The 56,409-nt window shown below is 35.4% G+C and carries 64 protein-coding genes and 1 other RNA gene (1 of these 65 only partly in view); 28 read left to right on the top strand and 37 right to left on the bottom strand.

Annotated elements, in window-relative coordinates:
• The 4 genes from DUT69_RS12185 to DUT69_RS12170 all read left to right on the top strand — a co-directional run.
• A protein-coding gene (locus DUT69_RS12185; protein WP_240186717.1) for a toxin-antitoxin system YwqK family antitoxin crosses the window boundary here: on the top strand, positions 1-589 show its 3' portion. Its footprint begins 260 nt before the window's first position; 589 of the gene's 849 nt are visible here — the last part of the coding sequence; the start codon falls outside the window, past its left edge; it ends in the stop codon at positions 587-589.
• A gap of 2 nt (positions 590-591) precedes the next feature.
• Positions 592-1,533, top strand: a complete 942-nt coding sequence (locus tag DUT69_RS12180) for an XAC2610-related protein (RefSeq protein ID WP_113653535.1) — start codon at positions 592-594, stop codon at positions 1,531-1,533.
• A 111-nt stretch (positions 1,534-1,644) separates the two neighbouring features.
• Complete coding sequence (locus DUT69_RS12175) at positions 1,645-2,172, top strand: hypothetical protein (RefSeq protein WP_113653534.1); 528 nt, start codon at positions 1,645-1,647, stop codon at positions 2,170-2,172.
• Positions 2,173-2,183: 11 nt separating this feature from the next.
• Positions 2,184-2,972 carry a hypothetical protein gene (locus DUT69_RS12170; protein ID WP_113653533.1) on the top strand — a complete coding sequence of 263 codons (789 nt, stop codon included), beginning with the start codon at positions 2,184-2,186 and terminating at the stop codon, positions 2,970-2,972.
• A 51-nt stretch (positions 2,973-3,023) separates the two neighbouring features.
• On the opposite strand, the gene DUT69_RS12165 is transcribed toward DUT69_RS12170, so the two are convergent.
• Together DUT69_RS12165 and DUT69_RS12160 are read right to left on the bottom strand one after the other, a co-directional pair.
• Positions 3,024-3,404 (bottom strand): YtxH domain-containing protein, encoded by a 381-nt coding sequence (locus DUT69_RS12165; RefSeq protein ID WP_113653532.1) that lies wholly within the window; start codon positions 3,402-3,404, stop codon positions 3,024-3,026.
• Between the two features lie 48 nt (positions 3,405-3,452).
• Positions 3,453-4,178 (bottom strand): LytR/AlgR family response regulator transcription factor, encoded by a 726-nt coding sequence (locus DUT69_RS12160; RefSeq protein WP_113653531.1) that lies wholly within the window; start codon positions 4,176-4,178, stop codon positions 3,453-3,455.
• 275 nt (positions 4,179-4,453) lie between these two features.
• On the opposite strand from DUT69_RS12160, the gene DUT69_RS12155 reads away from it, so the two are divergent.
• Positions 4,454-4,669, top strand: coding sequence for a hypothetical protein (locus DUT69_RS12155; RefSeq protein WP_113653530.1), 216 nt, complete (start codon positions 4,454-4,456; stop codon positions 4,667-4,669).
• A 75-nt stretch (positions 4,670-4,744) separates the two neighbouring features.
• Here the strand turns inward: DUT69_RS12155 and DUT69_RS12150 are convergent, their stop codons facing one another.
• Positions 4,745-5,386, bottom strand: a complete 642-nt coding sequence (locus DUT69_RS12150; protein WP_113653529.1) for a DUF4142 domain-containing protein — start codon at positions 5,384-5,386, stop codon at positions 4,745-4,747.
• Positions 5,387-5,504: 118 nt separating this feature from the next.
• Between DUT69_RS12150 and DUT69_RS12145 the strand changes: the two genes are divergently transcribed.
• The gene (locus tag DUT69_RS12145; protein WP_113653528.1) at positions 5,505-5,765 is read left to right on the top strand and encodes a hypothetical protein; all 261 of its coding nucleotides are present in this window, start codon (positions 5,505-5,507) and stop codon (positions 5,763-5,765) included.
• A gap of 67 nt (positions 5,766-5,832) precedes the next feature.
• Positions 5,833-6,066, top strand: a complete 234-nt coding sequence (locus tag DUT69_RS12140; protein WP_113653527.1) for a hypothetical protein — start codon at positions 5,833-5,835, stop codon at positions 6,064-6,066.
• Here the strand turns inward: DUT69_RS12140 and DUT69_RS12135 are convergent, their stop codons facing one another.
• A complete protein-coding gene (locus DUT69_RS12135; RefSeq protein WP_113653526.1) occupies positions 6,067-6,852 on the bottom strand; it encodes a mechanosensitive ion channel family protein in 786 nt (261 codons plus the stop codon).
• Positions 6,853-7,028: 176 nt separating this feature from the next.
• On the opposite strand from DUT69_RS12135, the gene DUT69_RS12130 reads away from it, so the two are divergent.
• On the top strand, positions 7,029-7,217 hold the full coding sequence (locus DUT69_RS12130; RefSeq protein WP_113653525.1) for a coproporphyrinogen III oxidase: 189 nt from the start codon (positions 7,029-7,031) through the stop codon (positions 7,215-7,217).
• A 206-nt stretch (positions 7,218-7,423) separates the two neighbouring features.
• Positions 7,424-7,744, top strand: coding sequence for a hypothetical protein (locus tag DUT69_RS12125; protein ID WP_113653524.1), 321 nt, complete (start codon positions 7,424-7,426; stop codon positions 7,742-7,744).
• Here DUT69_RS12125 and DUT69_RS19375 read toward each other — a convergent pair whose 3' ends face one another.
• Both DUT69_RS19375 and DUT69_RS12115 read right to left on the bottom strand, forming a co-directional pair.
• Positions 7,745-8,656 (bottom strand): L,D-transpeptidase family protein, encoded by a 912-nt coding sequence (locus tag DUT69_RS19375; RefSeq protein ID WP_205314267.1) that lies wholly within the window; start codon positions 8,654-8,656, stop codon positions 7,745-7,747.
• A 90-nt stretch (positions 8,657-8,746) separates the two neighbouring features.
• Positions 8,747-9,082 carry a MerR family transcriptional regulator gene (locus DUT69_RS12115; RefSeq protein WP_113653523.1) on the bottom strand — a complete coding sequence of 112 codons (336 nt, stop codon included), beginning with the start codon at positions 9,080-9,082 and terminating at the stop codon, positions 8,747-8,749.
• Between the two features lie 225 nt (positions 9,083-9,307).
• On the opposite strand from DUT69_RS12115, the gene alaS reads away from it, so the two are divergent.
• Together alaS and DUT69_RS12105 are read left to right on the top strand one after the other, a co-directional pair.
• The gene (gene alaS / locus DUT69_RS12110; protein WP_113653522.1) at positions 9,308-11,941 is read left to right on the top strand and encodes an alanine--tRNA ligase; all 2,634 of its coding nucleotides are present in this window, start codon (positions 9,308-9,310) and stop codon (positions 11,939-11,941) included.
• Positions 11,942-12,002: 61 nt separating this feature from the next.
• Positions 12,003-12,560: a hypothetical protein gene (locus DUT69_RS12105; protein WP_113653521.1), complete on the top strand. Its 558-nt coding sequence runs from the start codon at positions 12,003-12,005 to the stop codon at positions 12,558-12,560.
• A gap of 66 nt (positions 12,561-12,626) precedes the next feature.
• Here DUT69_RS12105 and DUT69_RS12100 read toward each other — a convergent pair whose 3' ends face one another.
• Both DUT69_RS12100 and DUT69_RS12095 read right to left on the bottom strand, forming a co-directional pair.
• Positions 12,627-13,145 carry a hypothetical protein gene (locus tag DUT69_RS12100; RefSeq protein WP_113653520.1) on the bottom strand — a complete coding sequence of 173 codons (519 nt, stop codon included), beginning with the start codon at positions 13,143-13,145 and terminating at the stop codon, positions 12,627-12,629.
• Positions 13,146-13,171: 26 nt separating this feature from the next.
• On the bottom strand, positions 13,172-13,564 hold the full coding sequence (locus DUT69_RS12095) for a hypothetical protein (RefSeq protein WP_113653519.1): 393 nt from the start codon (positions 13,562-13,564) through the stop codon (positions 13,172-13,174).
• Between the two features lie 148 nt (positions 13,565-13,712).
• On the opposite strand from DUT69_RS12095, the gene gatB reads away from it, so the two are divergent.
• The 5 genes from gatB (at position 13,713) to DUT69_RS12070 (ending at position 19,834) form a co-directional block, all read left to right on the top strand.
• The gene (gene gatB, locus DUT69_RS12090; RefSeq protein ID WP_113653518.1) at positions 13,713-15,170 is read left to right on the top strand and encodes an Asp-tRNA(Asn)/Glu-tRNA(Gln) amidotransferase subunit GatB; all 1,458 of its coding nucleotides are present in this window, start codon (positions 13,713-13,715) and stop codon (positions 15,168-15,170) included.
• A gap of 5 nt (positions 15,171-15,175) precedes the next feature.
• Complete coding sequence (locus tag DUT69_RS12085) at positions 15,176-16,288, top strand: TlpA disulfide reductase family protein (RefSeq protein WP_113653517.1); 1,113 nt, start codon at positions 15,176-15,178, stop codon at positions 16,286-16,288.
• Positions 16,289-16,386: 98 nt separating this feature from the next.
• Entirely contained in the window at positions 16,387-17,076 is a 690-nt protein-coding gene (locus tag DUT69_RS12080; RefSeq protein WP_113653516.1) for a response regulator transcription factor, read from the top strand.
• A 199-nt stretch (positions 17,077-17,275) separates the two neighbouring features.
• Positions 17,276-17,998, top strand: coding sequence for an RluA family pseudouridine synthase (locus tag DUT69_RS12075; protein ID WP_113653515.1), 723 nt, complete (start codon positions 17,276-17,278; stop codon positions 17,996-17,998).
• A 45-nt stretch (positions 17,999-18,043) separates the two neighbouring features.
• Positions 18,044-19,834, top strand: coding sequence for a chloride channel protein (locus DUT69_RS12070; protein ID WP_113653514.1), 1,791 nt, complete (start codon positions 18,044-18,046; stop codon positions 19,832-19,834).
• Between the two features lie 151 nt (positions 19,835-19,985).
• Here DUT69_RS12070 and DUT69_RS12065 read toward each other — a convergent pair whose 3' ends face one another.
• From DUT69_RS12065 to DUT69_RS12010, 12 genes are all read right to left on the bottom strand, one after another.
• Complete coding sequence (locus DUT69_RS12065) at positions 19,986-21,380, bottom strand: sigma-54-dependent transcriptional regulator (protein ID WP_113653513.1); 1,395 nt, start codon at positions 21,378-21,380, stop codon at positions 19,986-19,988.
• A gap of 684 nt (positions 21,381-22,064) precedes the next feature.
• Positions 22,065-22,438: RNase P RNA component class A (gene rnpB, locus DUT69_RS12060), an RNA gene on the bottom strand.
• Positions 22,439-22,466: 28 nt separating this feature from the next.
• Positions 22,467-22,889, bottom strand: coding sequence for a c-type cytochrome (locus DUT69_RS12055; protein WP_113653512.1), 423 nt, complete (start codon positions 22,887-22,889; stop codon positions 22,467-22,469).
• Between the two features lie 3 nt (positions 22,890-22,892).
• A complete protein-coding gene (locus DUT69_RS12050) occupies positions 22,893-23,534 on the bottom strand; it encodes an SCO family protein (protein WP_113653511.1) in 642 nt (213 codons plus the stop codon).
• 88 nt (positions 23,535-23,622) lie between these two features.
• Positions 23,623-23,895: a YHS domain-containing protein gene (locus tag DUT69_RS12045; protein ID WP_113653510.1), complete on the bottom strand. Its 273-nt coding sequence runs from the start codon at positions 23,893-23,895 to the stop codon at positions 23,623-23,625.
• 12 nt (positions 23,896-23,907) lie between these two features.
• Positions 23,908-24,534 (bottom strand): SCO family protein, encoded by a 627-nt coding sequence (locus DUT69_RS12040; protein WP_113653509.1) that lies wholly within the window; start codon positions 24,532-24,534, stop codon positions 23,908-23,910.
• A complete protein-coding gene (locus DUT69_RS12035; protein WP_240186716.1) occupies positions 24,531-24,974 on the bottom strand; it encodes a hypothetical protein in 444 nt (147 codons plus the stop codon). The genes DUT69_RS12040 and DUT69_RS12035 overlap by 4 nt, the downstream gene beginning before the upstream one ends.
• Positions 24,975-24,994: 20 nt before the next feature.
• Complete coding sequence (locus DUT69_RS12030) at positions 24,995-25,918, bottom strand: transporter family protein (RefSeq protein ID WP_113653508.1); 924 nt, start codon at positions 25,916-25,918, stop codon at positions 24,995-24,997.
• Positions 25,919-25,923: 5 nt separating this feature from the next.
• Positions 25,924-26,967 (bottom strand): cytochrome-c peroxidase, encoded by a 1,044-nt coding sequence (locus DUT69_RS12025; RefSeq protein ID WP_113653507.1) that lies wholly within the window; start codon positions 26,965-26,967, stop codon positions 25,924-25,926.
• Between the two features lie 8 nt (positions 26,968-26,975).
• Entirely contained in the window at positions 26,976-27,818 is an 843-nt protein-coding gene (locus DUT69_RS12020; RefSeq protein WP_113653506.1) for an MbnP family protein, read from the bottom strand.
• A gap of 242 nt (positions 27,819-28,060) precedes the next feature.
• A complete protein-coding gene (locus DUT69_RS12015) occupies positions 28,061-28,438 on the bottom strand; it encodes a hypothetical protein (protein ID WP_113653505.1) in 378 nt (125 codons plus the stop codon).
• Between the two features lie 59 nt (positions 28,439-28,497).
• A complete protein-coding gene (locus DUT69_RS12010; protein WP_113653504.1) occupies positions 28,498-29,187 on the bottom strand; it encodes a DUF4377 domain-containing protein in 690 nt (229 codons plus the stop codon).
• Between the two features lie 85 nt (positions 29,188-29,272).
• Here DUT69_RS12010 and DUT69_RS12005 point away from each other — a divergent pair, with 85 nt between their 5' ends.
• Entirely contained in the window at positions 29,273-31,264 is a 1,992-nt protein-coding gene (locus DUT69_RS12005; protein ID WP_113653503.1) for a beta-mannosidase, read from the top strand.
• A gap of 146 nt (positions 31,265-31,410) precedes the next feature.
• Here the strand turns inward: DUT69_RS12005 and DUT69_RS12000 are convergent, their stop codons facing one another.
• Positions 31,411-33,144: a phospho-sugar mutase gene (locus DUT69_RS12000; protein ID WP_113653502.1), complete on the bottom strand. Its 1,734-nt coding sequence runs from the start codon at positions 33,142-33,144 to the stop codon at positions 31,411-31,413.
• 174 nt (positions 33,145-33,318) lie between these two features.
• Between DUT69_RS12000 and DUT69_RS11995 the strand changes: the two genes are divergently transcribed.
• Positions 33,319-34,632: an aspartate kinase gene (locus tag DUT69_RS11995; protein WP_113653501.1), complete on the top strand. Its 1,314-nt coding sequence runs from the start codon at positions 33,319-33,321 to the stop codon at positions 34,630-34,632.
• A gap of 173 nt (positions 34,633-34,805) precedes the next feature.
• The gene (gene lysA, locus DUT69_RS11990) at positions 34,806-35,966 is read left to right on the top strand and encodes a diaminopimelate decarboxylase (RefSeq protein ID WP_113653500.1); all 1,161 of its coding nucleotides are present in this window, start codon (positions 34,806-34,808) and stop codon (positions 35,964-35,966) included.
• An 84-nt stretch (positions 35,967-36,050) separates the two neighbouring features.
• Here the strand turns inward: lysA and DUT69_RS11985 are convergent, their stop codons facing one another.
• From DUT69_RS11985 to DUT69_RS11960, 6 genes are all read right to left on the bottom strand, one after another.
• A complete protein-coding gene (locus tag DUT69_RS11985) occupies positions 36,051-36,263 on the bottom strand; it encodes a YidH family protein (RefSeq protein ID WP_113653499.1) in 213 nt (70 codons plus the stop codon).
• 50 nt (positions 36,264-36,313) lie between these two features.
• A complete protein-coding gene (locus tag DUT69_RS11980; RefSeq protein WP_113653498.1) occupies positions 36,314-37,102 on the bottom strand; it encodes a hypothetical protein in 789 nt (262 codons plus the stop codon).
• 16 nt (positions 37,103-37,118) lie between these two features.
• Positions 37,119-37,469, bottom strand: coding sequence for a DUF1801 domain-containing protein (locus tag DUT69_RS11975; protein ID WP_113653497.1), 351 nt, complete (start codon positions 37,467-37,469; stop codon positions 37,119-37,121).
• Positions 37,470-37,481: 12 nt separating this feature from the next.
• Positions 37,482-37,862 (bottom strand): SRPBCC domain-containing protein, encoded by a 381-nt coding sequence (locus DUT69_RS11970; RefSeq protein ID WP_113653496.1) that lies wholly within the window; start codon positions 37,860-37,862, stop codon positions 37,482-37,484.
• 299 nt (positions 37,863-38,161) lie between these two features.
• Positions 38,162-38,260, bottom strand: a complete 99-nt coding sequence (locus DUT69_RS19575; protein WP_113654170.1) for a GxxExxY protein — start codon at positions 38,258-38,260, stop codon at positions 38,162-38,164.
• A gap of 104 nt (positions 38,261-38,364) precedes the next feature.
• A complete protein-coding gene (locus tag DUT69_RS11960) occupies positions 38,365-39,555 on the bottom strand; it encodes an acyl-CoA dehydrogenase family protein (protein ID WP_113653495.1) in 1,191 nt (396 codons plus the stop codon).
• Positions 39,556-39,681: 126 nt separating this feature from the next.
• Here DUT69_RS11960 and DUT69_RS11955 point away from each other — a divergent pair, with 126 nt between their 5' ends.
• The gene (locus tag DUT69_RS11955) at positions 39,682-40,044 is read left to right on the top strand and encodes a dihydroneopterin aldolase (RefSeq protein WP_113654169.1); all 363 of its coding nucleotides are present in this window, start codon (positions 39,682-39,684) and stop codon (positions 40,042-40,044) included.
• Positions 40,044-41,456, top strand: a complete 1,413-nt coding sequence (locus DUT69_RS11950; RefSeq protein ID WP_113653494.1) for an FAD-binding oxidoreductase — start codon at positions 40,044-40,046, stop codon at positions 41,454-41,456. The genes DUT69_RS11955 and DUT69_RS11950 overlap by 1 nt, the downstream gene beginning before the upstream one ends.
• 30 nt (positions 41,457-41,486) lie before the next feature.
• On the opposite strand, the gene DUT69_RS11945 is transcribed toward DUT69_RS11950, so the two are convergent.
• The gene (locus tag DUT69_RS11945; RefSeq protein ID WP_113653493.1) at positions 41,487-41,981 is read right to left on the bottom strand and encodes an acyl-CoA thioesterase; all 495 of its coding nucleotides are present in this window, start codon (positions 41,979-41,981) and stop codon (positions 41,487-41,489) included.
• Positions 41,982-42,058: 77 nt separating this feature from the next.
• Between DUT69_RS11945 and DUT69_RS11940 the strand changes: the two genes are divergently transcribed.
• The 4 genes from DUT69_RS11940 (at position 42,059) to DUT69_RS11925 (ending at position 45,959) form a co-directional block, all read left to right on the top strand.
• The gene (locus DUT69_RS11940) at positions 42,059-42,493 is read left to right on the top strand and encodes an Hsp20/alpha crystallin family protein (protein ID WP_113653492.1); all 435 of its coding nucleotides are present in this window, start codon (positions 42,059-42,061) and stop codon (positions 42,491-42,493) included.
• Between the two features lie 149 nt (positions 42,494-42,642).
• On the top strand, positions 42,643-43,956 hold the full coding sequence (locus tag DUT69_RS11935) for a nicotinamide mononucleotide adenylyltransferase (protein ID WP_113653491.1): 1,314 nt from the start codon (positions 42,643-42,645) through the stop codon (positions 43,954-43,956).
• Positions 43,956-44,912, top strand: coding sequence for a 23S rRNA (adenine(1618)-N(6))-methyltransferase RlmF (gene rlmF, locus DUT69_RS11930; protein WP_113653490.1), 957 nt, complete (start codon positions 43,956-43,958; stop codon positions 44,910-44,912). Before DUT69_RS11935 ends, rlmF begins: the two co-directional genes overlap by 1 nt.
• An 81-nt stretch (positions 44,913-44,993) precedes the next feature.
• Complete coding sequence (locus tag DUT69_RS11925; RefSeq protein ID WP_113653489.1) at positions 44,994-45,959, top strand: glycoside hydrolase family 43 protein; 966 nt, start codon at positions 44,994-44,996, stop codon at positions 45,957-45,959.
• Positions 45,960-45,980: 21 nt separating this feature from the next.
• Here DUT69_RS11925 and DUT69_RS11920 read toward each other — a convergent pair whose 3' ends face one another.
• Together DUT69_RS11920 and DUT69_RS11915 are read right to left on the bottom strand one after the other, a co-directional pair.
• Positions 45,981-46,460 carry a GNAT family N-acetyltransferase gene (locus DUT69_RS11920; RefSeq protein ID WP_240186715.1) on the bottom strand — a complete coding sequence of 160 codons (480 nt, stop codon included), beginning with the start codon at positions 46,458-46,460 and terminating at the stop codon, positions 45,981-45,983.
• Positions 46,461-46,510: 50 nt separating this feature from the next.
• Positions 46,511-47,002: a YajQ family cyclic di-GMP-binding protein gene (locus tag DUT69_RS11915; RefSeq protein ID WP_113653488.1), complete on the bottom strand. Its 492-nt coding sequence runs from the start codon at positions 47,000-47,002 to the stop codon at positions 46,511-46,513.
• A 72-nt stretch (positions 47,003-47,074) separates the two neighbouring features.
• On the opposite strand from DUT69_RS11915, the gene DUT69_RS11910 reads away from it, so the two are divergent.
• The 3 genes from DUT69_RS11910 (at position 47,075) to DUT69_RS11900 (ending at position 50,746) form a co-directional block, all read left to right on the top strand.
• A complete protein-coding gene (locus DUT69_RS11910; RefSeq protein ID WP_113653487.1) occupies positions 47,075-47,707 on the top strand; it encodes a hypothetical protein in 633 nt (210 codons plus the stop codon).
• A 98-nt stretch (positions 47,708-47,805) separates the two neighbouring features.
• Entirely contained in the window at positions 47,806-49,863 is a 2,058-nt protein-coding gene (ppk1, locus tag DUT69_RS11905; protein ID WP_113653486.1) for a polyphosphate kinase 1, read from the top strand.
• Position 49,864: 1 nt separating this feature from the next.
• Entirely contained in the window at positions 49,865-50,746 is an 882-nt protein-coding gene (locus tag DUT69_RS11900; protein ID WP_113653485.1) for a Ppx/GppA phosphatase family protein, read from the top strand.
• A 215-nt stretch (positions 50,747-50,961) separates the two neighbouring features.
• Here DUT69_RS11900 and DUT69_RS11895 read toward each other — a convergent pair whose 3' ends face one another.
• The 7 genes from DUT69_RS11895 to DUT69_RS11865 form a co-directional block, all read right to left on the bottom strand.
• Entirely contained in the window at positions 50,962-51,555 is a 594-nt protein-coding gene (locus DUT69_RS11895; protein ID WP_113653484.1) for an HD domain-containing protein, read from the bottom strand.
• Between the two features lie 48 nt (positions 51,556-51,603).
• Positions 51,604-52,335: a DUF3667 domain-containing protein gene (locus tag DUT69_RS11890; RefSeq protein WP_113653483.1), complete on the bottom strand. Its 732-nt coding sequence runs from the start codon at positions 52,333-52,335 to the stop codon at positions 51,604-51,606.
• Positions 52,336-52,397: 62 nt separating this feature from the next.
• The gene (gene bla / locus DUT69_RS11885; protein ID WP_113653482.1) at positions 52,398-53,156 is read right to left on the bottom strand and encodes a subclass B1 metallo-beta-lactamase; all 759 of its coding nucleotides are present in this window, start codon (positions 53,154-53,156) and stop codon (positions 52,398-52,400) included.
• Between the two features lie 9 nt (positions 53,157-53,165).
• Positions 53,166-53,633 (bottom strand): hypothetical protein, encoded by a 468-nt coding sequence (locus DUT69_RS11880; RefSeq protein WP_113653481.1) that lies wholly within the window; start codon positions 53,631-53,633, stop codon positions 53,166-53,168.
• A 35-nt stretch (positions 53,634-53,668) separates the two neighbouring features.
• A complete protein-coding gene (locus DUT69_RS11875) occupies positions 53,669-54,511 on the bottom strand; it encodes a carboxylesterase family protein (RefSeq protein ID WP_113653480.1) in 843 nt (280 codons plus the stop codon).
• 211 nt (positions 54,512-54,722) lie between these two features.
• Complete coding sequence (locus DUT69_RS11870) at positions 54,723-55,577, bottom strand: hypothetical protein (protein WP_113653479.1); 855 nt, start codon at positions 55,575-55,577, stop codon at positions 54,723-54,725.
• Positions 55,578-55,658: 81 nt separating this feature from the next.
• On the bottom strand, positions 55,659-56,111 hold the full coding sequence (locus tag DUT69_RS11865; protein ID WP_113653478.1) for a hypothetical protein: 453 nt from the start codon (positions 56,109-56,111) through the stop codon (positions 55,659-55,661).
• Between the last annotated feature and the right edge of the window lie 298 nt (positions 56,112-56,409).

The raw sequence follows: 56,409 nt of genomic DNA, 5'->3' as shown, positions 1-56,409 counted from the left end.
AACGTTGGAATGCAAGCTAAACTATAAAAACGGCGTTCGCAACGGGTTAAAAGAAAATTTTGATAATAGCGGAAAAGTCTGGTTAGGGCAAAACTATAAAGACGGCAAACAGAACGGCTTTAGCGAAATGTACAATAGCGACAAAATTGTGAGCAAAGCTGAGTATAAAGCTGGTAAGAAACATGGCTTATCAACTTCTTACAGTAATGGCAATATTGTAACGGAAACGTACTATGAAAATGATTTAAGAAATGGTCCCTCTAGAAATTATGGACCAGATGGTAAACTCACAGTCGAAATTAATTACAAAAATGATAAAAGAAATGGTATTTACCGTGTGTATAACAGTGGCGATTTAATTACTGAAACAAATTATACAGATGATTTGCAAAATGGATTATCTACAACTTATAACAATGGTAAAAAAAATATGGATTCCAATTTTGAAAATGGGAGAAGGCATGGCGCATCTCACATGTACAAACCAGATGGCACTGTATTATTCGAAAGTTTTTATTGGCAAGGAGAAAAAGTAAGCAAAGCTGATTTTGAAAAGTACTGGCAGGAATCTACAAAAAAGAAAAAATAGCGATGAAAAAGACACTAGCGTTTTTAGTTATGGCGTTTTCTTTTTTTGAGTTAAAAGCTCAGGAAGCGAAAATTATTTCCATCATAAACTTTACCGGTACAATAGATAAGTATCCGATAGAGATGAAATTGGAAATAACACAGCAAAGTGATAGTGTTTCTGGCGAATACTATTACCCTAAAAATGGCAATTTAAATAAGATACAGCTTGAAGGAAAGCTAAAAGAAGGTGTTTTAAATTTGCAAGAACGTGCTTATAATACTACAAAACGTAAATATGAAACTACGGGTAGTTTTAAATTAAATTATGTGGATCAAACTTCATTAAATGGAAGCTGGCAAAAAGCCGGAAAAACAGATTCCTATTTAACCACTAAATTAATTGCTAAAGAAAATCTAAAAGCATTTAATCCTTCAAATTATGTTTTCCAGTACACCAGAAATAGGGTTAAATTAGATTACATTCCGTCAGATGCACAATACTATTTTGACTTAATTTCTCTTAAGGTTTTTGTTAATAAAAGCATGCGTTGGGCTTTTACGGAGTTTGAAGAGGTATTTACAAAAGAAACCGAGATTATACTCCAGGATTTGAATTTTGATGGTTACCTAGATTTTAAGGTGCCTATTTATTATCCCGGTTTGGCGAAAGGAGATTATTCTTATTTGTATTTTATTTACTATCCCGAAAAGCGTGGCTTTATTCAAAATAAACAGTTGAACGAAATGGGAGTGGTGTTTTTCGATGCAGTAAAAAGGGAAGCTGAAACCGTAGATGCAGATGGAAGTGGCAATGAAGGAACAAAGACCTTTCGGTGGCAAGCTGGAAAATTATTCTTAGTGAAGGAAGAACGTATCTATGAAAATGATGCCTATACACATTTTACCTACTATAAGATTGAAAACGGGAAATCCATTTTGGTGAAAAAGGAGAAGAAAAAATAATCCAGCCAAACCGCATTATTAGCTTGGCAAAGTTTATGCTATGTTAAAATCTAGTTATTGGATTGTTGTTTAAAACTTAAATAAGTTAATTTGTTAATAATTTAATATACAATGCGCTCTATATTATTATTTTTAATTGTGCTCGTTGGCTGTAATTATGCTAATGAGAAAAAAACTGTCGAAACAGTTTCTGATACAACCGCTGCAAAAAATAGCTATAACATTGAGGCTGATCGTAGCGATTCGCTGAAGCTTGCCGTAAAGAAAAAAGCTAAACAAATAGAGCCTTTAAAAGAAGAGCCAATTAGCGAAGACTTTATACAAAAAGCTGTTATAAGCAGAAGCGATAGTGCTGTAAACGTCTATCAAAATATAAGAGCCGATTACAGAATTTTTGGCTACAAATCTCCTGATACAAATTCTAGAAAACTACTGCTTTTTTCAGTTTTTACCAATGATGTTCAAGGAAATCCGCATAATTGCGCTTATGGGTCTTACTATTACTCTGGAGCTATGGATGACATGCGCTTAAAGTTTGTTAAGAAAGTTGGTGATTTTGTAGAAGTAGCTTTGCTTAAAGACAATCAGCCAGTAACTCAAATGTTTTTACACCATAAATGGGTAGAGTTTGATGATTAATTATTATTCCGATGAAAACTAATATCCCACTATCGTTAATCCTATTAATTTTTTTTGGTTTGATATTACCTAAAAAATCAATAGCAAATTATGTAGCTGTTGCACCAGAAACAACGAATTATGTTGGTGATATCAATAAAAATCTGAAAGTAGTTTTTAGCCTAACTCGAAATGACAATAAAATTAAAGGTTACTATTTTTATGATAAAATTGGTGTAAACATTCCTTTAAACGGTGAGATTGTTAATGGTAATATCATTTTACGAGAAATAAGCGAACAAAATAAAGTTGTAGCAAAGCTAATGCTTAAAGTTGCGGGTCATAAACTAATCGGCAGTTGGCATAACTTGAGTAATAATAAGTTGCTGTCCGTTAATTTAGAACAAACTAACAAATCTATACCACAGTTACCAGCTACAGTTTTGGGTGATTATGTAGTTAAAGATGGCGAAGGATGTAAAATTTCGCTAAGTATTACAAAAAGTAATTCGGGTTATCACTATTACTACAATAGCGGCGAACGAAAAATAAAAGGTGCTGTTACTTTTGGACGTAGTTTAATAGATAATTTAGTTTACATTAACCTAAACGGGATAACTTGGGCAGAAGATAGTGGTGATGTTGCTAAGATGGATGACCAGGAACAAACTTCTAGTGAGTATAGTGAGTTGCCAACTGTTGTGCAAGGCTTGTTAACTGATAAAGAAATCGTAATACAGAATACTGGTAACGCGATGAATTATTATGTAAAGCTTGGCGACTGCGACTTAAAGTATATCCACCTTACAAAGTGGAAATAGACATTAAAATAAAATGCTTGGCCTTACTTTGTGCAACGCCAAGCTTTACTATTAATTAAGTTTAGGGTTGGCGTCATTCGGAAAAATGGTTTTTTCCTTTTGATTTTTCCATGCATCAGACAGTTCATTGTTAGCATGTACCTCAGTTACCTTTTTCCGTTTTTTTTCCGGCCCTAAAAGACTGTCTGCATTGTTTTTAGCATGTGCTCTCACATCTTCAATCAAATCTCCAATTGGCAAATCATTTTCAAGTTTCTCAACTTTTTTGCCTAAGAAGTCTGTTATTTTTTTGCGATAGGATTTACCTTTTTTGGTTGCGAAGAGTGCGCCAAGAGCTAAGCCAACTGCAACTCCGCCAATAATGGCAACTGTTGCCATATTGTTTGTTCTCTGCAAATGCAAAGTGTTTTTTATTAAACGTTTGTAATTCATAAGTTAATGTATTGGTTCATAACTAACTTTATGTTGTTACAAATTGTTTTACTTTTCGTTAAACAGTAACGCCATTAGCATTTCCTTTCTAGAGGATGAGACCTCTAATTCATCTCCTCCCAACATTTCGAGTGTACCTCCGTCTCCTTTGCGGTATTTAACCACATAGTTTAAGTTAACTATTACAGACCTGTTAATACGCAAAAAGTAGGCTTCATCCAATATGTTTTCATATTCTTTAAGTGTTTTAGAAACGATTATTTTCTTTTTGTCATTTAAATAAAACGTACTGTAATTACTCATTGCCTCAATTTTAACAATACTAGTCTTATCTACGAAATAAACACCTTCTGCGGTAGAAAGCGCCAACCGATGTTTGTTCGGTTTTAATTCTGTTATGTTCTTTTTTCGCTCTGCAACTCGTTTCTGTAGTCTGTAAATAGCGGTATGCAACTCATCTTCGTCAATCGGTTTTACCAAATAATCTACAGCGCTTAACCTTAATGCTTCTAGGGTATAAGTGTCGTATGCGGTAGTAAAAATAACTTCGAAGCTAAATGAGCCCAATTTTTCCAAAAATTGGAAGCCGTTTAGCCCAGGCATTTCAACATCTAAAAACAGGACATCAGGATTGATTTCTACAATCTTCGACAGTGCCTTATATGGGTCGTTAAAAATTGCTTCTACTTGCAACTTATCATCAAACATTGCTAGTTTCCTGTTTAGAAGGTTGCTTCCTCGAGCTTCGTCGTCTAATATGATTGCTTTAAGCATGTGTGCTCTTATTAGTATTAGGTTATAGTAAGTTAGCCATTTTATATACTAAAATGAGTAATAATTATTGATTTAAAAATTAGCTTGAGTGAAAGCCTGTGTTTAATGAGTAAGGACCGAAATTGAATGAGTATGAATAATTTATTTCTCATTTATTTTTGGTTTTATTGGTTCGTTCGTGACTAGTGCTACATATCGTCAAACAAAAAATGGTATAGTCTGTTCTAATTATTATGCGCTTAACAGTCTATTATCAATTAATTAAATAAAAATTTATGGTAAATCAGAATGCTAAAGAAAATTACGAACATACGCTATTAGGGCAATCGCCAGTGAATCAGTTAGAATGGGGCGAGCACAACAAAGAATTATCCGATTTAAACTTTATAGATAGAAAGCAACACGATAATGTTTCTGTTGATTTGAGTAAAGAAGAGTCTGGCAGAAATAGAAAAGGAGTAAAGGAAGGTGAAAATAGCTTAAGCGAATAGGTTCAACTGCACAAAAAAATCGAGGATTCTAGCAAAGATTCCTCGATTTTTGTGTTTTTATAAATAAACCAATTCTTATTGTTTATTCCTGTTGCTTATTTTAGCTTCATCGTGGCCTTGATTGGCCTTTGGAACTAATAACGCACTATCAATTTTCATCAACTGTTTTAAATGATCATTAAGTTTCGGCAAGGCAGATTTAGCATAGACAGAGATATCTTTATCGCCAGTGCGACTTCCTTGGGCATAAAAGCCAATGGCTTTTTTTTGCTCGTCTAACATAAGTTTTACAAAATACTCGTTTCTTGCTTCTTCTTCCAACTCGTCCATTTTTTTAATCGATGCCATTTGGCTTTCTGGTAATAATTTGGGTAAAATATAACCTTTCTCGTTAGCTATTCTGGCTAACTGCTCCATAGTGTTCGGATAATCTTCGTTAACCAACTTTATATAGATTTTAATAGCGTCTTCGGCTAAAGAAATATTTATCTTTTTACTACTTTCCGATTTTTTAATGGCGTCGTAAGTAGCGTCTTGTAAGAACATAATTTCAGTAGTATCTAATTTGGCAGCATTTTCATTCTTCTGTATAACAGTGTCTGCGGTTTTAAACGTTGTGTCGCTAACTGTTTCAGTTTTTTTATCTTTTTCGTTATTTCCGCAAGCAGAAAAAAGCAAAGTGGCAACGGCAATTAGTGGTAATGTTAAGTTTTTCATAAGCTAATGTGATGTTTTAATACCAACATATCTGAAAGTGTTATGTTTAATAATTTTTTCTTAAATTTATAGGAGGTCAGGAAACATTTAATGCAGTTGCGGGTTGTTATAGGTACAAATGGGCGTATTAAAAACAAGTAATATGGTTAAGATGGATTATTTATGCGATATTTTCGATAATCAATTGCCTTTGCTATACACACTTATGCAAGGCGATGTCTCGGAGATGTTTTATGTTTGCGTAGGCGATAAATGGGTTGGTACCATAAATAAGGTTACTAACGGTTGGGAACAAATTAACGGAAGTAAAATGCCCGCCGAATTTGTTGACAGGATAGGTAATTTTATCGAATGCCAGTTTTCAAAAACAACTGGTTAGCCTTAAATTCCTTAATTAGAAAACAACAATTATCATTTAGGTGTTGCTTTAGTATAACATAAATAGAATGGAAGAACTAATTGCAACATTAAAAGAAAAATATGCTATGCAAGTTACAAGCATAGATCAGGTAAGTAAATCTGAAATCAATGTAACCGCTAAATCGGATACAAATCCAGAGGAATTAGCTCAAAATCTTAAAAATCACTTTGTGGAGTTAGCTGATGAACTAACCATTGCAAAAATTAATGTTTTTGATGCAACTAACAATTTAATCGAATCTTTCGCAAGTAATCAATAACTATAATCCTGGGAGTTTAATTTCTGATTTTTTGAGGTCTTCTACAATCATTTCTTGTATTGCAAGTTTGGTATCTTGAAAACCATGCGCATTAACCCAAACGTTTATACCTAATTTATAACCATCATTTTCTATCGATACAACGCCAATCCTTCGTTCGGGACTGGATAGGATATTTGTACACTTATCAATAGCGGCATTAATTATTTTCCTTACCGTGCCAATATCTACCGCATTTGTAAATTTTATTTCTATATCCAATCGTCTTGTTCCTTCTCTGCTAATGTTAATTATTACCTCATTGCTTAGCTTGCTATTGGGAACGATAACAGATCTGTTATCGAAAGTGGTAACCAAGGTATGAAATATTCTGATTGAGGTTACTGTTCCTTCTAAGCCCTGGGTAATAATATTATCTCCCACAGAAAACGGTTTAACCAAAAGAATGATAATACCACTTGCGAAGTTTTGTAAGGTGCCAGAAAGTGCCAAGCCTGCTGCCACGCCAAAGGCGCCTACTAGGGCAGTAAATAAGGTCATTTCCATTCCGAGTATTTGCATTACCGCCAGTATTAAAAGTATTCTCAATACTACACCAAGCAAGCTTATTAAAAACGGTTTCGCAGTTGCATCTACATTTCTTTTGTGCATGCGGCCACTTATCCATTTTGTAATAACTTTAACAATCCACAAACCCAAAAAAAGTACTATTAATCCTAAAAGTAGTCGTGGCCCAAAAATTATTATCCAATCGAAAACACGAGTATAAAATTTTTCTAAATCCATCTTATACTAACAACAAACCAAAAGCTGAGTTTTATTGATGTCGAATTTTATAGCATTATTTTCTTTAAATCGTTGCTTCATAAATATTTATAAAAAAGTAAAACCTTTTGTTCTAAAAAAACATTTAGTAAGTAATCCCTTTAAATAGCGGTAATTATTAATCAAAACAGAAACATATGAAATTTAAATTTTTTATTGCGCTTGTAGCTGTCGGTATGGCATTTACAGCATGTAGCTCAAGTAAGAGCGGTAGCGGAACAATGGATTCAACGGGCATGGATAGTCCAAGAGTAGATTCACCAATGGTTGATACAACCAAGGTGCCTGATACAACCAAAATGCCAGATACCACTAGGCAGCAATAAATAAGCTGTTTCAACTAAAATGGGCTTAATGTTAGTTTAAACTAATGTTAGGCCCATTTTTTTTATCCTGAAAATAAGTTAAAAATAAACGCTTAATTATTTGGAATGATTCTAAATAATTAGATATTTGTAATTATAAATGCTGGAGGCTAAAGTTCACTCAACGTTACCTAAATCTCAGCCTTAACCTCAATTAGTATTAGCTTATGTGTAAACCCGTAGTAATTGCCAGAAAAGAAAACATAGTTGTTACGCACTGTGTAAATTGCAAAATTGCAAATATTTGGAATAGAGGTATGCTCATAAGTTTTTCGTTTCAGCAATTTGATGCCTTTATAAAAGCTACGGAAAATTTGAAATTTGATGATTTTATAGAGCAATCGCCAGATGGAACTCCAATCGTTGTTCTTGCAACGCCTTATCCAGATATCAGTTTGGTTTTTAACAGAAAGGAGTGGAGCGATTTTTTTGATGCGTTGCACGAAGGCAAATACATGCAAGAAATTTACAGCCTAGTGCATTTTTAGTTATTTCCTAATCTCAATCTGCGTATCCTGAAATACGATTTTCTTAAATTCTGCCATATCCACATTGTTTAGCGCAATACAGCCATTTGTCCAATCTTTTCTCTTTTTAACACCTTTAGAAGTTCCATGTACCATAATATAGCTTCCTGCCGTTAGCTTTTTTGTTTTTGCTCGAGCTAAATCAATTTCGTTAGGATAAGAGATATGAAAGGAGTGGAAAGTAGAGCTGTTCCATTTTTGCCAATCTAAGGTGTAAATTCCTTCAGGCGTTTTGCCATCGCCCTCAAATTCTTTTTGCCCTACCGGATTTTTACCTAAAGCCACTGTAAATGTTTTTACAGTTTTACCATCTTTAAGCAGATACATCTTACGTTCGTGTTTTATTACGAGCACCTTATTAACTAAGTTCCTAAGTCGAAAATTTTCTTTGGCATCCATCAATGCCGTTTCGTAACTTACCACTTTATAAAGATTTCCGCCTAGTTCTGCCATAGCCATTCTGGTTTTCGCAGATTTAATAATTTTTATAAAATCATTTGTTTTTCCAATGGTGTCGTCGGTTATTTTTAATATCGATAGGTATTCATTGATATCATCTTTAGTAATTGGTTTTTTAACTAAAGCTTGGAATTTTTCATTTCGTTCCGTGAGTAATAACACCGTTTCAAACTGAGCCTTAGGGTGCATTACAGAAGTTTCTTTTGCAGTTTTAATAATACTTATGTAGGAAGATAATTTCCCTACTGTATCCGTAATTTCTCTGAGGGATATATAGTTATTTACATCTTGTTGAGTAACAAGAATCACGGTGTCTATTGTTGGCGTTTTAACCCTAGCGCTGTCTAAAATTTGAGCATTAGAAGTATTGCAAAAGAGTATAACCAATAATAGGGAGAGTAAATACCTAGCCATGCTTAATATGAAATAAATACAATAGCTAAAATAGTATATTAATTGAAATTAACTAACTAAATAGTTGATATTATTTCACTAGGTGTTTTTTTAAATCTCTTCGTTAAGTTTCAACAAAAAGTCTTTCAGTTTTTCTAACGAAGCAATTACCTTTTGATTTTCCTTTACTTCGCCAGAATTATTTTTTAAATGTTCTTTAGCGCCTTTTAAAGTAAATCCTTTATCATCCACAAGGTGAAAAATGATTTTTAGGTTTTCTATGTCTTCAGGGGTAAAAAGTCTATTTCCTTTTTTGTTTTTCTTGGGTTGCAGTACGTCGAATTCTTTTTCGTAAAACCTAATTTGCGAGGCATTTACGCCAAACATTTCCGTTACCTCACCCATGGTATAATACATTTTATTAATTTCTCTCTCTTTGTACGGCATCTTTTTAATTGATTATGAGTTGTTTGTAGGTTTTACTTAAAGTGTTCAAATGTAAGCGGTTTTTAGTAGAATACCGCAATAAAATTTTAATTTTGTTCATTGTAAATAATCAGAAAGACATAATAATGCAATGATATTTTCATAGTAAGCTACACCGAGTTTTTTGTTAAGGCAATGAGCAACGTTCCAACTTTGAAACATTCCAGTATTGAACAATAATATAAAATGACAGCTAAAGAAATAAGACAGACCTATTTAGATTTTTTCAAAAGTAAACAGCATCAAATTGTGGCATCGGCGCCAATCGTAGTAAAAAACGACCCAACGTTAATGTTTACTAATGCCGGTATGAACCAATTTAAGGATTTGTTTTTAGGCGAAGCCACCGTTAAATACCCTCGCGTAGCCGATACTCAACGTTGTTTAAGGGTTTCTGGAAAACATAACGATTTAGAAGAAGTTGGTATTGATACTTATCACCATACTATGTTCGAAATGTTGGGCAATTGGAGCTTTGGCGACTATTTTAAAAAAGAAGCGATAGCTTGGAGTTGGGAATTGCTAACCGAAGTTTACAAAATACCTAAAGATCAGTTATACGTCTCTATTTTTGAGGGTGATGATAGTGAAGGCTTGCCAAGAGATACCGAAGCTTTTGAACTTTGGAAGCAATATGTGGATGAGGATAGAATTATCTTAGGAAATAAAAAAGACAATTTTTGGGAAATGGGTGATACCGGTCCATGCGGTCCGTGCTCTGAAATACATGTAGATTGTCGTCCGCTTTCAGAGAGAAATGAAGTAAGTGGTAAAAGCTTGGTCAATGCAGATCATCCTCAAGTTATTGAGATATGGAATAATGTATTTATGCAGTTTAACCGATTGAAAGACGGATCATTGCAAACATTACCTGCACAACATGTTGATACCGGAATGGGCTTTGAACGTTTGGTTCGTGTATTGCAAGGTAAAACTTCTAATTACGATAGCGACGTCTTTCAGCCACTTATTCAATTCATTTCTGAGAAATCTGGTTTCGAATACGTAAGCAGTGCAGAACCTGGTGATAAAGGATGGAACGAAGCCGTTGCAATGCGTGTAATGGCTGATCATATAAGAGCAATTTCTTTTGTTATTGCTGATGGTCAATTACCTTCAAATAATAAAGCTGGATATGTAATACGTAGAATTTTGCGCAGAGCAGTACGTTATGCTTATACTTTTCTAAATTTTAAAGAGCCGTTTTTAAACCAGTTGGTTCCTGTTTTAGCCGAGCAATTTAAAGGTGTTTTTGACGAATTGTATTTACAAAAGGATTTTGTACAGAAAGTGGTTTTAGAAGAGGAGGTTTCTTTCTTGAGAACTTTGGCAACAGGAATTCAACGTTTTGAGAAGTATGAAGCTAATGGCAAAATCGACGGGAATTTTGCTTTTGAACTTTACGATACTTTCGGTTTTCCAATAGATTTAACCGAGTTGATGGCTCGCGAAAAAGGTTGGTCTGTTGATATGGATGGCTTTAATTCAGCATTGGCTGAGCAAAAAAATCGTTCTCGTGCTGCAACAGCTATAGACACTGGAGATTGGGTTATTGTTAATCAAGATAATGAGACTGAATTTGTTGGTTACGATTTAACAGAAATTGAAACAGAAATTTTAAAATACCGTAAAGTAAGTGCGAAAGGCAAAGATCAATATCAAATTGTTTTGCGTCAAACGCCTTTTTATGCCGAAAGTGGTGGCCAAGTAGGAGATACCGGTCGTTTAGAAGATCATAGCCGTCAGTTTTGGGTAGAAATAACGGACACCAAAAAAGAAAACGGTGTAATCGTCCATTATACAGATACCTTGCCAACCGATGTCGATGGAAAATTTTGGGCAGTGATTGATGAACAAAAAAGAGAGCTTACTGCAGATAACCACTCTGCTACACACTTATTACACGCGGCGTTAAAGCAGGTTTTAGGTGCGCATGTTAACCAAAAAGGTAGTTTGGTAAACGCAGATAATTTAAGGTTTGATTTTTCTCACTTCGCTAAAATTACAGAAGAAGATTTAGCAGAAATCGAGAAAATTGTTAACCGTAAAATCAGAGAGAATATTAAACTCAACGAGCAAAGAAATGTACCTTACGATGAAGCAATAAACTCTGGCGTAACCGCATTGTTCGGCGAAAAGTACGGCGACTTTGTGCGTGTTATAACATTCGACGATCATTTCTCTAAAGAGCTATGTGGTGGTACACACGTAAATGCCACAGGTCAGATCGGCTATTTTAAAATTATTAGCGAAAGTGCAGTGGCAGCAGGCGTCCGTCGTATAGAGGCTATCACAGCAAGCAAAGCAGAAGAATATATTGTAAATCAGAGTAAAGAGTTAACTCAGTTAAAGTCTTTATTAAAAGGTAGTCAACAAATAACCGTAGCTGTACAAGCCTTACTAGATGAAAACGCAAAACTTAAAAAAGAAGTCGAAAAAAACATTTTGGCTAAAGCTGGCGATATGAAACAGGATATTGCTGCAAAAGCCGTGGAAATAAATGGCGTTAACTTCATCGCAACGCACGTAGACTTACCAAATGCAGATGCTGTTAAAAATTTAGCTTTTGAAGTAAAAGCATTGGTGCCAAACTTATACTTAGTGTTTACCACTTTGATTGATGACAAACCTGGTATTACGGTAATGATAGCTGAAGAAGTTGTAACTGATACTTTAAACGCCGCTAAAATTGTTAGAGAGTTAGGTAAAGAGATACAAGGAGGAGGTGGTGGCCAGCCATTTTATGCTACTGCCGGCGGTAAAAATTCAGCCGGGTTAGAGACTGTGTTAGAAAAGGCAAAAAGTTTTATAGTTAAATAATCTTTTGCTGTAGCTTTTTAAAGCTCATACTCGTTTGGGTTAATAAATTAAAATAAATAGAATGAAAAAAATAACACTCTCAATGCTGTTTGTAGCATTATGTGGTTTAGCATTTGCTCAAAAAACAGATAGCGTTAAGAATGGCGCTCTTGGAAATAATGAGCTAAAGCTTAATTTACCATTAGCAATTGCTGGCGTTCCTGAAATAAATTACGAACGCATTATAAAAGATGATATGAGTGTTGGGGTAGCCGTTTTATTCGGACTTGAAGAAGATAGCGACTATAAATTTGGAATTATCCCTAACTATAGGATTTATTTCGGTAACAAAAAAGCTAATGGTTTCTTTATTGAAGGAAACATGGCGGTAATTACCACACAAGAAAGAATTGATTATGATTATTTAGCATATACTAGTTATGCGCCAGGTTACGAACCTGATATGAGTAAGCGTTTTAATACCGCAACGAGTTTTGGTTTGGGGGCAGCGGCAGGTGCTAAATTTTTAACTAAAAACGGTTTCGTTGGCGAGCTCTTTTTGGGCGTGGGCAGGTTGTTTGGCAATAGCTACGTAGAAGCCTATCCTAGAGCCGGTATTACCATTGGTAAAAGATTCTAAGATAATAGCGTATTCGAAAAAAAATCCGCGTCGATTAATTTCGACGCGGATTTTTTGTTTTGAATTTTAATGCTTCCCTTTCCCTTTGCCATTGTTTCCGTTGTTGCCTTTTATTTTAACGTCTTTAGACTTGCCATTGTATATTTTTTTAGCTTGTCCAGGAGGCATTCCGTGTGGATGACCTTTGATAACATAATATCTTTTGTCGTTACTGTTTCTAATAATCGGTTGCTTACCGCCCCAGTTTTTATATTTTCCGTATTTAACTCTGTCGTTATCAAAATTTAAATATGGCCTAACTCCATTAACCACAACCTTATATCCATTATATAAATTATAGTTGCTATAACGTTCTGGTAAGGAGTTGTTAAATACCCAAGTTCCATTGTTCAAATAAACAAACTGTCTTTTCGGTACGGAGTAATAACTTTCCACATCTGGTAAATAATAATAGTCAACGTGGTCATATCCAGTTGGTCCCCATAACGGTTGTGAACCAATATTTACATTTAAACTTACTTGTGCATTAGCACTGTTGTAAAACGATGCCACCGCTAGCATGGTTACAAAAATTAATTTTTTCATAAGGTTAGATTTTAAATGATACAAAATTAACGTCTTCCGTTTCCACGGCCTTTGTTGTGTCCTTTGCCTTTATAGTATTTCGGTTTTAAATGATGATTGCTTTTTTTGTAATAATGTTTGCCTGGAGATTTATAATAACTGCTTCTATAAACTTTGGCGTTTCTTCTGTTCCAATCATTTCCTCTTATTAAAACGGTTCTGCTGGGCGCAGCATAGTAACGCTTTGCAACAACATGTCGCCTTGGAGGTGCGTAGTAAGCCCTATGTACAACTGGTTGGTAATAGGTTTCATACGTATATCCAACAGGAATGTAACGTGGTTGTGCGCCAATGTTAATGTTTAAACTTACTTGCGCTCTCGCGGTCGAAAAAATGGCGGTGGTACTTACCACTAATGCCAAAAGGATGAACTTTTTCATACGTTTAAGATTTAATTATGTGTGTATAACCTCTAAAACCAATTCTGTGCCACAAGCATAATGTTACCGTTTACGCAATAGAATTGATACATAAATACCTATATTTGGCTAGTTGTAATTGACTATTATAAAAGATATTTGCCCAGTAATGACTACAAAAATTGCAACTGAAACTGTACCTTACGAACTGGTTTCTGGTTTGGAAATACACGTTCAGTTAAACACTAAATCAAAAATATTCTCTTCAGATAGTGCAACATTTGGTGCGCAACCAAACGAAAACATCTCGGCAGTTTCGTTAGCCTTGCCGGGTGCTTTGCCGAAACTTAATAAAGAAGTTGTGGCCAAAGCTATAAGGATAGGCTTAGCGCTAAACTGCGAAATCAATCAGTACAATTTTTTCGATCGTAAAAACTATTTCTACGCAGATTTACCAAAGGGATATCAAATAACGCAAGACAATAGTCCGATATGCAAAAACGGTTATTTAACTGTAACCTTAGCCAACGGCGATGAAAAACGTATCGGGATTAACAGAATTCACCTAGAAGAGGATGCTGGCAAAAGTTTGCACGATCAAGATTCTAAGTATTCTTACGTAGATTTAAATAGAGCTGGCGTTCCATTAATTGAAATTGTAACAGAGCCTGATATTCGCACAGCGGAAGAAGCATCAGCTTTGCTTACCGAAATTAGGCAGTTAGTAAGGCATTTGAATGTTAGCGATGGTAACATGGAAGAAGGCTCTCTGCGTTGCGATGCTAATATTTCGATTAGAAAAATTGGAGAAACGGCATTTGGTACGCGTTGCGAAGTTAAAAACCTTAATTCTATTCGTAATGTTCGTAGAGCGATGGAATTTGAATTTGGTCGCCAGATTGAGGTCATAGAAAACGGCGGTTCGATTATCCAGAGTACTTTAAATTTCGATGCTGATAAAGGAACTACGTCGCCAATGCGAACTAAGGAGGAGGCAAATGATTACAGGTATTTTCCAGATCCTGATTTGCAACCGATAAGTATTAGTGATGAGTGGCTTGCAGAAATAAAATCGGCTATACCGGCTTTGCCAAAAGAAATTGCAAAACAATTAATTGCCGAATTTGGTATAAATACCAGCGAGGCCAACATGCTGGCCGAGGATATTGATTTGTATCAATATTTCAATGAAGCAAAAACAACGGTTAATAATCAAAAAAGCTTAATTAATTGGTTGTTAGGTGCAATTAGGGGTTTATTAAATGAGCAGAACATTGGCATAAAAGAGTTCTCTGCTTCGCCAAAGCAGTTGGCTACGCTTATTAATTTAGTAGACGATAAAAAGATAAGTCAGCAAAATGCTTTACAGCAACTTTTACCGGCAATTAGCGCTAATACCGATGTTCTAGCAAAGGCGAACGAATTAAATTTACTAATCGTAGAAAACGCTGACGAGATTTCATCGTATATAGAGGAAGTTTTTGCAAAATACGAATCTCAGGTTCAGGCATATAAAAATGGCAAAAAGGGCGTTTTAGGTTTGTTTGTTGGCGAAGTGATGAAATTGGCTAAAGGTAAAGCTGATGCTAAAAAAGTAAATGAGTTAATTATTGAGAGATTAAAATAGAAATAATGAGAAAGTTAAGTTTTATATTATTAATAGCTGTGGCATTTGTGTCTTGTAAAGACAAAACCAAATTTGTAATTGAGGGAGAGTTTAAAAATCAAGGCGCAGAGAAAAATGTTTACCTTTTTGGTATGGGTAGTGGCAAAATGACTGTTTTAGATTCTACAGTTCTGTCTGATAAGGGCGAATTTAAATTTACCAATACTTCGCCAGAGGCTGATTTTTATAGAGTGAATATTGGTGAGAACGAATACATGCTTATTGCCAAAAACGGCGATGTAGTTAAATTGGAAGCTGATTTAGCCAATGTTAACCGCGATTATAAAATTAGCGGTGCAGAAGATGCAGATAAACTTACAGAGTTTAACACATTAAAATACCAATATAGTTCGAAAATTGATGCAATTAGAGCCGATTTTGAGAAAAGGGTAGAAGCACAGCCAGACAAACGTGCGGAAATTATTGAAGAGTTAAATCCGCAGATAATGAAACACATTACAGATTTAAATACTGCTGTAGTTAAATTTGCAAATGACAATACAAAATCATTAGTTAGTTTTTATGCCATTAGTCTGGTAAACCCAACAGGCAATGAAGACGCAATGATTGCGTACGCAGAAAAAGTTGGGGATGACTTGAAAAAGAACACAGCAGTAAAATCTTTTGTAGACAAAGTTTTAAAATTAAAAGCTGTTCAAGTTGGCCAGCCAGCGCCAGATTTTTCTTTGCCTGGTTTAGACGGCAAAGCCATTACCTTAGCAGATTATAAAGGTAAATACGTTTTGCTTGATTTTTGGGCTTCGTGGTGTGGACCATGTCGCGTAGAAAACCCGAATGTAGTGAAAGCATACAATACTTACAAAAACAGAAACTTTACTATTTTAGGAATTTCATTAGATAAAGATAAAGCAGCTTGGCAACAAGCCATTAAACAAGACGGCTTAACTTGGGCGCACGGTAGCGAGTTGGCAGATTTCCAAGGTCCGATTGTAATGCAGTATCAGGTTGAGGCTATTCCAGCATCATTTGTGTTAGATCCTAGCGGAAAAATTATAGCAAAGAATTTAAGAGGCGAGGAATTGGATGCATTTTTAAATAAAACTTTACCTCAATTGTAATTCTATGTTAAAAAATTAATCATTTTAACAATTTGTTAACGTAGCTTTAACTCAATAATGCATTTGTATACCTACTTTCGTAATAAATAAAAAACACGATGAGTACAGCCAAGCAAAAAATATTAATTGTTGATGACGAGCCGGATATATTAGAGTTAATTGAGTATAACCTAAAGAAAGAAGGCTATCAAGTGTTTTTAGCAAGTAACGGGCAAGAGGGAATTAGTGTTGCTAAAAAAGTTCATCCAGATTTAATTATTTTAGACATTATGATGCCTAAAATGGATGGTATTGAAGCTTGTAGGTTAATGAGAGCCATTCCGGAATTTAAGAATACTTTTATGGTATTTTTAACAGCCAGAAGCGAAGAATACTCTGAAATTGCTGGTTTTAATGTTGGTGCCGACGATTATATAGCTAAACCAATTAAGCCGAGAGCACTTGTAAGTAGAATTAATGCTATTTTACGCAGAAATGCCAGCGGCGAAGAAGTATCAGATAATAAATTGGAAATTGGCAATTTGGTTATTGATAGAGAAGCTTATTTGGTTTTTCAGGATGGCGAAAAGGTAGTTTTGGCTAAAAAAGAATTTGAGTTATTGTATTTATTGGCTTCTAAACCAGGTAAGGTTTACACTCGCGAGTCGATCCTTAAAAATATATGGGAAGACTCTGTTGTAGTAACTAACCGTACGATAGACGTACATATCCGAAAATTAAGAGAAAAATTAGGCGAGACCTATGTAGCTACGGTAAAAGGTGTTGGCTATAAATTTGAGTTAAGTTAATTCAAAACCTAAAAAATATTAAAAAAGCGCTTAGCATATTGTTAAGCGTTTTTTTTTGGTTGTTGTTCAACTCTAAAATAATCTGATTTACTACATGTTAATTTCATTTTACTTTAGACGCTATGCAAGTTCAGAATGACAAAAATTCGATGCTTTCCGTGCTTTTATTTGTACTTTTGTGCTTTACTAAAGATTTAGCGTGAAGTACCCAAATTTTAAAGACCTTATTTTATTCGAAAACGACGATTACATCGTTGTAAACAAGCCACCATTTGTAGCATCTTTAGATGAACGCACCGCAAATGCAGAAGTTAATATTTTACGTTTAGCAAAGCAATATTCATCAGATGCCCAAGTTTGCCATCGTTTAGATAAGGAAACATCGGGTGCAATTGTTATCGCTAAAAATCCAGAAGCTTACCGCGGTTTGTCTATGCAGTTTGAGCGTAGAAAGGTTAATAAAATATATCACGCCGTGGTAGACGGACAATACTCCTTCGATAATCTTTTTGTCGACTTGCCTATTTTAAACGATGGTAACAAAAATGTAAGTATTGATAGGACGGAAGGTAAGCGAGCGGAAACCTTTTTTAGCTCTATCAAAAACTACAAACATTACACCTTGGTAGAATGTAAACCAATTACTGGTCGCATGCACCAAATTCGTATTCACTTAGCTACCCAGCGTGCAGCAATTTGTGGCGATCACATGTACAAAGGTAAACCAGTTTTCCTTTCTTCATTAAAAAAAGGCTATCGTTTATCAAAAGACGAGGAAGAGCAACCGATCATGAAAAGATTCGCCTTACATGCTAAAAAAATAGTTTTTAAAGGCATGGATGGAAACGACATTACCGTAGAGGCCCCATATCCGAAAGATTTTACAACACTATTAAAATTGCTAGATAAGTTTGATTCCTAAAGAAAACGCTTTCAACTTTTCTTTAATCAACTAAATAAAAAAAACATGTACGTTAAGTTTGTAAGTTATATAGACAAACTAAATAGATATAGACAAACAAAAATTTCTAACCGGAACTTTCTGGTCTTTGCCGCAATAATTGTAGGCATACTTGCCGGCTTAGCGGCTGCTTTACTAAAAACGATTACTCATCACATCGAAGAGTTTTTGCAAAGTGATTTCCAATGGCAGTACAAATACTACTTGTATCTGCTTTTTCCAACTATAGGTATTTTGCTCTCTGTAATTTATACCAGAAGATTTATTAGAAAGGGAAAATTTGAAACAGGGTTAACGCCTCTGCTTTATACCATCTCAAAAAAATCTAGCAAGGTAGAAACGCATAATATATATTCTCAAATTATAACAGCTGCGTTAACGGTTGGTTTCGGTGGTTCAACTGGATTAGAAGCGCCTATAGTAACGAGTGGTTCTTCCATTGGCTCTTCGGTAGGTAGGTTTTTAGGCTTGTCTTACAGAGAAGTTACCTTGTTATTGGCATGTGGTGCCGCTGCAGGTATTGCCGGAGCTTTTAACAGTCCAATTGCAGGTATCGTCTTCGCTATTGAAATACTATTGCCAGAATTTACTATTCCTGTTTTTATTCCGTTGTTATTGGCATCTGCAACAGCCGCGGTGGTTGCAAGGTTTTTTTATAACGAACAATTATTTTTTTTAGTTACCGAAGGCTGGCTTACATCTTCATTGTTCTACTATGTAATATTAGCGTGTTTAATTGGCTTATTCTCTATTTATTTTACCAAAGCTAATTACGCTATCAAAGGTTTTTTTTATAAAATAAATCACCCCTATAAAAAGGTTATTATAGGTGGTTTAATGCTAGGCGCATTGGTGTTCCTATTTCCTACATTGTACGGCGAAGGTTTTATCACAATAAGAAACTTGCTAAAGGGAGACATGACTGCTGTAATTAGCAACAGCATATTTTCATCGTATAGAGAGTTTCCGGCACTAATTATCCTTTTTACAGTTGTTACCATTTTTGCTAAATCTGTTGCTACACTAGTAACATTAGGTGCTGGAGGCAACGGTGGTATTTTTGCGCCAAGTTTAATTGTTGGTGGTTTAATGGGCTTTATTGTTGCATTTACTATTAACACCTTAGGCATTGCAGAAGTAAATACAGCAAATTTTATTGTTGCCGGTATGGCAGCCTCGTTGGGGTCGATTATGCATGCACCGTTAACAGGTATTTTTCTAATTGCCGAAATTACCGGTGGCTATATCTTAATGGTTCCATTAATGATTACAACGGCAATTGCCTATTTAATTAACCGAAGCGTTAACAAATATTCCATTTACACAAAACCACTCGCAGAAAAAGGCGAGTTATCTCATCACGAGGATAAAGATACCACGGTGCTAAACATGATGAAGCTAAAATTTTTGGTGGAGAAAGATTATTTACTAATTGCTGAGGATGATTTTATTCAGGATAAAATGAGTGAAATACTTCATTCTAAACGTAATATATTTCCGGTAGTTGGATTGAACAATGAATTTAGAGGTATACTTTATGTTGAAGATATTTTAAGGCAAACTATAGGTAACGAAAATCATCCTTTGCAAAAAGTGGAAGACCTAATGCGTGAAGCACCTCAAATTATTAGGGAAGATGCCGACTTAAAAAAGGTTTTGCAATTAATGGAAACTGAAAATGTTTGGATACTACCCGTAGTTAAAAACGACGGTAGCTATTTGGGTTTTGTTTCTAAAACAGCAATTTTTAATAAATATAGAGCTATGTTAAGCAGACAGGCTGATTATCTTGCTTAGAGGGTTTTAGGTTTTAAGTAGTACGTTCTAAGTGAAGAGTATCTAAACTTACTTAGTGAAAGTACAATGCATAAAAAAAGCTTGGTAAATATTACCAAGCTTTTTTTATTTAAGTTATTCAACGTATAACTTACAACGTAAAACTCAATACTTACTCAGCTCTTTTTAAGCCAAACTTTTCAATTTTGCTGTACAAGTGGCTTCGTTGAATTTCTATATCATCAGCAGTTTTAGATACATTCCAATTATTCTTTTCGAGTTTAAATTTGATAAACTCCTTTTCTGCATGGTCTTTATAATCCTGGAAGTTCGAGAATTTCTCATAATTTACCGCCGATCCTCCGTTACTAGCTACTGCACTATTGCCAGCACCAATATTGGTTCCGCCGGTAGGGTTAGCAAAGGCTATTACGTCATTCTCAGTAATTGTTTTATCACTTAAAATAATCAGGCGTTCAATCATGTTATGTAACTCACGCACATTACCCGTCCAAGGTAAAGCTTTAAGCGCATTCATTGCGCCCTCGCTAATTTTTTTAACCGGCATCCCGTAATCACCGCAAATTTCATCTAAAAACTGTTGCGCAATAACCGGAATATCTTCTGTACGCTCGGTTAAATGCGGAACGTGAATGTTAATTACATTTAAGCGGTGGTAAAGATCCATTCTAAAATTCCCGTCTTCAATCTCCTTCAGTAAATCTTTGTTAGTAGCTGCTAAAACCCTAACGTTAACATCCAATTCCTTTTCTCCTCCAACACGTGTAATTTTATGCTCTTGTAAAGCACGCAAAACTTTAGCCTGAGCAGATAAACTCATATCGCCAATCTCATCTAAAAACAAAGTTCCGCCGTTGGCCAACTCAAATTTACCAATACGCTGTTTAACTGCCGAAGTAAATGAGCCTTTCTCATGTCCAAATAATTCACTTTCGATTAGTTCTGATGGAATTGCGGCGCAATTTACCTCAATTAAAGGGCTCTCAGAACGGTTGGATTTTTCGTGCAACCAACGTGCAACAAGTTCTTTACCGCTACCATTTGCACCGGTAATTAAAACCCTAGCTTCGGTAGGTGCTACTCTTTCAATGGTTTCCTTAATTCTACCAATACTGTCAGATTCTCCTAAAATATGGCGTGTTTTGCTAACCTTTCTTTTTAGAACCTTGGTTTCAGTTACAAGGTTACCACGATCTAACGCGTTTCTAACCGTAATCAGTAACCTATTTAAATCAGGTGGTTTTGACACAAAATCGAACGCCCCTTTTTTACTGGCTTCAATTGCGGTTTCTACGGTCCCATGGCCAGAAATCATAATAAAAGGAAGGTCTGGTTTTATGATTTGTGCGTTTTCGAGCACTTCCATACCATCCATTTTATTCATCTTAATATCGCATAGCACTAAATCGTAGTTTTGCTTTTTTATTAGCTCTAAGCCCTCAATTCCGTTATCGATATCGTCAACTTCGTAATTTTCGTATTCTAGAATTTCACGTAAAGTACTCCTTATCGCTCTTTCGTCATCAATTATCAGCAATTTTGCCATAGTAGAAATGTAGTTGTATTATATCGCTAAGATATTATTTTTTAGTTAATGTATAGTTTTTTATACAATTTATAACCGTTAAAAATGGTTAAAGTTTGCCCGTGGGTAGAATTGAGTAGTAACAACAGTAACTATGCTTACATTTTAACATTACCATGTTTTAATTCGAATAGAAAATCCTCGTTAGTGAACAAGGGCTAGCGAAGTCCTGCTATTCACTACAATCTTTTTTGTGCCGTCGTTCCTTAGCTTTATTAACAGATAATCAAGACAAAAAAGGATTTTCGTTGCTATCAGGTTTAGGAATTAAATGCTGTGCTGCAACAAACGTTATAGCATTAGCCCGTTTAAAATAGCCCTAATTGGAGCGGTATCCTTTTTGGCTAAAACTTTCTTAGCTATACTATCAAGGTTGCAGTGCAGGCTGTGTAAGTTTTAGCTGAACAAAAAGATATAGCGGAAAGTAGGAGTGGCTTAGATAGTTGCGATGTAATTGCGCTTCGTCTCAAAAAAAAAAAATCCTCTTTCAGCTTAAGCACAATCAGAAATTCTTCACGTTAGAAAACGGGAATAGTAAAACACAATAAATGTTGTTTTGATAAAAACTGCATAAGTATGCCCAATTAAGCTGAGCATGAAAATTGGAGATAGGTAATTTAGAGAGATTGATAAATGAGACAAAATAAAAAATACAAGCCGATAAGCCGGGTTCTGTTTTCGATTGCTCGAACTTCTATCATTAATCTAATCTAAATGTTGCCACTTAGCTTTAACGACCTACCCACTAACATCGGACGAGCAGCCCTACATGCGTTAGCCTATTTGGTCTTTCAACTCCCGGGGTTTACCAAAACGCTAATCACTTAGCGAGATCGTGAGCTCTTACCTCACGTTTTCACCCTTACCCAGATAAATCCGGGCGGTTTATTTTCTGTAACACTTTCCGTCATTCAGGTTTTCATTCCTAAATTCCTTCCCGTTAGGAAGCGAGATGCTCTATGTTGCCCGGACTTTCCTCCTTCCCGATAAGTCGGGACGGCGATAGAATGGCTTGTATTTTTTGCAAAGGTAATAAAAGAAGTACGCTTATTTACATTCCTGCAAATCTTTGGCAACTTGCTCGTACTTGTACATGCCTTGTTTGTTGCCAAAAGCATTGGTAATGTAAACCGTAACTTGTGCAATATCTATGGTTTGTAGTTTCGGAAAAGCCGGCATTTTTCCTTGGTAGGTTTTTCCGTTTATAGTCATTGGCTGGTCTGTTCCATTTTTAATGTAACAAGCTAATTTACTTTTGTTCTTCTCTAAAAATACAGAGTCCGTTAGTGGCGGAGCAAGCTCGCCCAAGCCCTCGCCATTTTCGCCGTGGCAATTTTGGCAATTAGCACGATAAATATCTTTGCCGTTGCTAATGTAAGTGCTTAATTCTATTTCACTTGCATTTTGGCAAGCGTAAATTATGGCGCTAATTACCGTTAAAAAAATTGCTAGAATAATGTTTTTACGCATTGTTTATTTTTCTTCTGCAAGCAGAATTAAGATGTCTTTTTTTAATTGTTCTACTTGCTCGGCTTTAGTGCCGTCGTAGGCGCCACGCATTCTTTTTTGCTTGTCTATTAAAATTAGCCAGCCTTGGTGCATGTAGCCATCTGGCGACTGATTATCTTCGCCAACCGCAACCAGATAGCTTTTTTCTGCTAGCGGATAAACTTGGTCTTTGCTGCCATAAACAAATTGCCATTTTGCTACGTCGACGCCTAGTTTTTCGGCATACTTTTTCAATACCGATGGTTTATCGTATTTAAAATCTATGGTATGCGATAAAAACATCACATCTGGATTGGTTTTATAATCATCGTACACGGTTTTTAAATTTCTATGCATGGTAGGGCAAATGGTTGTGCACGAGGTAAAAAAGAAATCGGCTACGTAAATTTTGCCTTTAAAAGCATCTTGCGTTAGCACCGTGCTATCCTGATTTAGGAAAGAAAAATTAGGAATGGTTTGGTAAACGGTATCAATTCTGTCTATGCCATCTGCGCCTTTTATAATTTTTGCTTCACGCTCGCCAAAAATGGGTAATTTTTTGTCGTTACTACAAGAAGCTAAGGTTGCAATAAATAAAACGAGAAGCGAGAAGTATGATTTTTTCATAAAATAATTTTAATGAATTGTTTAGAAACTGAGCCTATTTTTTCTTTCCAAAGATACGATAATATGAACTAACTGTTAGGTTTAAACTTTAATTGCTTTTCTTTTTGATAACGTATTTACCTGGCGTTTTATTAAAGGTATTCTTGCAACTTTGCGAGCAGAAACCGTAAGTTATTTTTTCGAAAACAACCGTTTTAGTATTGCCAGCTTTCACTTTCATCTTGCAAACGGGATCTATGCCGTCTCTTTTTAACGTGTCGGTTAAAATTGTTGTTTTATTGCCAGAAGGGGCTAGTAAGCTGGCCTTTGTCAGTTGAAAAACTGTAGTAACTAGGGCAATGATGATTAATATCTTTTTCATGATGAATTTAATTTATTTTTCTTTTAGAAGGATGTCCATGTCGGCCATTAATTTGTGTACGTCTTCGTCCACTGTTCCATCATAAGCTCCGCGAATGCGTTTATGTTTATCAACCAGAATCAGGTAGCCCTGATGTGCAAAACCTCCTGGAGCCTGCGCTTCTTCTTTGGTGTAAACCATGTAGTTTCGTTCTGCCAAAGCATAAATTTCATCCCTCGTGCCCCAAAGAAATTCCCAGTTTTTGGTTCTAATACCTAGCTTTTTTGCATATGCTTTCATAACAGAAGGTTTATCATACTTTACATCGATGGTATGAGAAGCAAATTTTACCTGGTTATTATGCTCATATTTTTTATAAACCTTTAACAAGTTTCTATGCATAATGGGGCAAATAGTAGGGCAGGTAGTAAAAAAGAAATCGGCTACGTAAATTGCATTGTCGAAATCTTTAAGCGTAACAACTGTACTATCTTGATTGTACAATTTGAAATCTGGTATGGTTCTAAAAGTGGTGTCTTGAACAGTTTTTCCATCAACCACGTTTTCAACAACTTCCATTTGCATAAATGGTAGGCGCTCAGGTTCGGTATTACAACTACACAAAGTGAAGACTATAATTATCGCAAATAGGTTTCTCATGGTTTGCTGAATTTTTTAAGGTATGCATCCGATTTTTTTATTTCGGATTTGTATTGTTTATCAATTGCCGAAATTCTAACTAACTCGTGTTTATAATAACTTAATTCGTCGATATGCTCGGTCGGTTTGTAGTCAGCATTAAAGTTGTGCATCCAATCGCTCATGCTATCTTCTGCTTTTACTAAATCTTCTATTATTAATTTGATCTTAGTTTTTTCGGCTAGTGTATCTATCTCGGGATTTTTAAGCTTTAGTGTTGGTAAATTATTTAGCAAAGTATCCAACTTCATTTGGTTGTTTACAATTTTACTATGGTCGGCCATTACTATATCGTGGATTTTCATTGTTTCTGCTTTGATGGTTTCTACATTTTCTTTGCTTTGGCAAGATGCTAATGCGATAGAAATAATGAATATGGCGATTGTTTTTCTGATTGACATTTTAATTAATTTAGGTGTTTTTAAAAAGGAACTGATAGGTGTACCATTACTCTGTTGCCAGCAAATGCCCTTCTATTGGCTAAATTTTGGGCGCTTACATTTTGGTAGTTCGTACCAAAGGAGAATTTATCAAATGCTATTTCTGCACCCATAACCGCCGCCAAAGAATAACCGCCAGAAACATTCACTTCGTACTTGTTATTTTCAACATCTTTGGCTGATGTTTCGTACAATACGCCAGCATTTGGAGCAATGGTAAATGTTTTGGCTATTCTAAATTTATAATAGGCCAAAACATTGGTGGTTAACTTGTTGCCGTATCTGTATTCGTATTTGTTCTCTGTATTTACTTTGTAGTTTACATTAGCATTCAACCCTAAATCTTGCAGTCTGATATCGTAAGCTATATTGAAAGTAAAATCAGTACTTGCCGTACCCAATTGAAAGTTGTTTGGCGATTCCTGTACAGCTAATCGCTCTGATGGCTCGTACTTTCCGGTAGGCGCTTTTACTCCCGCACCAAACCACAGCGATTGAACAAGAAGGTTATTGCCAACAGAACCAGATTTGTTAAACAGGTTATAGTAGCCCATTACAGCAATATCGCCTAAGCCATTTTTATCGCCATTTAAAGATTGGCTAACCTTTTTATTGAAGTTATAAGGTACAAAAGCCAAAATTCTGAATTTATTTCCAAGGTTCCATCCGCCCCAAACCTCTGCACTTTGGTAGGTTTCATCTGTGCTTAAAGGCGTTCGTTCGCCCAGCGGACCTAAATGGGTTTGTAAAGTTTTATGCTGGTAACGAATGCCAATAAATCTTTTGTTGTATTCTGGCAAAATGCCGATGTAATAACTTCCAACGCCACATCCACAGATGTCGCAGGCTTTAACGCCTAGCGTTGTAGCTACCAAAATAATTATGGTTATAAATTTTATTTTCATTGTATTTATTGTTCTGCTAAAAGCGGATTTTTAATAAATTCTTCATCATTTAGCGTGTTTAAAAACGCGGTTATTTTTACTTTCTCTGTCGCACTCAAGGCAATTCCCTTTCTGTTGCCATTTAATAAAGGATCAAGGTTTTGGGTAGTTATAACCTCGCTATTGTAATGCTCCAACACACCATTTAAACTTAAAAATCTACCGTCGTGCATATAAGGTGCAGTATATTTTAAGTTTCTAAGCGATGGAACCTTGAATTTGTATTTGTCGGTTTCAATAAGTGTAGCATCGAATAAACCCTTATCGTTAAGTGTACTTATGCCTAATCCATTATTTCTAAAAGAACCGTCGGTAAAGAGTGATTCGGTATGGCAAGTGCCACACTTATTTTTAAATACCGCATAACCCTCCATTTCATCAGTAGTAAACGAAGCGCCATTTTCTTTACGCATTACCTTATCGTATTTGCTATTACTGCTTACGCACATTAGCATAAACTGCGATAATGCTTTCATAAAACGTGCGGTAGTAATATCCGGCGAACCAAATGCTTTTTTAAATAGATCGGCATATTTGGGCGTTTGCCTTAGTTTTACCATTACGTTTTCTACACTTTCATCCATTTCTTCGTGTGCGGTAATAGGCGCAAAAGGTTGCAGGTCTAAATCGTAAATACCACCACCCCACATAAATGCTTTGTTCCAAGCTAAATTCATAATAGGAGGAGAGTTGCGAATACCTAACCTATCATCTATACCGTGACTCACATCGTGTCCGTGTTGCGTAAATGCAGAAGATTGGATATGGCAAGATCCGCAAGAGATTGTGTTGTCTCTAGATAACCTTCCGTCGTAAAACAAAGTTCTGCCTAAAACTACTCCATCCTTAGTGATCGGGTTATTGGCAAAATTGTACACTGGTTCTGGAAAATTTGCAGGCTTTTGAAAGCCTACAAATTTTTCTATTTCGTTAATAATTGGGCTTCCTTTTTTGCAAGCAATAACAAAAACTGCCATAAAAAATAGCACCGAAAGATGTTTCCTGTTCATAACAAAATTTAGTTTTCGGTATGATCGTGCCTAAACATTTCGGTTAGGTTTTGTGCCACATTGGTACTAAATTGGCTAAACATTACCGATGGATGTTCTGCAATGCTGAAGGCTTTCGAGCCGTTAAAAACCTTCATAATATCAACAAACAGATGTACATTACTTTGCCTGTCGCTTCTAACTTTGGCAACGCCTGCAGTAGTTAAATCAATAGTAACCGTTTTAACATTGTTTATGGTAGGAGAGCTGTATCCTCCGAATCCGCCAATATGATACCTGAATTTTTTGTTTCCGGTTGGGTCACCATTTACATCGTCGCTAATTGACGGAGAGTTACCTTCAAGCTTAAAGAAAATATAGCCAGAATTCCATCCCCAGTACATTCCAGCATGGCCAGAAGCAGGGTCTAAAACACCTGTACGCTTAGAAATATCCATCGTACTGCGTAAACTATCTACACCTATCGTAAAGGTAAGTTTACTATAATCGCCTTCGGGCACACGCATTTTAGTAAAACGAGTACTTCTGTCTGCACCTTTAATCAAAAAATAGCTACTGTCTTGGTTTACGGTATATGTTTCTCCAGTTGAGGTGCTTAACTTAACATTACTGATGAAATACTGCAATGTAGAAATGGAGAATTTCTCGCCTTTGGCATTGGTGTAAAGGTTGTTTACGTTATCCAACACCAAAGTTCGCTCGCCTACAATATTATCAAACTCTATAGAGAAATGTGCTAGTTTGCTTTCGTCAAAGCTTGGTGCCGGATCGGATTTTTTTGAACATGCGCTAATTGCTAAAGCTAAAATAATAGACGTTATGATGTGGATGAATTTTTTATATGTATTCATTTTAAAAGTTTAAGAATTTATATTCATATGCTTAGGATACAACGGTTTAAACCATTGTCCATAGCAATATTATTTCGCCGCTGAGCCGGCAAATTTGTATAAGGTAATTTTGAATGAACTGTTTTTAAAGGAAAACTGCCTCGTAGATAGAATATCTCTAGCTTAAACTAAGCTCGGACAAAAAAATCTAAAGCATGGCAAAGCCATTACCATATGGCATACGAAAAAACAGTAAGTTTTGATTAGGCTAACTTGGGTGGTTGGAAGATTTTTACAGCTACACCGATTGGTTTTTGCTGTATGTAAGCAGGGGTTTCTAATTTAAAAGGAAGCTCGATTACCGGCGCTAACAAGTTAACGTGAGTCGGCGCTAAAGACTCGACCATTCTTTTTAAATTCTCTTGGTCTTGTTTGTTTTTTTGATCTAACTCTTTAAGTTTAATGTCCAAAAAGCATTTTCCTTCGCAATGCATTTCTGGTTTATCTGCATTGGTACAAAGTACCGAAGAGATGTAATTTTTGTTTAAAGAATAAGATGAAAATAACAGCCATTGATTGAAACAATTGGTTACAATTCCAAGTAATAAAAAAATCGCGATAATTTTTCTAAACGCTGTCATTGCTGCAAATGTAGGCAATGACAGCTTGGTATAAAAGGCGTTTTATAATTTAATTGACATTATTTCTCCATCGTACTCTTGCCAAACATCATCACTAAATTATCTTTCTGATAGAAGTTTAACGTCTGGTCGGCAATATCAAATGTAAATGTGTTATCGCTCAGTAATTTAATAACCTCTTGCTCAAGTTTATTTTTATCCTCATTGCAAAACATTCGCGTTGCACCAACTTTGGTAAAGGAGATCGTATTTTCTGTTGCACTAAAACTGCCCATTAAATTGTTGCAACCAGAATTTCCGCTAAAGCGTTTTTCCTTAAAGTCGAATTTTAAAAATGCATTAGCGTTTTCTAGTGTTTTCCCGTTAAGCTGTATTAAATTCCATTTGTGTTTGGCTATAAAGTTTAAAGCCTTGTTTTCTACTTTAGCCATTCTTGTTTTTTTAACTACCTTAACCAATTTGTAAATATATGCACTAGCATCGGCGGGTACATTTTTTCTTTTTGTTCTGCTAACCTTTAAAATGTATTGGTTGCCCGACTCGTATTTAAAGCCTATAATTTCGCTGTAGAAAAACTCCCAATTTTTACTATTACTATACTTAACCTGATAACATTTTCTTGGTCCAACGCCTGTGCAATCTGCTAAATCTTCTTTAACGGTAAGTGTAAAAACATTGCTTTTGGCGATAAAAGATGTGCTTATGCTTAATAAAAAAGCAAGCATCAATTTGTTTAAAATAGATTTCATTTCAATGTGTTTTTATAAGGATGATTTAAAATAGATTTTCCATAAGTTACTAAAATTGTATCTTAAATTTTTATTTCCATTTACCATGTTCAAAAAGTGTAATTTCTGGCTATTTGTTATTTTATTGTTGTCGAGTTTCTCTGTAAGTGCTCAAGTTATTTATGATAAGATAACGCAGAATTGGCAATTTAACAAGCAGAGCGATGATAAATGGTACCCAGCAAAAGTGCCGGGAGAAGTACACCTGGATTTGTTGCGCAACAAACTGATAGATGATCCATTTTATCGAGATAATGAGAAGAAGCTACAATGGATTGAAAAGGAAAACTGGAATTACAAAACTACTTTCGATGTTTCATCAGCTTTGCTTGCTAAAAAACACATTGACCTAGTATTTGATGGATTGGACACTTATGCGGAAGTTTATTTGAATGATAAGCCCCTTTTGAAGGCCGATAACATGTTTAGGCAATGGAGTGCTAACGTAAAAGCTTTGCTGAAAAAGAAAGGGAACAAATTATTGATAAAGTTTCAATCGGCACAGAACAAAGTTGATACATTGGCAAAAGCTGATGCCCCTTTTATCATTCCGGATAATGCAAGGGCTTATGTGCGCAAAGCACAATTTCATTTCGGATGGGATTGGGGACCAAAACTTACGGGTGCAGGAATTTGGAAAGAAGTGAGGCTAGAAGCTTATCAGGCGAAGCCGAGAGAAAAACCGTTTCAAGCACCAGTTAAAACAGAATTGGTACAGGAAAAAGATGAACACGGTGCATCATTCTATTTTAAAATTAATGGAAAGCCGGTTTATATGAAAGGCGCAAACTATATTCCTGCTGATGCTTTTGTAACCAGAACTACTAAGGCCGACTACCGTAAATTGCTAATGATGGCAAAAGAGGCTAATATGAATATGTTGCGTGTTTGGGGCGGAGGAATTTATGAAAATGATGATTTTTATAATTTGTGCGATTCTTTGGGCATTTACGTTTGGCAGGATTTTATGTTCGCTGGACAAATGGTACCCGGAGATGATGCTTTTTTTGAGAATGTAAAACAGGAAGTTAAATATCAGGTAAAGCGTTTGCGCCACCATAAAAGCATAGTGCTTTGGTGTGGTAATAACGAGATTGACGAGGCTTGGAACAGGTGGGGATGGCAAAAGCAGTTTAATATTAATCAAAAAGATTCGGTAAAGCTTTGGACAGATTATAAACGATTGTTTAGAGACAGTATCCCGAAATGGGTAAAAGAAGTTGACCCCAGCAGACCATATATCAGTACGTCGCCTAAGTATGGCTGGGGCGTTAAAAATAGCTTTATAGAAGGCGATAGCCATTATTGGGGCGTTTGGTGGGGTAATGAAGATTTTGAAACCTTCGAAAATAAAACTGGTCGTTTTGTAAGCGAATACGGAATGCAGGCCATGCCTAATTATGAAAGTGTTCTAAAATATACAAATCAAGAGGATAGGTTTTTATATTCCGACATCTTAAAAAATCATCAAAAGGCAAATAACGGCTTCCAGAAGCTAGATGTTTATTTGAAAAGTTACCTAATTGACTCTGCAAGGTTAAGCAAACTATCTGTTGAAGATTATACTTACTTAACGCAATGTGTGCAGTATTATGGCTTTAAAAATATGATTTTGATACATCGAAGTAAATCGCCATACAATATGGGAACTTTGCTTTGGCAACTAAACGATTGCTGGCCAGTGGCGAGTTGGAGTATTACAGATTATTACGATAGGGCTCCCAAAGCTGCTTGGTATGCTGTAAAAAATGCTTATCAGGACGTGTTGACAATACAGAGAGATTCCATTAAGCCGAAAGATTTAAAATTGTCAGACCCTAAAATTAGCTATAAGGTAAGCGGGAATAAAATAACTTTAAAGTCATCAGCATTTGCTAAATATGTTTTTGTAGACTTAAAAGGATATACAGGTAAGCTAAGCGATAATTACTTCGATTTAGAACCAGGCATAGAGAAAACGATAACATTTTCTAAAGACGATTTGAAGACTAAAGTTGTTGAAGTTAAAATTAAAACGCTTTGGGATGTGGTTCATTAGCGTTAATCGTCATACCCAATTCTTTGGGTATCTTAATGCGACAGAAATAATATCTACGTCAATTAGACGATCACTCAACATAACAAACAAAAAAACGGTTAGTGCTTAACACCAACCGTTTTCTCTAATAATGAAATCGCAACGAGTTATCCCTGCAAATCTTCCATTATGGTTTTAATCTTATTATTTAATTTCTCTTCTGTAGCCTTAAATTCATCGGCCGATGCCAAAGGAGTATTTACACTGCAATAGAACTTAATTTTAGGCTCAGTACCACTTGGTCTGGCAGAGATAATACTTCCGTCTTCGGTAATAAATTGTAATACATCAGATTTCGGGAAACCTAATTCTTTACTGGTTCCGGCAGAAATGTCAGTTTCTTTATTTAACTCGTAATCTTTTAATGTAACTACAGGCGAGCCACCTAATTTAGCGGGTGGATTGTTTCTAAATTGTTCCATCATAGCCTTAATTTCTTCGGCTCCGGTTTTTCCTTTTTTGGTAATAGAAACTAAATCTTCTTTGTACATTCCATAATCAACGTACATTTCAATCATAGCTTGGTATAAACTACTGCCTTTATCTTTGTAAAAAGCAGTCATTTCGGCAATAAATGCACAAGAAATTACCGCATCCTTATCTCTTACTAAATCACCGATTAGGTAACCGTAACTTTCTTCGCCGCCGGCAATAAAAGTCTTTTTGCCTTGCAGCTCGGTCATTACCTTTCCAATCCATTTAAAGCCGGTAAGTGTATTAAAATATTCTACCCCTTTAGCATCGCAAATTGCTTTAATCAAACTTGTGGTAACAATGGTAGATACTACATATTCGTTTCCTGTAAGTTTTCCTCTTTCTTCCCAAGCAGTTAAAAGATAGTTAATTAGTAAACTGCCAGTTTGATTACCGTTTAGCAGTACAAATTCGCCATCGTTGTTTTTTACGGCTATACCAACTCTATCTGCATCAGGATCTGTAGCCAAAACTAAATCGGCATCGATTTCTGCAGCCTTTTTTAGTGCTAAAGTTAATGCTTCTTTTTCTTCAGGGTTTGGATAAACAACTGTTGGGAAATTTCCATCAGGCTTACTTTGCTCCTCAACAATAGTTACGTTGGTAAAACCGAATTGCTCCAGCGCTTTAGGAACAAGGGTAATTCCCGTTCCGTGGATAGGAGAGAAAACAATTTTTAGATCGTGCTCTCTTGCAATCGCCTCTGGCGAAACAGAAAGTGCGGTAATTTTAGTTAAGTAGCTATTGTCAATTTCTTCGCCAATTAATTCAACAAGATCGTCAACTCTGTTAAATTTAACCTCATCAATACTACTAATAGCAGCAACTTCATCCATCACCATTTTATCATCTGGCGAGGTAAATTGGCCGCCATCATTGCCATATGCTTTGTAACCATTGTACTCTTTAGGGTTGTGCGATGCAGTTAACATTACACCGCTTTTACATCCTAGCTCGCGTATAGCGAAAGAAAGTTCTGGAGTTGGTCTAAGTGCCGAGAAAAAATATACTTTAATGCCATTTGCCGAGAAAACATCAGCAGTAACATTAGCAAAAACATCAGAATTGTTTCTGCTGTCGTGAGCAATTGCAACACTAATTTCTTCTCCAGGATATTTTTTATTTAGGTAGTTCGCTAAACCTTGGGTTGCAGTACCAATAGTGTACTTGTTTATACGATTAGAGCCAGCGCCCATAATGCCTCTTAAACCGCCAGTACCAAATTCTAAACTTCTGTAAAAAGCATCGGTAAGCTCGGTGCTCGCTTGTTTATCAATTAATGATTGAATTTCGGCTTTCGTAGCTTGGTCGTAATTACCGTTAAGCCATTGGTCTACAGTTTTTTGGGTTGAGTCTTCTAATTGCATGATTTAATTTGATTCAAATATTATATAATACAAAGCAAAATTAAAATTGTTCCAAAGATTTTTTGTAAAGCAATTCAGAATTTTATTTTGTCATTTAGGCGGAAATTAGCCTGTTTTTAGTTATTTTCACGCCCCGTTACAATAATAAGAAAAATACCTATTCTATAATTAAAAATGAAAATATTAAAATTTGGTGGTACCTCTGTAGGTAGCCCAGAGCGCATGAAAAAATTGCTGGATATTATCAATCCGCAAGAAGAGCAAATCGTAGTATTATCGGCCGTGTCTGGTACTACAAACAGTTTAGTAGAAATTTCTGGTAAGTTACTTAAGGAAGAGAAACAGGAAGCTACAGCTCTTATAAAGGCGTTACACCAAAAATATAATGAGTTTGTTATAGAGCTTTTACCAGAAGGCAACTTTAGGGAACAAGGACAGGAAGTGGTAGATTACCATTTCGGTTTTTTGGCGTCTTTAGCGAACGATTTATTTACCAATATTGAAGATAAAGTTGTTTTAGCGCAGGGCGAATTGTTATCAACTACACTATATCATATCTACTTAAAGTCTATTGGAGTGCCTTCGGTGTTATTGCCAGCGCTAGATTTTATGAAGATAGATGAAGATAATGAGCCCGATATTCCGTTTACTACTAAACATTTAACGCCTTTATTGGAAGGTAATAAAGGAAATAATTTGTTTATTACGCAAGGTTTTATTTGCAGAAATAGTTTTGGCGAAGTAGATAATTTACGCAGAGGCGGAAGTGATTATACGGCATCTTTGTTAGGTGCAGCAATTTTAGCAGAAGAAGTTCAAATTTGGACCGACATTGACGGAATGCACAATAACGACCCAAGAATTGTAAAAGGAACTAAACCAATTGCGCACTTGTCTTTCGATGAAGCTGCAGAGTTAGCTTATTTCGGTGCTAAAATTTTGCATCCTCAATCTGTTTTCCCTGCCCAAAAATATAAAATACCGGTTCGTCTTTTAAATACGATGGAACCTAAGGCACTAGGTACGGTTATTAGTACCGAAAGTGAGAAAGGTAAAATTAAGTCTATCGCCGCTAAAGATGGTATTACGGCCATTAAAATTCAATCTAGCCGAATGTTGTTGGCCTATGGTTTTTTAAGAAGGATCTTTGAGATTTTTGAGCGTTATAAAACGCCAATTGATATGATTACCACGTCGGAGGTTGCTGTTTCGCTAACTATTGATTTTACAGATAACTTAGATCAAATTTTAGAAGAGTTAAACTCATTTGGAAGTGTTGATATCGATAAGGATCAATCTATTATCTGTGTAGTAGGCGATTTTGGTGCCGAAAAACACGGTTATGCGGCTAAGGTTTTAGATTCTATCAAGCACATTCCGGTAAGGATGATTTCTTACGGTGGTAGTGCATATAATATCTCTTTACTTGTTGGAACCGAGAATAAAGTAGAAGTATTAAGAAGCTTACACGATCGTATATTCGAATAATTACCTAAAGTAGAAGTAGATAAAGATAAAAATGAGCAAAAGGATAAGCGTATACCTTATCCTGCGTTCAAATTCAATTCTGCTGATGTTACCTTTGGCGTAGTCAATATAGTTAAGCAGATACATGCCTGCTAAAAAAATCAAAAAGATTATAAATAGAAATTTCAAAGATTATGTTTTCCGATAAAGATAGAGCACATTTTTCGAATTTAGAAACACCATTTTACTATTATGATTTAGCGTTATTGAAAAATACGTTAAATACCTGTAAAACTGCTGCAGATAGCCATAACTTTCATGTGCATTATGCCATGAAGGCAAACTTTAATCCAGTAGTATTACAACAAATACAAAAGGTTGGCTTCGGTGCAGATTGTGTGAGCGGTGGCGAAGTGGCAAAGGCTATTGAATTGGGTTTTGGAAAAGATAAAGTAGTTTTTGCTGGTGTAGGTAAATCTGATAAGGAAATTAATAATGCGTTGGATAACGATATTTTCTGTTTTAATGTAGAGTCGGTACAGGAACTTTCTGTAATTAACGAGCTAGCTGAAAAAAAACAGAAAGTGGCAAAGATTGCCATCAGAATTAATCCAAATGTTGATGCACACACACATGCTAACATTACGACTGGTTTAGATGAGAATAAATTTGGTGTAAACTCTTGGGATATGCAAGCTTGCGCCGATGTCTTAAATCTTTCGCCAAATCTGGAATTTATTGGTATTCACTTTCATATAGGCTCGCAGATTACCAATTTAGATGTTTACAAAAACCTTTGCATTCGTGTAAACGAATTTGCAAAATGGTTCGAAGATCATGGCTTTAAGGTGAAGGTTTTAAATGTAGGAGGAGGTTTAGGTATCGATTATCACAATCCAAATCAGCAGATTCCGAATTTTGAAGCTTACTTTAAAATCTTCGCCGATTTTCTGGAAATAAAGCCTTATCAAGAAGTTCATTTCGAACTAGGAAGAGCTTTGGTAGGGCAAAGTGCATCGTTAATCAGTCGCGTGCTTTACGTTAAAAATGGCAAGAAAAAGAATTTTATAATTTTGGATGCAGGAATGACGGAGCTAATGCGCCCGGCTTTATACCAGGCATATCATAAAATTGAAAATATTAGTTTGCCAACTGGCGAAGGTATTGTTAAATACGATGTGGTGGGGCCAATTTGCGAAAGTACAGATTGTTTTGGTAAAGAAGTTGAACTACAGCAAACCTTCAGAAACGACTTAATTGCCATTAGAAGTACTGGCGCTTATGGCGAAGTGATGGCTTCTCATTACAACCTAAGAGAAACTATTGCAACAGTTTCAAGCGAGGATATCGTTTAATGAATTTGTCATTCAGAACGTAGAGAAGAATCTGTTAATTGAGTTTAATTTACAGATTCCTTTCTTGAGAGTGACAAATTTAAATCAATTCTTCTTCGATCCAACAAACACAATTACTCCAGCAATAAGAACTATTCCACCGGCGTATGGTGGCCAATTAACTGATTTTTCTCTGTCTGCAGAAACTTGTATCGGACCGGCATCAACAATTTTCTCTTTTTTGGTATAGGTAAATCCAGTCCATATTAATAGTACAACACCGAGTACCATTAAAATAATTCCTATTGTTCTTCCCATGTTCTTATGTTTTGTTTTAGAACATTCGAACTCAACTTATAGTTTTCGAGCTAGAAAGAATAACCTAAACTTAATCGGCTAGTACCACCTTTAGCTGCGCTACTATCTATAATGCCGTAAAGTTTATTTAACTTAATGAAAAAGCTGAAATTGAAAGTTCCACCCGATGTTCTATATCGTTCAAAACCTTCTCTAAAACTTTTGTTTAAGCCAGGCGTGCCACCGTAAAAGAGCTTAAACGCATAATGGTTGTTTAAATTTCTTCGGCCATGCCATATAATTTCTGAAGAAATTCCGGTGGTAAATAATGTCGTTTTTCCTGATGTTACAATTTCTGGATCTCCAATAGCTAATAATCTCTTTCTAAAATCAGCATAAGCACCATTTTCAAAAGCTATGGCACTTTCCCAGTTTATTATTCTAAACTCAGCGTTTCCGGCATTGTCGTAATAGCCGATGGAAGTTCTTAAGCCACCGCCATAAACGCTTTTTCCAGAAAAATCAGGGCTTGGATTTTCGCGTTCGTAAAAATCGTCATCGTAGTTTGTTGCACCGGCAAATCCAAATGCACCATAGGCGATGTTTACGTTTTTAAACGTATGTCCTCTGCTAAAGTTAAGAAAGCCCATAGTTACATCTCCACTAGAATAAGGCAAGGTTAGGCCGGCAATACTGCCACTAATATAATTTTTTACAGTTACAGAGTCAGACTCCATAGGTTTTGGTAAGTAGGCTATGTCGTTACCGCTCAAGGCTGGCGAATAATAAGAAGGCGTGCTACATGAGCTAAGGGAAATAACTAATACTGCTAAAGTTAGTAAAGGGCGAAAATTTAACATGGAGAGGGAGATTAATTTATTTATTGTAAATATAAATAGATTGCGTTAAGATATTGTTAATTTTTTCTAACGGCAAATCTCGATCTGTATCGACTAGTAAAATTTTCATTTTAGTTCGTTTCTCTGTAAGTAAATCTTTGTCTTGTAGAAGGTTACCGAGTACAAAACCAATATAGGGCTTTTTATATTTTTTATGTATCCATAAATAACAGAGCATCTTCTTCTTGTAATAAAAAAATGGAAGCTTATACTTCCATTCTGCTGTAATTTCCTTATTGTGTTTTAAAATAATATCACGCAAAGCGAGTAAACAAATCTGCAACGACGTTTCTTTTTCTAGATAAAATTTCTCTAACTCGCTAAGCATTGCAAATGGTTATTATTCTTCAAAAAAGTCTGCTAAACCACCTAAAAAGTATTCTTCAACACCAGCTTTAAAATCTTCAAAATCCTCTTCAGGGATATTGGTTTGATGGAATTCTAGGGATGTTCCGCTTTTATCTTCATGGAGTTTTATCGTTACGATAGACGGCTCGCCCTCTTCTCCAAAATACCATTGTTGTACAATTTTTTTATTAGGTATAAATTCTATGTTCTTGCCAACAATATCTCCATCCCAGTAAGAGAATTCGGTGCCGGCTTCCTCAGTAAATTCTACTTCGGCGCCAGTCCATAATTGTATGCTTAAAGGTTTCGTTAATGCTAAATACACCTCTTCAGGTGGGGCGGGTAGGGGTAGGTATTTTTTAAAAGATTTCATCGGGATTTTTAGGATTTAAGGATCAATAAGATTGTATCTTAGTAAGAGCCTAAATTTATTTTTGGTATTTATTATTTGTGTTGTATATTTTTTAAACTCGTAGCTCCAAAATTAATTAATAATCCAATAGGAAATTGGTTGGCAACAGCATAAATTTTGGCTTGTACTAAATATATACTCTCAAGATTAACACCGGCATTAGCTCAATTAGTAACTGGTTTTCTATTATAAAATCAGTTATTTCTTTTGTCAACCTCGATATTAGCGTAATGCTTTAACAAATGTTAATCCAGCCTTGCTCAGTTAAATGATAAGCATCTCTGGTATATTATTTCTTGAAAACCGTTACCAAACGTACTGTCAACTTTCAATGCACAAGCATTTACTTTATATGTAATCTGTTCTAATTCAACTAACGAATCAACTAATAGCTTAACAAGTTTAAGATGTGTTTCATCTAACCCTAATCTTGGTGATTATTAAATTATCCTAATTAAGCTCCTTACTTAAATGCGTTAATTCCTGTTACATCCATACCTGTAATTAATAAATGGATGTCATGTGTTCCTTCATAAGTTACTACCGACTCCAGATTTGCCATGTGGCGCATAATTGGATATTCTCCAGTTATTCCCATTCCGCCTAACATCTGACGGGCGTTTCTGGCTATATCTAAGGCAATTTCTACACTATTACGCTTTGCCATAGAAATTTGCTCTGCCGTTGCTCTGTTCTCACTTTTAAGTACACCTAAACGCCAAACCAATAACTGGCCTTTTGTAATTTCAGTAATCATTTCGGCTAGTTTTTTCTGCTGTAATTGGAAACCGCCAATAGGCTTGCCAAATTGTTCACGCTCTTTGCTGTAGCGTAGTGCCGTATCGTAGCAATCCATTGCTGCGCCTAAAGCACCCCATGCAATCCCATATCTAGCTTGATTTAAACAGCCCAAAGGCCCTTTCAGTCCTCTGATATCTGGAAAAACGTTTTCCTTGGGAACTTTAACATTGTCGAAAACCAATTCGCCAGTAGCAGAAGCACGTAAACTCCATTTACCATGCGTTTCTGGTGTGCTAAAGCCTTCCATTCCACGTTCTACAACTAATCCTCTTATTTTTCCTTCTTCGTCCTTAGCCCAAACTACGGCTATATCGGCAAAAGGTGCATTAGAAATCCACATTTTTGCGCCATTTAACAAAAAATGATCGCCTTGATCTTTTATGTTGGTAACCATGCCACCAGGGTTAGATCCATGATCTGGTTCTGTTAACCCAAAGCAACCCATTAATTCGCCTGTGGCTAATTTTGGCAAATATTTTTTTCGTTGCTCTTCGGTTCCGTAAGCGTATATTGGGTACATTACCAAAGAACCTTGTACAGATGCCGTAGAACGAATGCCCGAATCGCCACGTTCAATTTCTTGCATAATGATACCGTACGCTGTATAATCCAAACCTGCACCGCCATATTCAACTGGTATAGTTGGGCCAAATGCACCAATCTCGCCTAAACCTTTAATTAAATGTTTTGGAAACTCAGCTCGCTGTGCAAAATCTTCAATAATCGGACTAACTTCTTTTTTTACCCAATCTCTTACTGTAGAACGAATTAGGCGATGTTCTTCTGATAAAAGTTCATCTAATTGATAATAATCTGGTGCTTCGTAAAGGTCTTTTTTAGCTGATTTGTTCATGGTTTACACTATATTTGGTTTAGCCGGGTGATTAATTCAAAGGTAATAATTTAGCGCAACCAGCAATAAAAACCGAACAAAAAATTAATTTTGCTGCAAATTGTGGCTTTAAATAATTTAAACCTAATGCTTGTACAAACAGTAGCACTAAAAGAAGTGAAATTTTACGCTTTTCATGGCTTTTATCCAGAAGAACAACTCACCGGAAACCATTTTTCTGTTGATGTGGAAGTTACTTTTGTGCCAAACATTGATACTGAAAATCTAGCGAAGACGGTTAATTATGAGGTTATCAATTCTATTGTTATAAAACAGATGAACCATACGCAAAAGCTATTAGAAACTGTAGTAAAGAATATTATAGACGATTTAACAAATACCTATGATTTTCTGCAAACGGCCGTAGTAGGTATAAAAAAAATACATCCAGCAATGCCGGGCGATATTGGTTATTCATTCGTTCAATTAAGTTATACATCAACCAAATAATGGAATACAATAAAATAAACCAAGCAATTTTAGCGGAAATTGAACTCGCTGTAGGTGCATCAAATGTTTTTATAGACGATGAATCTTTAGCTAATTATGCGCATGATGAAACTGAAGATTTAAAGTTTTATCCAGAAGTTGTAGTTAAGCCTTTAGATACTGTTAGTGTATCAGCTTTGCTTAAAGTTTGTAACCAATACAAAGTTCCAGTTACGGCACGTGGTGGTGGTACTGGTTTAAGCGGTGCTGCTTTGCCGATTTTTGGAGGCGTACTTTTGTCGATGGAAAAATTTAAGGCGATAATAGATATTGATACGGAAAATTTGCAAGCAACAGTTGAGCCTGGAGTTATAACCGAAGAATTTATTAATGCCGTTGCCGAGCAAGGTTTGCTGTACCCGGTAGATCCGAGTAGTAAAGGTTCTTGTTTTATTGGTGGTAACGTTGCCCATGGTTCTGGTGGACCAAGAGTGGTTAAATACGGTACCATTAGGGAGTATATTTTAAATTTAGAAGTGGTTTTGGCCAATGGCGATGTTATATGGACAGGCGCAAACACCTTAAAATATGCATCTGGCTATAACTTAACACAGTTGATGATTGGCTCTGAAGGTACGCTGGCCGTTGTTACCAAAATTGTAACTAAGTTGATTCCTAAATCTAGTCAAAGTGTATTAATGTTAGGTTCTTTCGCTACAAATGAGCGTGCTTGTGCTGCGGTTTCTGCAATTTTTAGAGCTGGTATTACGCCATCTGCCCTAGAATTTATGGAACGTAAAGGTGTAGAATGGGTAATTAAGTTTGATGATATCAAATTCGATTTAAAAGATGATGTGAATGCATTTTTAATGATTGAATTTGACGGTGATGACCTGGACGTAATTTTTAAGGACTGTGAAAAAGTTAATATGGTTCTGGAAGATTACGGTTGCACCGAGGTTTTGTTTGCCGACACTGCACAACAGAAGGAAGATTTATGGCGCATGCGTAGAACGATGGCTGAATCTGTAAAATCTAACTCTGTTTACAAAGAAGAAGATACAGTAGTACCACGAGCCGCGTTGCCAAAGTTAGTAAACGGAATTAAAGAAATAGGGGCTAGATATGGTTTCGAGAGTGTTTGTTACGGCCACGCTGGTGATGGCAATCTACACATTAACATCATCAAGGCTGGAATGAGCGACGAAGATTGGAAATCAAAATTAAAAGACGGAATTGTAGAAATTTTCGAACTTACTACGGCTTTAGGCGGAACAATTTCTGGCGAACATGGTATCGGTTTGGTGCAAAAAGACTACATGCCAATTAAATATTCGGAGGTGCATTTAAATTTAATGAGAAGCATAAAAACTGTATTCGATCCGAAAGGAATTTTGAATCCTGGAAAGATTATGCCAACGCCGAACCTCTAAAAGAGCTTTCTATATCAAAATAAGCCCCTTTTAGGGGCTTGGTTGTAATTGTTCAAAAGCTATCATTTTGGCTCTTTCTTTATCAGGTATGGTAATGGGTTTTTTAGTTTGATAGTCGAATGCTACGCAAACGGTTTTCCCCCTGCTGCAAATTACCTCTTTCCCATTATCATCTTTTACAATAAGATACTCTAGATCGAAACTTGTGCTACCTATTCTAGAAGTTCTAACATACATACCAACTTTATCTCCCAAAAATAACGGTACGAGATAATCTATCGACGCATTGCCAATAACAACGCCGGTTTTTGTCCAATCCCAATTAATGGCATGTTTCCAGTATTTCGTTCTGCCCATTTCCATATAGGTAAAGTAAACAGCATTATTTACATGGCCCACCATATCAAGATCTGCAAAGCGCATTTCTATTGACGTCTTATATTTAAAACTGTCGGTATTGCCTATTTTTTCTGACTTTTTGTCGGTCGATTTTTTATTTTTATGCCAAAATGACTTAAATATCATAATTATTTCTCTTGGAATGGGGTTTGATTGTGCATCGGTATAACATTAAAAAATAAAAAATCACGGAGGAACATAAAATGACTTTAGTAAAATTTAACAACAAAACCAGAAACACAGCACCTTACTTTAACAATGTTTTCGATTCTTTGTTTAGCGACGCTTTAAATAAAAATCAAGGCGTAAATAAAGTGCCTGGTGTAAACATTTTTGAAAATGAAACTGCGTATAAAATTGAATTAGCTGCTCCTGGCTTAAATAAAGAAGATTTCAAAATCGACCTTAAAAAAGATAATTTATCAATTTGGGCTGAGAAAAAAGCTGAAGTTAATGAAGTTGCAAAAGATTACAGTCGTAAAGAATTTGAGTATACTTCTTTTGCAAGATCTTTCGTATTGCCAGAAGGAATTGACGCTGATAAAATTACTGCAGAATATACAAACGGTATTTTGCTTGTTACTATTGGTAAAAAGGAAGAAGCGAAATTAACACATAAAGAAATTGTAGTTTCATAATACAATTGTTTGGTTGCCCAGAAATAATTTTGGGTTTAGTTTAAGGTTTGGCAAGGGCACCTCATTTGATGGTGCCTTTGTCTTTTTTAGACAGATTCTATAATATATTTCTAACCAAACTATACTTTCAAAATTTGTATTTTTGCCGTATGGAAAGAGAAATTCTTGATACGAAGCGCAAAGCCTTAAAGATAAACCTAAACGAAAAAATATACGGAACTTTTGCGGAAATTGGTGCAGGACAAGAAGTAGCCCGTAATTTTTTTACTGCTGGTGCTGCTTCTGGTACGGTTGCAAAAACCATGTCGGCTTATGATATGACTTTTAGTGATGCCATTTACGGTGCCGAGGCATCTGGCAGATATGTAAGCCAGAATAGGTTGTTGCGCATGTTGGATCATGAATTTGGTTTGCTTAACGAGCGATTATTGGGCGAAAAGTATGATAATCGTACATTTTTCGCTTTTGCGGATACAGTAACAACTCTAAATTACAAGCGTACAAACGAGCCACACGGTTGGGTTGGTATTCGTTTTCAGAGCGAAGCTGGTGGTTTGCCAAACGAGATATTTTTTCATATTAGGTTACTTGATACCGATGTAAACATGCAACAACGTGTGCTCGGAATTATTGGTGTAAACTTAGTATATGCTGCATTTTATCATCATGACGAACCGCAAGTGATGATTGAATCCTTAGCTGATAATTTAACGGTAGGTTCGGTTGAAATAGATTTGATTTCGGTAAAAGGTCCAGCTTTTAAAGATGTAAACAATACGTTGCTAAACCTTTATCTGATAATGAAAGATTTCTCTACCGCTGCGATTTTTGATGAAGATGGCCATCCCCGCCAAGCGAAGGATCTGTTATATAAAAAGGATATTATGATTTTACGTACCAAATACGGACAGAAGTCAAATCCAAACTTTAACCTTTTTAACAAAGCAACCGAGCAATTTACGCGAACAAACAATGTAGAAGAAGGAAATTTGAGGGTGATGATTGAAGTTTTGCTAACTAATGTGTTAACAGACGATAATGAAACACCAGACGATATTGATTTAGAAGCTGTTGCTTTAAGAGCAGAAGAAATGTGCAAAACCGGCAACTTAGTAATTGTGTCGAACTTTACACGCCATAACCGCTTAGCGCAATATTTGGGCAGGTGCAAGCCTAAAAGCGTTGGTATTTCTACCAATATAAATAACCTAAAATTTGTGTTCAATTCTAAAAATTTCGGCGAAAACTATTCAAGTCAATTGCTTTCTTACGTAAGTGATACTTTTAGCCAGAATGTTAAAGTGTTTGCTTATCCTTTTTTGGATAAGAAAACCAACACTGTAATTACTACTGCAAATATGCCGGTTACACCAGATGCTAAACCATTATTCGATTTTCTTTTATTAAACGGATACGTTACCGATATTAAAGATTACAGTGAAGAAGATGTAAAAACAGCTTAATGGATAGGAAGCCAAATCCATCGGAAGAAAAAAATACCTTGCATGTTAGAAACAAGCATAGATATAGATATGATTTTCCGTCTTTAATAGCTTCGCATAAGCCATTGAGAGAATTTGTAGTTACAAATAAATATGGCAACGAAACAGTAGAATTCTCCAATCCAGATGCGGTAAAAGCTTTAAATCAAGCTCTGCTGAAACATTTCTATCAAATAGAAAATTGGGATATTCCTGAAGGTTATCTTTGTCCGCCGATTCCTGGTAGGGCAGATTACATACATTATGCAGCAGATTTGTTGGCCTCGGTTAACAACCAAAATATTCCGACCGGACGAAAAGTTAAAGTATTGGATATTGGTGTAGGTGCAAATTGTGTTTATCCGATAATTGGTGTAAATGAATATGGCTGGCAATTTGTAGGAAGCGATATCGACCCAACTGCGGTTAAAAACGCTAACAAAATTGTTAATGCTAACGCCGTTTTAGTAAACAAAGTTGAGGCAAGATTGCAAAATAACAAATCTTCAATTTTTAAAGATATTATTCATAAACAGGAGCGTTTTGATTTAACCATCTGCAATCCGCCTTTCCATTCGTCGGCCGAAGAGGCTATGGCGGGCTCACAAAGAAAAAACAGAAATTTAGGTAACAAAAATTACGATAAACCTGTACTGAATTTTGGCGGTAAGCATAACGAGCTATGGACAAACGGTGGCGAAGTTGGCTTTATAACAAGAACAGTTGATGAGAGTAAATTGTACAAAAAGCAGTGTTTTTGGTTTAGTAGCTTGATTTCGAAAAGTGAAAACCTAAATGGGATTTACGCCATGTTAAAAAGGGCAGATGTTGCCGAAGTTAGAACTGCAGAAATGACTACGGGAAATAAAATTAGTCGCATTGTGGCGTGGACATTTTTAACCCCAGCCGAGCAAAGTGAATGGATAGGCAATTGGTAAAATCTTATCTCAAATTCTATTAAAACGTTTTAGTAGTTTTAACTAAATTTATTATCTTGCAATATCAAATTTTTGAATTGTATGAAAATATTTCGTTTAGTTATTTTAGCTTGTCTGTTATCTCCGTTTTTGTCTCAGGCCCAAACTTCTGGAAATCCTATTTTTCCGGGTTGGTATGCTGATCCAGAAGCTATAGTTTTTGGTAAAACCTATTGGGTATATCCAACTTATTCTGCCAAATACAAAGAGCAGGTTTTTATGGATGCATTTTCGTCGAAAGATTTAATAACTTGGAAAAAGCATCCGAGAATTATAGATACCGCATCTATTAAATGGGCAAACAAAGCAATGTGGGCACCATCAATAACTGAGAAAGATGGTAAATACTATTTGTTTTTTGGTGCAAATGATATTCAGAGCGATAAAGAGATAGGCGGTATTGGTGTTGCGGTTGCAGATAAACCAGAAGGCCCTTTTAAGGATTTGTTAGGAAAACCTTTAATCGATAAGTTTCATAATAAGGCACAGCCGATAGATCAGTTTGTTTTTAAAGATAAAGACGGTCAGTATTATTTAATTTATGGTGGCTGGTCTCATTGCAATATTGCCAAGTTAAACAAAGACTTTACTGGATTCGAAACTTTTGCTGATGGCTCTACTTTTAAAGAAATTACACCAGAAGGTTATACCGAAGGACCTTTTATGTTTATGAAAGACGGCAAATATTATTTTATGTGGTCTGAAGGGGGTTGGACCGGACCAGATTATTTTGTGGCCTACGCAGTTGCCGATTCTCCAATGGGGCCATTTAAAAGAGTAGGAAGAATATTAACCCAAGATCCTGAAATTGCGAAGGGTGCTGGTCATCATTCTGTTATACACAACGCCAAAAAAGACGAGTGGTATATTGTTTATCACCGTAGGCCAATTACAGAAAAAGATGGCAATCATCGCGTTACTTGTATAGATTTAATGACTTTCGATAAAAACGGATTGATTAATCCTGTTAAGATTACTAAAGAAGGGGTTAAGAAAAGCAAGCTTTAAAAACGAAAAAGGGAAAATGGTTTAAATTTTCCCTTTTTCGTTTTTATAAATATCGTTCACTCGTATTTCCATTAGTTTTTCTGGAGCAGATACAGATTTGAAGCCAAATTGCGCATATAAGCTATGCGCATCTAAAGTGGCCAGAGAATAGGTTCTTAAACCCTGCAAATCTGGGTGAAATAACATTAGCGACATTAACTTTTTTGATAATCCTAATCCTCTGAAATGTTCTACTACATACACATCGCATAAATATGCAAATGTAGCTCGATCAGTTATCCAACGGGCAAATCCCACTTGGCTACCGTCTTTATAAATGCCAAAACACAAAGAATTTTCAATAGATTTTTTTACAGTTTCAATCGGGATGTTTTGTGCCCAATAAGATTGCGTACTTAAATAGTGATGGACGGCATTCACATCGACAAGGTTGCGATCGTCTGAGAAAATAAATCCATTGTCGTTAATTTCCATATTAGGTAATTGGTTCACTAGTATCATTTGTTCATTTGGGTTTAGCAAACAAATGAACTTATTTTCAGATGAACTATTTAGTTTCTCATATTAATAAATTGTAAGGGCTGACCAAAATCTTCGCCTCTGCACACCGAAATCACCTTTTGTAAATCGTCTATGTTTTTGCTTTGTACGCGAACTTGATCATCCATCATAGAAGCTTGAACTTTTAGTTTGCTATCCTTGATTTTCGCTACTATTTTTTTCGCCGTTTCTTTGTCTATTCCTTCCTTAACGTTGATTTCTTTTCTGATCATATTGCCAGAAGCAGCATGTTCTTTACCGAAATCCAAACTTTTTGGGTCTAGATTTTGTTTCATCATGCGAGAGATAATTGAATCTACAATAGCTTTCAAACGCATGTCGTCTTCGGTAACAATTGTAAGCGAATTTGTTTTTTTATCTAAATCAATTGTGCTTTTAGAGCCGTTAAAGTCATAACGATTTAAAATCTCTTTTTTGGCATTGTTAATGGCATTATCTAATGTTTGAGCATCTATTTTGCTTACAATATCGAAAGAAGGCATGGATTTGAGTTTAGTTGAAAAATTTGATAGATTTAATAAAATATTAACCTTACAAAAAACGCTAAAAAATATATGAAAACCAATAAAAGTAAGTCACAGAAAAAAAATACAAAAAAGGCAGTTAAAAAGCAGTTAGAGCAAAGTTTAACAGATAGGTTCTTGGAAACGGTTAAAGGCTTAGGGCACAATGCCGAGTTAATTGCTGGTGATATTGCTAAACTAAGTAAGGTAGCTGCTAAAAAGCTATCTAAGACTTTTAAGGAAGTAAAAGAAACCGTAGAAAATAAAATTGATGATGTTTTGACTACCAAAAAGCCGGTGAAAAAAGTTAAATTGGCTAAAAAGGACGCATCTAAACTTACCAAAAAAGTAGGTAAATCGGTTACTAAAGTGGTTAAAAAGGCTGTTAAGTCTGCCAAGCCAGTTGCAACTAGTGTAAAAGTTGCTTCCGTTACTGCTGCAAAACCGGCTATTGCTGTGGCAGAAAAAACAACAAGTGCGGCAAAAAAGGCTGTGCCAGCAGTTAAAAGAGCAGTAACGAAAAAGGCGCCAACGACCAAAGCAGTTGCTACAAAACCAGTCATCGCTGCCAAACAGTCGGCCACTACAACTGTTAGAAAGACAGCAGTTAAGGCAACAGCAAGTAAGCCGGCTAAGAAAACTAGCGCTACCGCCACAAAGCCAGATACTACCACTAAAAAATAAATTGGTGTTATCAACTTAGTTATTAATTAACAATAACTTAACACTAAAATTAGCACATTTGAAAATCCTCTTATAGGGGATTTTTTTTATTTTTATACATGTCCAAGAAGAAAATTCCGTTTTTAAATAGAGAACTAAGCTGGCTATATTTTAATGAACGTGTACTGCAGGAGGCAGCCGATGAAACGGTGCCCCTGATAGAACGTATTAAGTTTTTGTCTATATTCTCTTCAAATTTGGAAGAATTTTATCGCGTTAGGGTAGCAACATTAAGCCGATTGGCAAACCTTAACGATAAGGCCAAGGCACTGTTGGGATTTAACCCTAAAAAGGTGCTAAATGAAATAAAAAACATTGTTGTTAAGCACGAGCGTAGGTTCGAAACGCTTTTTCAGGATATCTTAATTAGTGAATTAGCGCAAAACAAAATATTTATTTTAAACGATACGCAACTTAACGTTGCTCGTGGAGAATTTGTACGTAACCATTTTAGAGACAAAATCCTTTCTAATTTGGTGCCGATAATGATAGACCCTGCCAAACCATTTCCCGAACTTAAGGACAGAAGACTTTACTTTTTTGTTCGTCTGATAAAAAAAGGATCTAGAAAGAATGAAAAATATGCACTTGTAGAGCTGCCATATAGCTTACCACGATTTTTGGTTTTACCAGAAACTAACGGTCTAAAGTTTATTATTTTGGCCGAAGACATTATTAAGTACTGTTTAGAAGATATTTTCTACGTTTTTAACTACGACAGTATCGAAGCTTTTTCTATTCAGGTTACTAGAGATGCGGAGCTTGATATTGATAAAAACGTTAGCGATAAATTTATCGAAGAGTTAAAAGCAAGTTTGGATAAACGCAAGAAAGGTAAGCCTATGCGTTTGCTTTATGATACGCAAATGCCTTTTGATATGCTAAGCGTATTGGTATCTAAATTAAAAATCGAAGCCGAAGGCCTGATTCCCGGAAATCGTTACCATCGTTTCGGAGATTTTATAGCTTTTCCGAACGTGGGTAGTAAGGAGTTAGAATATCCGCCGGCCGTGCCTATAAAAGTACAAGGTTTACATCGCCGAGAAAGTATTTTTAGTCGTGTTGCGGAAAAAGATTATTTGGTTAATCTTCCTTATCAATCTTACGATTATATTATCCTTTTTTTAAGGGAAGCAGCTATTGATCCAAAAGTTACTGAGATAAATATTACACTTTATCGCTTAGCTGAAAATTCGAAAGTTATAAACGCTTTGATTAATGCCGTTAAAAATGGTAAAAAAGTTAATTGCATAGTAGAGTTAAAGGCTAGGTTTGATGAAGAGGCCAATATCCATTGGACCAATAGGCTAATGGAAGAGGGTGTAAATGTTAATTATGGCCTAAATGGTTATAAAGTACACTCTAAAATTTGTTTAGTAAAACGGATGGAAAGAGGTAGAGCTGTTTATTATGCTAACCTAGCAACGGGTAACTTTAACGAAAAAACTGCCCGTATTTATTGCGATCATAGTATTTTTACCGCTAAAAAAGAGATTACAAGAGATTTGGTAAAACTTTTTAAAGCGCTAAACAACAAAACCGTAGCTAAGGATTTTAAGCACCTTATTGTTTCTCCATTAGATTCTAGAAACAAAATTTACGATTTAATAAACCGGGAGATTAAACTGGCTAAAGCGGGCAAACCTGCCTACATGATCTTAAAGGTTAACAGCTTGGCCGATGAAGGTATTGTGCAAAAGCTTTACGAGGCGAGCAATGCAGGTGTGAAAATTCGTTTAATAGTGCGTGGTATTTGCTGTCTAGTTCCAGGAGTAGCTGGCTTTAGCGAGAATATAACCGTAATTAGTATTGTAGATAAGTTTTTAGAGCACGCTAGGGTTTTCATTTTTGGCAATGCCGGAGGAGAGGAAATGTACCTTTCATCTGCAGATTTAATGAGCAGAAACTTTGAGCATAGGGTAGAAGTTGGTTTCCCGATTTTGGATGAGGAAGTTAAACAAGAGATTAGAGATATTATCGATTTCCAATTACAGGATAATGTAAAGGCCAGGGATATAAATAGATTAAATAATAACAAATACCATAAAAATAGGTTGAATAGAAAAGTTAGAGCCCAAGTGCAGACCTATAACTACCTAAAAAACAAACATCAATAATATGTTAAGATACGCTGCCATAGACATTGGCTCAAATGCTGTTAGATTACTTATTGCCGATATTACCCCTCACGACAAGGGAAATCCTTACAAGAAAACAACCTTGATTAGGGTGCCATTGCGCTTGGGCGACGATGCATTTTTGGAACAACAAATTTCGCCAAAAAAGATTGAGGATTTAGTAAAAACGATGGCGGCTTTTAAAAATTTGATGGATGTTTACAATGTAACGAAGTACTTGGCGTGTGCTACATCTGCCATGCGTGAAGCGAAAAATGGTAAGGAAATTATCAAAAAAATTAAAAAAGTAGCTGATATCGATTTAGAGATTATAGAAGGTCAGCGTGAAGCGAATATTATCTACTCCAACCACATTGAAGAAAATTTAGATGCTAAAAAGAGTTACTTGTATATAGACGTAGGCGGAGGTAGCACAGAACTTTCTGTATTTGTTAATAAGCAACCATTGGCTTCAAAATCGTTTAATATTGGTACGATTAGAATTTTGGATAACCAGGATAAAGATGAGACTTGGGATGAAATGCGTGATTGGGTAAAGGCGCACACAAAAGATTTAAAAAACTTAGCTGGAATTGGAACCGGTGGTAACATTAACAAACTGTTCCGCATGTCTGGCGAAAAGGATAATATGCCATTGAATTTTATGGCCTTAAAAACTTTATACAACGAGCTAAATTCTTATTCTTTAAAAGAAAGGATCACCTTGCTAAAATTAAATCAGGATAGGGCAGATGTGATTATTCCAGCTTGCGAGATTTACCTAACATTAATGAAATGGACAGGAATTAAGCAAATTTACGTGCCTAAAGTTGGCATGGTTGATGGAATTATCAACTTATTGATTGAAGAGAACACACCATAAATTTTTGTTTAAAATGTTTTACGTTGAGCATAGTTCAGTATTCGATTACGTTCAGACTGACAAAATTATAGTGCGAAGATTTTCATTCCTACTTTGGAAGAATCTGCTTGAAGGGTTTTCAAAGTAGATTCTTCGCTTTTGCTACCGACATAAAATCGGTACAAGTTATTAATCAAAAAATACGCTGTGAATGACAATAGTTTGAAAACTAATATTTACTCTTTAGAAAGAATTCCTTTTTCTACACTTTCATTAATAAGCTTCTCGGCATAATTCCAAATAGTTGCTGAACCTTCATTAATGGCTTTTTTCTTTTCGTAAACTTTTTGATAAGGCACGTTAAACTCTTTCCAAGTACCTCCGTTGTTAGACGTGTTTTGCAAAAGTGGTTCTAAACGATCCATTGATTTTGCAAACTTAGCTTCGTTCGTTTCCCCTTGTTCAAACTCTTCCCAAATCGAAATAAATTCTTCTGCTTGTTCCTGAGGCAAAAGTCCAAAAATTCTTTTAGCGGCAATCAGTTCTTCATCTGTGTTGCTATGATTTTTTACAGCGTCATAAATAAAAGTATCGCCTGCATCAATCTCTACTATGTCGTGTATTAAAACCATTTTTAATACTTTAAGTACGTCTATTGGTTTATTAGAATGATTAGACAGCACGATAGTCATCATGGCCAAATGCCAACTATGCTCGGCATCATTTTCATGTCTATCGCTGTTGAATAACTTCGTTTTACGTTGAATGTATTTTAGCTTATCAATTTCCTTTATAAAATCAATTTGTTTCTGTAAATCTTCATTCATCATGTTTTAACTCAGTTAATGAAACTTAATTTGTTTAATCTAGTTACTTCGCTAATGAAAATATTGTATACCTATCTCATTTATCAGTAGATTAATACCTTGTTTAATTGATAAAATAAGTAAAGAGAATAATAAAACCTTACGTATTAAAACTCCTTTCGAATATTCAAATGCAGAAAAGTATTGATAACAAAATATGGAGATATAAATGTAGGTGATAATACCTAATGCAAGATTTATTATATTAATCGCTTCAATATTGGAGGTAAGAGCGATAACAATATGTAAGGTTAATCGGAAAACTAACATGCCGACGAGCAAAAACATATTTATAACAATATTTTCGGTATAATTTTGTTTAGTTTTTTTAAAAATTAAGTAGCTAAAAAGCGCATAAATTGGCACTGCAATCAGTGTAGTTAGTTTAACGTAATCTTTAACAACCCTTGAAAGGCCTACCGAACTTGTAAAAACTTCAGTTAGCTCTACCTTTGCCCATTTAGATACAAAATATGTAATGGTAAGTAGTAAGATTACCGCGGTAAAATAGTTGAAGTGCTTTGCTCGTTTACCTTGAATAAACTCCCTAACGCTATGTCCAGGTCTGGTAAATAACTCCTTTATGGTGTACAAGAAACCGCTATCCAAATGGAAAATGCCATGAACAAAATCGTGAGCGAAAAAGTGTTGTAGCGAATATCTGTGTGTTGAAGTTTTTTGTCCGCAATTGCTGCAATAGTTTCCGTTTGTTTCGTAACTACAATTAAGGCAGTGATGATTCATTATTTTTTTTCGCAAATATAGAATGTTTTCTATAATGATGTATTCGCTTAGATTAAGCTGGTTTATTTATTTTTGAACAAGTTAATAGTATAATCGAGCAGTTTTTTATCACCGTAATTTCCGTGGCCGGGAATAATAATTTTTACATTTGGGTAGGCATTTTTAACTTTCTCAACGGTGTTAGACCATGCTGCAACATTTGCATCGCCTAAATATCCTTTCGTGGCATCTAATTCTTTAATTAAACAACCGCCAAACATAATGTTGTCGCTAGCAAAATAACCAATTACATTATCTTTAGTATGCCCTTCGCCAAAGAATTTTGCCGTAATTTTTTCTTTGCCAACTTTTAATGATAAGGAATCTAAAAAACTATTTTGTGGAATAGCAAAGTTGTTTTCTTTAGCAAAGGCGATGGTTTTAAAATAGGCGTAAGAAGGTATATTGTTTTGATGGAAAGCCTTTAATCCACCTAAACAGTCATCGTGAAAATGCGTAGGGATAACTGCAATTATCTTGCAATGAAGCACATTTTTTACCCAAGTTATTAGTGCCAGTGCACTTGTGTCGTTTGTTGGCGTGTCGAAAATGGCCGTTTCTTTATTGTTTTTAACGATTAATCCATTACACGGTACTTTTCCAAAATCATTGGTTTGTAGGTAGGAGGTATGTTGGTAGGCGTTTTCACTGATTTGGGTTATCGTTAAATTTTCAGATTTATAAACTTCTTTTGGCTTAAAAGTATCTTTTTTTGGAATATTACAACCAATACTGCCCGCAACAATTAATAGAAGTAATAAGCTTTTCACAACAATTTTCATAGGGTAGTTTTAGTTGGCTTTGTTTTTTCGTTGTTCAATTCTGTCTCTAAAAATAGGGTTGTTTTCAATCCCCTCAATAAATTTATCTTCTGTGCTCGATATGGTTAAAAATTCAAAATCACAAAAGTACGATTGCTTTAAACCATTTTGTTGCAGAATTTTTTCGCGATTGTTTTCGGGTAGGTGTTCTAGAGAGAGCGTGTGAGGGATAGGTTTATCAAACTGATAAATTCTTAATTGGTAAGTGTTTAACGTTAATATTTGCTGTAGTCCAGCTAAATCCGTCGAAATGTCAAACTCCATATTTCTTACCGATAAATTTTCGAATGTTTCATTGTTTTTCATTTTTAGATCGGTAGACCACCACTCTATAGCTTGGTTGGGCATAAATTTATGGATGAAAATATGATTGAAATTTTTATCGATCAATTCCCAAATTTCTTCGTTTGAGTTTATTTCAAACACGAGTTCTTTCATTTCAAATTTCTTTTATGCTCCTAACAAATTGGCTTTTACTTATGTTGAGCAAACAACCATTTTGGAATTTCGGCTGTTAGCAAAAATGGGATAGTGATATTATTATGATCTAAGTTTTTAAACGTAGTAAAAATCAATTTTTTATTTGATGTTAGCTTGTTGTACAAATTAACGCTCCCGATGTATGGATTTTCAATGTCCTTTTCGCCGTGAATTAGCCAGATGTTTTTAGCTGAAAGTTTTTTAATATTTGAAAAATCGGGTACTCCCGCCATAGCAAACATTGCTGCAAACTTTTGTGGCTTAATACTCATTAGGTTTTGTGCAGTCGAAGCACCCATAGAATAACCGACTAAATAAATTCTATCCTTATCGATATTCGGGAACTCTTTCTGAATGGTTTCTATCAATTCTAACATAGCAAAAACATCATCCGACGGTTTTGCTATTTGTACGCCATCTGCGTTGTTCTCGTAATTTGATGATCGCTTATTAAACTGCGGTGCCAATACATAGCAGGGATAGTTAGCCGAAATGCTATCTCGCAACCAAATTCTAGCCAAAGGTTCTAATTGCTTTTCGTTATCGTTGCCAATTCTGGTGGAGTTGTGAAATGTAATAACCAAAGGGAATTTAACTCCCTTAAGATTGTTTTCGGGTTTTAATATACGGTAGGGGATTTGATGATGAGCTGTTTTGTATGTTCTCTTCTCAAACCTGTCAGTAGCTAAATCGTTTAGTAATTTTCTGTTTGTGGTAGAACTAATGCTGTCAACTTTTGTGTCGCGATATTCTTTTACTTGTGCAAAGATGGTAGAAACAGTAACAAAGTTCAGTAGTAAAGCTAGTAGTATTTTTGACGAATTTTTGCTTAACATGGTTTGTTTTATGGCTAGAAAAGGAATTGAAACCGAAGTTTGGAAAAGAAATTTTGTTTATGATATTTGTGCTGAGGCCACATATTTAAGCAGATTTTGCCTATTATCGGTGTTATTACCGACAACCATTTTAATACTCACTGTATTGAGTTTAACTTTTCTGGTAGGTGATAACACCAGCCAGAGATTAAAATTACTAATAAAATTCAGGTTAATAATATTCTATTTTTCTAAATTCACTAATGTAATCGTTATCAGTCTTACAAAGACGATAATTCCAATTTTTTCCTACATACAAATACGTATAAACTGATTTTTCTACTGGCTTACCTACGTATTTACTTTTCTTAGTTAAGATGTTCCCATATCTATCATAGGTTTTTTTAGAATATACTTGATAGGTGTAATCTTCGTTTGAACTTACTTCGAAGTTTATTTTGTGTTCAATTTGCTGTCCTTTTTTGTCAAAAAGAACAAAATGTCTCTCCGATAATATTCCTTCTTTATCAAATCTATCCTCAACATAACTGAAATCATTTTTCCATGTAAATAGTAATGTCTCTCTATCCACATCATCGTTATATCCAATAAAATCAACTTTAATCTTCTGATTTTTGTTATTATAACTAAATGTTGTTTTTGACCAAAAGCCGGAACTTTCAAACGTTCCGTAATATAATAACGTTTCAACTAACAAATTGCCATTATAAATATTTTTGGCTAATTGAGTTTTAGAAAGCCCTTTATTTGCAAATCTTTCATAATACAATACCTCAAGAAGGTTATTTTTTAGGTCATATTTATTTTCAATTACATTTTTTTCGTTTCCAACGGTGTCGAATTCACTTTCCCTGGTTAGATTGCCATTTAAATCGAAATTCTCCATTTTATGAAGTCCAACCTTTGTTTTAAAAATTTCTTTGGCCTTATTCGAACGCACTATGCCATCTACAGTATAATATTGTATGCTCTTTATTCTTCCGTTACCTATTTTCGATGAGCAACTGGTTATTACCAATGAAAAAAATACTAATATAAATTGATACTTGAGTTTTAAAATATTCATCGATTATTTTTGGTTTGGTGTAAAAGCGCTTTTATACAGTGTTTTTTTTGGATAGTAGATTTTCCCAGGTTAAATTGGTAGTCAGTCGACAATCTCAATAATAGGCTCCGTTATTGAAACTACATGTATCACATGATTCTGGCAATAAAGACAATAATGCTTCATAACGCCTGGGAATATCGCATCTGCAAAAGTCTCCTTTAAAATAAAATTTAAATAGGTGGACTTATTATATATACAGAAAGAGAACGATCCATTTACACATTCTCCTTCACGCTCATTAAAATTTGAAAAACTTTCATTTACGATATGGTATGAAACATAGCTTTCGAAAAGAATTGTAAAATAATCAGAATTGTCGTCTACAAGAACTCTTTTTAAGTCTTTAAATGTCGAATCTCCTATGACTACGTCTTCCTTTATTTCAGAAGTTAGGGATTTTTTAATTTCTAAAAAAAGAGAATTGTCGCTGGGTTCATGAATATTGGTAAGGAAGAATGATCCAAAACTATTTATTTTTTCAAAATTTGTCATAGTGTGAATATTGGCGGTTTGCTAATGGCCTATGTCAGTTTTCGCCCTTTATTGCATGTAACGTCCGGGGGCTTGCAGAAGGCTGGGGTTTTTAGCACAAAAGTTCAATAGTATTACTAATGTTGAGCTTTGCACAAATGCCCAATCGAAGTCGTTCAGTCTCGCTTTTGGCAATACCTTGTTGGCAGTAGTTTTTATTTCTGTTCAAATGGTATGATTTTCTTTTCTGTCAATTCCGTTTTTAAGTTGTCTGCATACTTATGTGCAAATTTCTCCTTTTCTGCTTTTGATATTTCAA

Origin of the sequence: Pedobacter namyangjuensis, from assembly GCF_003313325.1 — a bacterium.
Taxonomy (GTDB): Bacteria; Bacteroidota; Bacteroidia; order Sphingobacteriales; family Sphingobacteriaceae; genus Pedobacter; species Pedobacter namyangjuensis.
This window is presented reverse-complemented; position numbering and strand designations above follow the sequence as displayed.

Bases quoted from the DNA above. Each gene is read 5' to 3' on its own strand.
- DUT69_RS12180 (WP_113653535.1), top strand. From the start codon at position 592: ATGAAAAAGACACTAGCGTTTTTAGTTATGGCGTTTTCTTTTTTTGAG.
- DUT69_RS12175 (WP_113653534.1), top strand. From the start codon at position 1,645: ATGCGCTCTATATTATTATTTTTAATTGTGCTCGTTGGCTGTAATTAT.
- DUT69_RS12170 (WP_113653533.1), top strand. From the start codon at position 2,184: ATGAAAACTAATATCCCACTATCGTTAATCCTATTAATTTTTTTTGGT.
- DUT69_RS12165 (WP_113653532.1), bottom strand. From the start codon at position 3,404: ATGAATTACAAACGTTTAATAAAAAACACTTTGCATTTGCAGAGAACA.
- DUT69_RS12160 (WP_113653531.1), bottom strand. From the start codon at position 4,178: ATGCTTAAAGCAATCATATTAGACGACGAAGCTCGAGGAAGCAACCTT.
- DUT69_RS12155 (WP_113653530.1), top strand. From the start codon at position 4,454: ATGGTAAATCAGAATGCTAAAGAAAATTACGAACATACGCTATTAGGG.
- DUT69_RS12150 (WP_113653529.1), bottom strand. From the start codon at position 5,386: ATGAAAAACTTAACATTACCACTAATTGCCGTTGCCACTTTGCTTTTT.
- DUT69_RS12145 (WP_113653528.1), top strand. From the start codon at position 5,505: ATGGGCGTATTAAAAACAAGTAATATGGTTAAGATGGATTATTTATGC.
- DUT69_RS12140 (WP_113653527.1), top strand. From the start codon at position 5,833: ATGGAAGAACTAATTGCAACATTAAAAGAAAAATATGCTATGCAAGTT.
- DUT69_RS12135 (WP_113653526.1), bottom strand. From the start codon at position 6,852: ATGGATTTAGAAAAATTTTATACTCGTGTTTTCGATTGGATAATAATT.
- DUT69_RS12130 (WP_113653525.1), top strand. From the start codon at position 7,029: ATGAAATTTAAATTTTTTATTGCGCTTGTAGCTGTCGGTATGGCATTT.
- DUT69_RS12125 (WP_113653524.1), top strand. From the start codon at position 7,424: ATGTGTAAACCCGTAGTAATTGCCAGAAAAGAAAACATAGTTGTTACG.
- DUT69_RS19375 (WP_205314267.1), bottom strand. From the start codon at position 8,656: ATGGCTAGGTATTTACTCTCCCTATTATTGGTTATACTCTTTTGCAAT.
- DUT69_RS12115 (WP_113653523.1), bottom strand. From the start codon at position 9,082: ATGCCGTACAAAGAGAGAGAAATTAATAAAATGTATTATACCATGGGT.
- alaS (WP_113653522.1), top strand. From the start codon at position 9,308: ATGACAGCTAAAGAAATAAGACAGACCTATTTAGATTTTTTCAAAAGT.
- DUT69_RS12105 (WP_113653521.1), top strand. From the start codon at position 12,003: ATGAAAAAAATAACACTCTCAATGCTGTTTGTAGCATTATGTGGTTTA.
- DUT69_RS12100 (WP_113653520.1), bottom strand. From the start codon at position 13,145: ATGAAAAAATTAATTTTTGTAACCATGCTAGCGGTGGCATCGTTTTAC.
- DUT69_RS12095 (WP_113653519.1), bottom strand. From the start codon at position 13,564: ATGAAAAAGTTCATCCTTTTGGCATTAGTGGTAAGTACCACCGCCATT.
- gatB (WP_113653518.1), top strand. From the start codon at position 13,713: ATGACTACAAAAATTGCAACTGAAACTGTACCTTACGAACTGGTTTCT.
- DUT69_RS12085 (WP_113653517.1), top strand. From the start codon at position 15,176: ATGAGAAAGTTAAGTTTTATATTATTAATAGCTGTGGCATTTGTGTCT.
- DUT69_RS12080 (WP_113653516.1), top strand. From the start codon at position 16,387: ATGAGTACAGCCAAGCAAAAAATATTAATTGTTGATGACGAGCCGGAT.
- DUT69_RS12070 (WP_113653514.1), top strand. From the start codon at position 18,044: ATGTACGTTAAGTTTGTAAGTTATATAGACAAACTAAATAGATATAGA.
- DUT69_RS12065 (WP_113653513.1), bottom strand. From the start codon at position 21,380: ATGGCAAAATTGCTGATAATTGATGACGAAAGAGCGATAAGGAGTACT.
- DUT69_RS12055 (WP_113653512.1), bottom strand. From the start codon at position 22,889: ATGCGTAAAAACATTATTCTAGCAATTTTTTTAACGGTAATTAGCGCC.
- DUT69_RS12050 (WP_113653511.1), bottom strand. From the start codon at position 23,534: ATGAAAAAATCATACTTCTCGCTTCTCGTTTTATTTATTGCAACCTTA.
- DUT69_RS12045 (WP_113653510.1), bottom strand. From the start codon at position 23,895: ATGAAAAAGATATTAATCATCATTGCCCTAGTTACTACAGTTTTTCAA.
- DUT69_RS12040 (WP_113653509.1), bottom strand. From the start codon at position 24,534: ATGAGAAACCTATTTGCGATAATTATAGTCTTCACTTTGTGTAGTTGT.
- DUT69_RS12035 (WP_240186716.1), bottom strand. From the start codon at position 24,974: ATGTCAATCAGAAAAACAATCGCCATATTCATTATTTCTATCGCATTA.
- DUT69_RS12030 (WP_113653508.1), bottom strand. From the start codon at position 25,918: ATGAAAATAAAATTTATAACCATAATTATTTTGGTAGCTACAACGCTA.
- DUT69_RS12025 (WP_113653507.1), bottom strand. From the start codon at position 26,967: ATGAACAGGAAACATCTTTCGGTGCTATTTTTTATGGCAGTTTTTGTT.
- DUT69_RS12020 (WP_113653506.1), bottom strand. From the start codon at position 27,818: ATGAATACATATAAAAAATTCATCCACATCATAACGTCTATTATTTTA.
- DUT69_RS12015 (WP_113653505.1), bottom strand. From the start codon at position 28,438: ATGACAGCGTTTAGAAAAATTATCGCGATTTTTTTATTACTTGGAATT.
- DUT69_RS12010 (WP_113653504.1), bottom strand. From the start codon at position 29,187: ATGAAATCTATTTTAAACAAATTGATGCTTGCTTTTTTATTAAGCATA.
- DUT69_RS12005 (WP_113653503.1), top strand. From the start codon at position 29,273: ATGTTCAAAAAGTGTAATTTCTGGCTATTTGTTATTTTATTGTTGTCG.
- DUT69_RS12000 (WP_113653502.1), bottom strand. From the start codon at position 33,144: ATGCAATTAGAAGACTCAACCCAAAAAACTGTAGACCAATGGCTTAAC.
- DUT69_RS11995 (WP_113653501.1), top strand. From the start codon at position 33,319: ATGAAAATATTAAAATTTGGTGGTACCTCTGTAGGTAGCCCAGAGCGC.
- lysA (WP_113653500.1), top strand. From the start codon at position 34,806: ATGTTTTCCGATAAAGATAGAGCACATTTTTCGAATTTAGAAACACCA.
- DUT69_RS11985 (WP_113653499.1), bottom strand. From the start codon at position 36,263: ATGGGAAGAACAATAGGAATTATTTTAATGGTACTCGGTGTTGTACTA.
- DUT69_RS11980 (WP_113653498.1), bottom strand. From the start codon at position 37,102: ATGTTAAATTTTCGCCCTTTACTAACTTTAGCAGTATTAGTTATTTCC.
- DUT69_RS11975 (WP_113653497.1), bottom strand. From the start codon at position 37,469: ATGCTTAGCGAGTTAGAGAAATTTTATCTAGAAAAAGAAACGTCGTTG.
- DUT69_RS11970 (WP_113653496.1), bottom strand. From the start codon at position 37,862: ATGAAATCTTTTAAAAAATACCTACCCCTACCCGCCCCACCTGAAGAG.
- DUT69_RS11960 (WP_113653495.1), bottom strand. From the start codon at position 39,555: ATGAACAAATCAGCTAAAAAAGACCTTTACGAAGCACCAGATTATTAT.
- DUT69_RS11955 (WP_113654169.1), top strand. From the start codon at position 39,682: ATGCTTGTACAAACAGTAGCACTAAAAGAAGTGAAATTTTACGCTTTT.
- DUT69_RS11950 (WP_113653494.1), top strand. From the start codon at position 40,044: ATGGAATACAATAAAATAAACCAAGCAATTTTAGCGGAAATTGAACTC.
- DUT69_RS11945 (WP_113653493.1), bottom strand. From the start codon at position 41,981: ATGATATTTAAGTCATTTTGGCATAAAAATAAAAAATCGACCGACAAA.
- DUT69_RS11940 (WP_113653492.1), top strand. From the start codon at position 42,059: ATGACTTTAGTAAAATTTAACAACAAAACCAGAAACACAGCACCTTAC.
- DUT69_RS11935 (WP_113653491.1), top strand. From the start codon at position 42,643: ATGGAAAGAGAAATTCTTGATACGAAGCGCAAAGCCTTAAAGATAAAC.
- rlmF (WP_113653490.1), top strand. From the start codon at position 43,956: ATGGATAGGAAGCCAAATCCATCGGAAGAAAAAAATACCTTGCATGTT.
- DUT69_RS11925 (WP_113653489.1), top strand. From the start codon at position 44,994: ATGAAAATATTTCGTTTAGTTATTTTAGCTTGTCTGTTATCTCCGTTT.
- DUT69_RS11920 (WP_240186715.1), bottom strand. From the start codon at position 46,460: ATGATACTAGTGAACCAATTACCTAATATGGAAATTAACGACAATGGA.
- DUT69_RS11915 (WP_113653488.1), bottom strand. From the start codon at position 47,002: ATGCCTTCTTTCGATATTGTAAGCAAAATAGATGCTCAAACATTAGAT.
- DUT69_RS11910 (WP_113653487.1), top strand. From the start codon at position 47,075: ATGAAAACCAATAAAAGTAAGTCACAGAAAAAAAATACAAAAAAGGCA.
- ppk1 (WP_113653486.1), top strand. From the start codon at position 47,806: ATGTCCAAGAAGAAAATTCCGTTTTTAAATAGAGAACTAAGCTGGCTA.
- DUT69_RS11900 (WP_113653485.1), top strand. From the start codon at position 49,865: ATGTTAAGATACGCTGCCATAGACATTGGCTCAAATGCTGTTAGATTA.
- DUT69_RS11895 (WP_113653484.1), bottom strand. From the start codon at position 51,555: ATGATGAATGAAGATTTACAGAAACAAATTGATTTTATAAAGGAAATT.
- DUT69_RS11890 (WP_113653483.1), bottom strand. From the start codon at position 52,335: ATGAATCATCACTGCCTTAATTGTAGTTACGAAACAAACGGAAACTAT.
- bla (WP_113653482.1), bottom strand. From the start codon at position 53,156: ATGAAAATTGTTGTGAAAAGCTTATTACTTCTATTAATTGTTGCGGGC.
- DUT69_RS11880 (WP_113653481.1), bottom strand. From the start codon at position 53,633: ATGAAAGAACTCGTGTTTGAAATAAACTCAAACGAAGAAATTTGGGAA.
- DUT69_RS11875 (WP_113653480.1), bottom strand. From the start codon at position 54,511: ATGTTAAGCAAAAATTCGTCAAAAATACTACTAGCTTTACTACTGAAC.
- DUT69_RS11870 (WP_113653479.1), bottom strand. From the start codon at position 55,577: ATGAATATTTTAAAACTCAAGTATCAATTTATATTAGTATTTTTTTCA.
- DUT69_RS11865 (WP_113653478.1), bottom strand. From the start codon at position 56,111: ATGACAAATTTTGAAAAAATAAATAGTTTTGGATCATTCTTCCTTACC.